General features: G+C 31.3%; 56 protein-coding genes and 1 tRNA gene (1 of these 57 running past the window's edge). 42 read left to right on the plus strand and 15 right to left on the minus strand.

Going from position 1 to position 57,671, the window contains the following annotated elements:
• Positions 1–358: 358 nt before the first annotated feature.
• From C7447_RS08980 to C7447_RS09055, 16 genes are all read left to right on the plus strand, one after another.
• Complete coding sequence (locus tag C7447_RS08980) at positions 359–835, plus strand: Hsp20/alpha crystallin family protein (protein ID WP_148870185.1); 477 nt, start codon at positions 359–361, stop codon at positions 833–835.
• 103 nt (positions 836–938) lie between these two features.
• Positions 939–1,199 (plus strand): YodC family protein, encoded by a 261-nt coding sequence (locus tag C7447_RS08985; RefSeq protein ID WP_148870186.1) that lies wholly within the window; start codon positions 939–941, stop codon positions 1,197–1,199.
• A gap of 11 nt (positions 1,200–1,210) precedes the next feature.
• Positions 1,211–1,699, plus strand: a complete 489-nt coding sequence (locus C7447_RS08990) for a hypothetical protein (protein ID WP_148870187.1) — start codon at positions 1,211–1,213, stop codon at positions 1,697–1,699.
• 358 nt (positions 1,700–2,057) lie between these two features.
• On the plus strand, positions 2,058–3,269 hold the full coding sequence (locus C7447_RS08995) for an MDR family MFS transporter (protein WP_148870188.1): 1,212 nt from the start codon (positions 2,058–2,060) through the stop codon (positions 3,267–3,269).
• 39 nt (positions 3,270–3,308) lie between these two features.
• Positions 3,309–3,635: a nucleotide pyrophosphohydrolase gene (locus C7447_RS09000; RefSeq protein WP_148870189.1), complete on the plus strand. Its 327-nt coding sequence runs from the start codon at positions 3,309–3,311 to the stop codon at positions 3,633–3,635.
• Between the two features lies 1 nt (position 3,636).
• On the plus strand, positions 3,637–3,885 hold the full coding sequence (locus tag C7447_RS09005) for a hypothetical protein (protein ID WP_148870190.1): 249 nt from the start codon (positions 3,637–3,639) through the stop codon (positions 3,883–3,885).
• Position 3,886: 1 nt separating this feature from the next.
• Positions 3,887–5,116, plus strand: coding sequence for a 3-phosphoshikimate 1-carboxyvinyltransferase (locus C7447_RS09010; RefSeq protein WP_148870191.1), 1,230 nt, complete (start codon positions 3,887–3,889; stop codon positions 5,114–5,116).
• A 100-nt stretch (positions 5,117–5,216) separates the two neighbouring features.
• Positions 5,217–6,266 carry a tRNA preQ1(34) S-adenosylmethionine ribosyltransferase-isomerase QueA gene (queA, locus tag C7447_RS09015; protein WP_148870192.1) on the plus strand — a complete coding sequence of 350 codons (1,050 nt, stop codon included), beginning with the start codon at positions 5,217–5,219 and terminating at the stop codon, positions 6,264–6,266.
• A gap of 73 nt (positions 6,267–6,339) precedes the next feature.
• The gene (rlmN, locus tag C7447_RS09020; protein ID WP_148870193.1) at positions 6,340–7,380 is read left to right on the plus strand and encodes a 23S rRNA (adenine(2503)-C(2))-methyltransferase RlmN; all 1,041 of its coding nucleotides are present in this window, start codon (positions 6,340–6,342) and stop codon (positions 7,378–7,380) included.
• Positions 7,381–8,133, plus strand: coding sequence for a hypothetical protein (locus C7447_RS09025; RefSeq protein ID WP_148870194.1), 753 nt, complete (start codon positions 7,381–7,383; stop codon positions 8,131–8,133). It abuts the gene before it with no gap.
• 71 nt (positions 8,134–8,204) lie between these two features.
• On the plus strand, positions 8,205–9,182 hold the full coding sequence (locus C7447_RS09030) for a polyprenyl synthetase family protein (protein WP_148870195.1): 978 nt from the start codon (positions 8,205–8,207) through the stop codon (positions 9,180–9,182).
• Between the two features lie 40 nt (positions 9,183–9,222).
• Positions 9,223–9,642, plus strand: coding sequence for an HYC_CC_PP family protein (locus C7447_RS09035; RefSeq protein ID WP_148870196.1), 420 nt, complete (start codon positions 9,223–9,225; stop codon positions 9,640–9,642).
• A 70-nt stretch (positions 9,643–9,712) separates the two neighbouring features.
• Positions 9,713–11,941, plus strand: coding sequence for a TonB-dependent receptor (locus C7447_RS09040; RefSeq protein ID WP_148870197.1), 2,229 nt, complete (start codon positions 9,713–9,715; stop codon positions 11,939–11,941).
• Positions 11,942–11,994: 53 nt separating this feature from the next.
• Entirely contained in the window at positions 11,995–12,360 is a 366-nt protein-coding gene (locus tag C7447_RS09045; protein ID WP_148870198.1) for a heavy-metal-associated domain-containing protein, read from the plus strand.
• 2 nt (positions 12,361–12,362) lie between these two features.
• On the plus strand, positions 12,363–13,067 hold the full coding sequence (locus C7447_RS09050) for a heavy-metal-associated domain-containing protein (protein ID WP_148870199.1): 705 nt from the start codon (positions 12,363–12,365) through the stop codon (positions 13,065–13,067).
• An 81-nt stretch (positions 13,068–13,148) separates the two neighbouring features.
• Entirely contained in the window at positions 13,149–14,798 is a 1,650-nt protein-coding gene (locus C7447_RS09055) for an RluA family pseudouridine synthase (RefSeq protein WP_148870200.1), read from the plus strand.
• Between the two features lie 156 nt (positions 14,799–14,954).
• Here C7447_RS09055 and C7447_RS09060 read toward each other — a convergent pair whose 3' ends face one another.
• From C7447_RS09060 to miaB, 9 genes are all read right to left on the minus strand, one after another.
• Positions 14,955–15,785 (minus strand): SDR family NAD(P)-dependent oxidoreductase, encoded by an 831-nt coding sequence (locus tag C7447_RS09060; protein ID WP_148870201.1) that lies wholly within the window; start codon positions 15,783–15,785, stop codon positions 14,955–14,957.
• An 81-nt stretch (positions 15,786–15,866) separates the two neighbouring features.
• A complete protein-coding gene (locus C7447_RS09065; RefSeq protein WP_148870202.1) occupies positions 15,867–16,760 on the minus strand; it encodes an AraC family transcriptional regulator in 894 nt (297 codons plus the stop codon).
• A 227-nt stretch (positions 16,761–16,987) separates the two neighbouring features.
• Positions 16,988–18,622 (minus strand): chaperonin GroEL, encoded by a 1,635-nt coding sequence (groL, locus tag C7447_RS09070; RefSeq protein ID WP_148870203.1) that lies wholly within the window; start codon positions 18,620–18,622, stop codon positions 16,988–16,990.
• A 20-nt stretch (positions 18,623–18,642) separates the two neighbouring features.
• A complete protein-coding gene (locus tag C7447_RS09075; RefSeq protein ID WP_148870204.1) occupies positions 18,643–18,918 on the minus strand; it encodes a co-chaperone GroES in 276 nt (91 codons plus the stop codon).
• Positions 18,919–19,091: 173 nt separating this feature from the next.
• Entirely contained in the window at positions 19,092–19,433 is a 342-nt protein-coding gene (gene secG / locus C7447_RS09080) for a preprotein translocase subunit SecG (RefSeq protein ID WP_148870205.1), read from the minus strand.
• The gene (locus C7447_RS09085; RefSeq protein WP_148870206.1) at positions 19,433–20,143 is read right to left on the minus strand and encodes a hypothetical protein; all 711 of its coding nucleotides are present in this window, start codon (positions 20,141–20,143) and stop codon (positions 19,433–19,435) included. The genes secG and C7447_RS09085 overlap by 1 nt, the downstream gene beginning before the upstream one ends.
• Entirely contained in the window at positions 20,137–20,643 is a 507-nt protein-coding gene (locus C7447_RS09090) for an LptE family protein (RefSeq protein ID WP_148870207.1), read from the minus strand. Before C7447_RS09090 ends, C7447_RS09085 begins: the two co-directional genes overlap by 7 nt.
• Before the next feature lie 22 nt (positions 20,644–20,665).
• A complete protein-coding gene (locus tag C7447_RS09095; RefSeq protein WP_148870208.1) occupies positions 20,666–21,895 on the minus strand; it encodes a sigma 54-interacting transcriptional regulator in 1,230 nt (409 codons plus the stop codon).
• 43 nt (positions 21,896–21,938) lie between these two features.
• Complete coding sequence (gene miaB, locus C7447_RS09100; protein WP_148870209.1) at positions 21,939–23,393, minus strand: tRNA (N6-isopentenyl adenosine(37)-C2)-methylthiotransferase MiaB; 1,455 nt, start codon at positions 23,391–23,393, stop codon at positions 21,939–21,941.
• Between the two features lie 203 nt (positions 23,394–23,596).
• On the opposite strand from miaB, the gene topA reads away from it, so the two are divergent.
• From topA to C7447_RS09135, 7 genes are all read left to right on the plus strand, one after another.
• Entirely contained in the window at positions 23,597–26,080 is a 2,484-nt protein-coding gene (gene topA / locus C7447_RS09105; RefSeq protein ID WP_148870210.1) for a type I DNA topoisomerase, read from the plus strand.
• Between the two features lie 35 nt (positions 26,081–26,115).
• Positions 26,116–27,276 carry a formimidoylglutamase gene (locus tag C7447_RS09110; protein WP_148870211.1) on the plus strand — a complete coding sequence of 387 codons (1,161 nt, stop codon included), beginning with the start codon at positions 26,116–26,118 and terminating at the stop codon, positions 27,274–27,276.
• Positions 27,277–27,378: 102 nt separating this feature from the next.
• Entirely contained in the window at positions 27,379–28,752 is a 1,374-nt protein-coding gene (gene porK, locus C7447_RS09115) for a T9SS ring complex lipoprotein PorK/GldK (RefSeq protein ID WP_148870212.1), read from the plus strand.
• A gap of 50 nt (positions 28,753–28,802) precedes the next feature.
• Positions 28,803–29,459 carry a type IX secretion system motor protein PorL/GldL gene (gene porL, locus C7447_RS09120; protein ID WP_148870213.1) on the plus strand — a complete coding sequence of 219 codons (657 nt, stop codon included), beginning with the start codon at positions 28,803–28,805 and terminating at the stop codon, positions 29,457–29,459.
• A 42-nt stretch (positions 29,460–29,501) separates the two neighbouring features.
• Complete coding sequence (gene porM, locus C7447_RS09125; RefSeq protein WP_148870214.1) at positions 29,502–31,031, plus strand: type IX secretion system motor protein PorM/GldM; 1,530 nt, start codon at positions 29,502–29,504, stop codon at positions 31,029–31,031.
• Between the two features lie 18 nt (positions 31,032–31,049).
• Positions 31,050–31,928: a type IX secretion system ring subunit PorN/GldN gene (porN, locus tag C7447_RS09130; RefSeq protein WP_148870215.1), complete on the plus strand. Its 879-nt coding sequence runs from the start codon at positions 31,050–31,052 to the stop codon at positions 31,926–31,928.
• Positions 31,929–32,008: 80 nt separating this feature from the next.
• Positions 32,009–33,049, plus strand: a complete 1,041-nt coding sequence (locus tag C7447_RS09135; RefSeq protein ID WP_148870216.1) for an NAD(P)/FAD-dependent oxidoreductase — start codon at positions 32,009–32,011, stop codon at positions 33,047–33,049.
• Position 33,050: 1 nt separating this feature from the next.
• Here the strand turns inward: C7447_RS09135 and C7447_RS09140 are convergent, their stop codons facing one another.
• The gene (locus tag C7447_RS09140; RefSeq protein WP_148870217.1) at positions 33,051–33,455 is read right to left on the minus strand and encodes a DUF983 domain-containing protein; all 405 of its coding nucleotides are present in this window, start codon (positions 33,453–33,455) and stop codon (positions 33,051–33,053) included.
• Between the two features lie 120 nt (positions 33,456–33,575).
• Here C7447_RS09140 and C7447_RS09145 point away from each other — a divergent pair, with 120 nt between their 5' ends.
• From C7447_RS09145 to C7447_RS09160, 4 genes are read left to right on the plus strand one after another with little or no spacing between them, the layout of a single operon-like run.
• Positions 33,576–35,495, plus strand: coding sequence for an ABC-F family ATP-binding cassette domain-containing protein (locus tag C7447_RS09145; protein WP_148870218.1), 1,920 nt, complete (start codon positions 33,576–33,578; stop codon positions 35,493–35,495).
• The gene (locus tag C7447_RS09150; protein ID WP_148870219.1) at positions 35,495–36,430 is read left to right on the plus strand and encodes a 1-aminocyclopropane-1-carboxylate deaminase/D-cysteine desulfhydrase; all 936 of its coding nucleotides are present in this window, start codon (positions 35,495–35,497) and stop codon (positions 36,428–36,430) included. Before C7447_RS09145 ends, C7447_RS09150 begins: the two co-directional genes overlap by 1 nt.
• On the plus strand, positions 36,430–37,236 hold the full coding sequence (locus tag C7447_RS09155) for a glucosaminidase domain-containing protein (protein ID WP_148870220.1): 807 nt from the start codon (positions 36,430–36,432) through the stop codon (positions 37,234–37,236). The genes C7447_RS09150 and C7447_RS09155 overlap by 1 nt, the downstream gene beginning before the upstream one ends.
• On the plus strand, positions 37,236–37,751 hold the full coding sequence (locus C7447_RS09160; RefSeq protein WP_148870221.1) for a gamma carbonic anhydrase family protein: 516 nt from the start codon (positions 37,236–37,238) through the stop codon (positions 37,749–37,751). The genes C7447_RS09155 and C7447_RS09160 overlap by 1 nt, the downstream gene beginning before the upstream one ends.
• Before the next feature lie 66 nt (positions 37,752–37,817).
• On the opposite strand, the gene C7447_RS09165 is transcribed toward C7447_RS09160, so the two are convergent.
• Positions 37,818–38,948, minus strand: a complete 1,131-nt coding sequence (locus C7447_RS09165) for a vWA domain-containing protein (RefSeq protein WP_148870222.1) — start codon at positions 38,946–38,948, stop codon at positions 37,818–37,820.
• Positions 38,949–39,181: 233 nt separating this feature from the next.
• Here C7447_RS09165 and C7447_RS09170 point away from each other — a divergent pair, with 233 nt between their 5' ends.
• Both C7447_RS09170 and C7447_RS09175 read left to right on the plus strand, forming a co-directional pair.
• The gene (locus tag C7447_RS09170; RefSeq protein ID WP_148870223.1) at positions 39,182–41,374 is read left to right on the plus strand and encodes a tetratricopeptide repeat-containing sensor histidine kinase; all 2,193 of its coding nucleotides are present in this window, start codon (positions 39,182–39,184) and stop codon (positions 41,372–41,374) included.
• 1 nt (position 41,375) lies between these two features.
• Entirely contained in the window at positions 41,376–42,107 is a 732-nt protein-coding gene (locus C7447_RS09175; RefSeq protein ID WP_148870224.1) for a LytR/AlgR family response regulator transcription factor, read from the plus strand.
• A 164-nt stretch (positions 42,108–42,271) separates the two neighbouring features.
• On the opposite strand, the gene C7447_RS09180 is transcribed toward C7447_RS09175, so the two are convergent.
• Entirely contained in the window at positions 42,272–43,444 is a 1,173-nt protein-coding gene (locus C7447_RS09180) for a metallophosphoesterase (protein ID WP_148870225.1), read from the minus strand.
• A gap of 216 nt (positions 43,445–43,660) precedes the next feature.
• On the opposite strand from C7447_RS09180, the gene C7447_RS09185 reads away from it, so the two are divergent.
• Together C7447_RS09185 and C7447_RS09190 are read left to right on the plus strand one after the other, a co-directional pair.
• A complete protein-coding gene (locus tag C7447_RS09185; protein ID WP_148870226.1) occupies positions 43,661–44,485 on the plus strand; it encodes a sensor histidine kinase in 825 nt (274 codons plus the stop codon).
• Complete coding sequence (locus C7447_RS09190) at positions 44,478–45,176, plus strand: LytR/AlgR family response regulator transcription factor (RefSeq protein WP_148870227.1); 699 nt, start codon at positions 44,478–44,480, stop codon at positions 45,174–45,176. The genes C7447_RS09185 and C7447_RS09190 overlap by 8 nt, the downstream gene beginning before the upstream one ends.
• 54 nt (positions 45,177–45,230) lie before the next feature.
• On the opposite strand, the gene C7447_RS09195 is transcribed toward C7447_RS09190, so the two are convergent.
• Entirely contained in the window at positions 45,231–45,686 is a 456-nt protein-coding gene (locus C7447_RS09195; RefSeq protein WP_148870228.1) for a hypothetical protein, read from the minus strand.
• Between the two features lie 97 nt (positions 45,687–45,783).
• Between C7447_RS09195 and C7447_RS09200 the strand changes: the two genes are divergently transcribed.
• The gene (locus C7447_RS09200) at positions 45,784–46,761 is read left to right on the plus strand and encodes an endonuclease/exonuclease/phosphatase family protein (protein ID WP_148870229.1); all 978 of its coding nucleotides are present in this window, start codon (positions 45,784–45,786) and stop codon (positions 46,759–46,761) included.
• A 47-nt stretch (positions 46,762–46,808) separates the two neighbouring features.
• Here the strand turns inward: C7447_RS09200 and C7447_RS09205 are convergent.
• A tRNA-Phe gene (locus C7447_RS09205) sits at positions 46,809–46,884 on the minus strand.
• Positions 46,885–46,984: 100 nt separating this feature from the next.
• Here C7447_RS09205 and C7447_RS09210 point away from each other — a divergent pair.
• The 8 genes from C7447_RS09210 (at position 46,985) to C7447_RS09245 (ending at position 55,445) form a co-directional block, all read left to right on the plus strand.
• A complete protein-coding gene (locus C7447_RS09210; protein ID WP_148870230.1) occupies positions 46,985–47,716 on the plus strand; it encodes a type III pantothenate kinase in 732 nt (243 codons plus the stop codon).
• On the plus strand, positions 47,709–48,995 hold the full coding sequence (locus tag C7447_RS09215; RefSeq protein WP_148870231.1) for a hypothetical protein: 1,287 nt from the start codon (positions 47,709–47,711) through the stop codon (positions 48,993–48,995). Before C7447_RS09210 ends, C7447_RS09215 begins: the two co-directional genes overlap by 8 nt.
• Before the next feature lie 18 nt (positions 48,996–49,013).
• Complete coding sequence (locus C7447_RS09220) at positions 49,014–50,324, plus strand: hypothetical protein (RefSeq protein ID WP_148870232.1); 1,311 nt, start codon at positions 49,014–49,016, stop codon at positions 50,322–50,324.
• 12 nt (positions 50,325–50,336) lie between these two features.
• A complete protein-coding gene (lptC, locus tag C7447_RS09225) occupies positions 50,337–50,909 on the plus strand; it encodes an LPS export ABC transporter periplasmic protein LptC (RefSeq protein WP_170245974.1) in 573 nt (190 codons plus the stop codon).
• Complete coding sequence (locus tag C7447_RS09230) at positions 50,909–51,106, plus strand: hypothetical protein (protein WP_148870233.1); 198 nt, start codon at positions 50,909–50,911, stop codon at positions 51,104–51,106. The genes lptC and C7447_RS09230 overlap by 1 nt, the downstream gene beginning before the upstream one ends.
• Positions 51,106–52,398 carry a hemolysin family protein gene (locus C7447_RS09235; RefSeq protein WP_148870234.1) on the plus strand — a complete coding sequence of 431 codons (1,293 nt, stop codon included), beginning with the start codon at positions 51,106–51,108 and terminating at the stop codon, positions 52,396–52,398. The genes C7447_RS09230 and C7447_RS09235 overlap by 1 nt, the downstream gene beginning before the upstream one ends.
• Before the next feature lie 121 nt (positions 52,399–52,519).
• Entirely contained in the window at positions 52,520–54,655 is a 2,136-nt protein-coding gene (locus C7447_RS09240) for a peptidylprolyl isomerase (RefSeq protein ID WP_148870235.1), read from the plus strand.
• A gap of 226 nt (positions 54,656–54,881) precedes the next feature.
• Positions 54,882–55,445, plus strand: a complete 564-nt coding sequence (locus C7447_RS09245) for a hypothetical protein (RefSeq protein WP_148870236.1) — start codon at positions 54,882–54,884, stop codon at positions 55,443–55,445.
• Between the two features lie 58 nt (positions 55,446–55,503).
• On the opposite strand, the gene lpdA is transcribed toward C7447_RS09245, so the two are convergent.
• The gene (gene lpdA, locus C7447_RS09250) at positions 55,504–56,904 is read right to left on the minus strand and encodes a dihydrolipoyl dehydrogenase (protein ID WP_148870237.1); all 1,401 of its coding nucleotides are present in this window, start codon (positions 56,902–56,904) and stop codon (positions 55,504–55,506) included.
• Positions 56,905–57,050: 146 nt separating this feature from the next.
• Between lpdA and C7447_RS09255 the strand changes: the two genes are divergently transcribed.
• Both C7447_RS09255 and C7447_RS09260 read left to right on the plus strand, forming a co-directional pair.
• The gene (locus tag C7447_RS09255; protein WP_148870238.1) at positions 57,051–57,524 is read left to right on the plus strand and encodes a heme-binding domain-containing protein; all 474 of its coding nucleotides are present in this window, start codon (positions 57,051–57,053) and stop codon (positions 57,522–57,524) included.
• Positions 57,525–57,671 carry the beginning of a glycosyltransferase gene (locus tag C7447_RS09260; RefSeq protein ID WP_246143052.1) on the plus strand. It continues 1,086 nt past the right edge of the window, so only the first 147 of its 1,233 coding nucleotides appear in the window; it begins with the start codon at positions 57,525–57,527; its stop codon lies beyond the right edge, outside the window.

The following is a 57,671-nucleotide window of genomic DNA, read 5'->3' on the forward strand; positions in this document are numbered from 1 at the left end:
ATTGTAAAAAGCGGATTGCCTTATGATGCAAATTATAAAAGTACTTTGGTTTAAAAAAGTGTAAAATTTACTTGTTTTTTACCTCAGTTCTTTGTTGTGTGTTGTACTTTACTCAATTTCTTCTCCCTTGCAATTTTTTGATTCAGTATTATTTTTCTTTATTTAGATAAATCTTAAATATTAAAAATGTCAATATGACATTTGTTTAAGTAAAAAATGATAATTATTCTGAAAATTAGACAGAAATTTTTGCTTAAAAATACGATTTATCCATTCTGGTATTTTTTTTGTTTTAGTTATATCGAAATCAATAAGGATTTCAAATTTGAAATAATGTTTAATTTAAAATTTTGTAATTATGAGCAATTTAGTTAGTGTTCCTAAAAACGGAAGTTTAGCAAACACAAATTCAAATGCCAACTTCTTAACTTTGTCAAATTGGTTAGATGATATCTTTAATAGAGATCTACCATCAGTATTCACTTCAAATTTCAATACTGGAATTACTTTGCCAAAAGTAAACATCAAAGAAACTGCCGACGCTTTTATGGTTGAAATGGCAGTTCCAGGTCTAAAAAAATCAGATTTCCATATTGAAATTGACAATCAAGTATTATCAATTTTTACTGAGACAAAGGAAGAAAATGAACACAAAGAAGGAAATTATACTCGTAGAGAGTTTGGTTACTCTTCATTTAAAAGAACTTTTACACTTCCAGAAAGTGTAAATGATGAAAAAATTAATGCTAACTATAATGAAGGCATTTTAAATATTCTTTTACCGAAAAAAGAAGAGGCGAAACAAAAGCCAGTTAGAAGCATTAAGATTTCATAATTGAATTCACTAAATTTTTAGATGATGTGTGTATAGAAGTGGACCGAGAAATCGGTCTTCACTATACTCCTACAAGTGTTTAATGATTTAAAATTATAATGTGATGCCAAGAAAGTTTAAACCTGGAGATTGGGTAAAAGTTAAAGGGAAACTTATTGCACCAAAAATGCAAGTTCTCAAATATGTTCCAAAAAAAAAATCAATACTTGGTTTGGTTGATAATGACAATTATTTGGAATGTGTTTGGTATAAAAATGGTGACCGAAAAACAGCAGTGTTTCATCAAAATAAATTGATTAAGATGATAGAAACTGGTGGTTTGTTCAAAATACTTTTAACAACCCCTAGACTAAATTTAACTTAATATCTAAAGTGATGAAAAAATATATTTTATTATTCTTTGTTGGCTTGTTAAGCGTTAGTAGCAACGGACAAAAGAATAAAACAAAAAGTACGGAAACAAAAGAAAGTGAAGGAAAGTTAGTAGAACAACCTAAAGGTTTTTGGAAAGTTGATCGAGAATATGATGAAAACAAAAATTTAATTAGATATGACAGTATTTATTCTTGGTCTTCTAATAATACGTTCAATAACCTGTCATCCTCAGAGCGTGATAGTTTGATGGAATCTTTAAAATCAAGATTTTTTACAAATTTTTCGAAATTTGAAAATCAAGGGTTTGAAGATATTTTTTCTCAAGATTCACTTTTTAGCAAACGTTTCTTTAACAACGATTTTTTCGGAAGTGATTTTGGTTCAGATTTTATGAATATTGACAAAATAAGACAACAAATGATTGCAAGGGAGAAGAAATTTTTAAAAAAATATCAGTCAGAATTTATTAAACCTGAAGACGAAAACTAAATAGTTTTCGTCTTTTTTCTTGTGAGTTCGGTTTTGTTGCATTACACACAACGAGTAATATAATACCCATCTGTTTTAATTGTGAGTATTCACTGATAGGTAAGTTATCAGAAAATAAATTAAAAAGCAAAACAAATTTAACAATACAACTTCCAGATATTTTCTATATGTTTGTATAGAATTTAGCATAAAATGAAAAACATTTATACATATAAGCAATGCAAGTCGGTGGTTAAATCACCGTACTGTTGGGCTTTTAATGTATAAATGTTATGATGATATAAAATTATACAATTGTAAAAAGTCCGGCTGTTAAGTCGGACTTTTCATTTTTACACAACTAAACAAACTACTATTTATGAAACAACTTTATCTAAATTATCTTAATACATTTCGAGGTTTATCAAGAGAAGTTTGGTGGCTTTCGCTCATCACACTCATCAATCGTGCAGGTACGATGGTAATTCCGTTTTTATCATTATACCTAACACAAAGTCTAGAATTTTCTCTAATAGATGTGGGATGGATTATGTCTTTCTTCGGGCTAGGTTCTGTAGTAGGATCATGGTTAGGAGGAAAATTAACAGACAAAATTGGTTACTATAAAGTGATGTTGGGTAGCTTATCGCTAACAGGTTTATTGTTTGTATTACTACAATATGTAACTACATTTGAAGGGTTTTGTGCCTCTATTTTTGTGCTCATGTTAGTGGCCGATATGTTTCGTCCTGCCATGTTTGTAGCATTGAGTTCGTATAGTAAACCCGAAAATAAAACACGTTCGGTAACCTTAATTCGTTTGGCAATTAACTTAGGTTTTTCTGCAGGACCTGCTGTAGGAGGGGGCATCATTACTTCTTTAGGTTACAATGGTTTATTTTGGGTAGATGGTATTACTTGTGTTTTGGCGTCTGTTTTATTGTTAAATGTTTTGCATCCGAAGAAAGCAAAAGTATTGGATAGTTTTAAAGTAGAGAATCCTATTTCAGTATATACAGATAAAGCCTTTTGGATTTTTCTTATTGCCATGATGTTGTTTGGAATTGTATTCTTACAGTATTTTTCGAGCATGCCTCTGTATTATAAAGAAATACATCATTTATCAGAATTGGAGATAGGTTTATTAATGGGAATAAATGGCTTTGTAATTTTTTTACTAGAAATGCCATTAATAAAATGGCTTGAAAGTGCAAAATATACTAAAATTGGCTTGATGTTTTTTGGAGGTATTTTATTAGCATCTAGTTTTTTGGTGTTAAATCTTACTTCTTGGGGAGGTGTTTTAGTAATAGGAATGTTGTTAATGACGATAGGGGAAATGATTGCATTTCCGTTTTCAAACGCTTTTGCAATGGATCGAGCAAAAAGAGGAAATCAAGGAGAATATATGGCTTTGTATAGTATTTCTTTTTCTGTAGCGCATATTTTTGGACATAATTCTGGCATGCAACTTATTAGTAAAATTGGATTTGATAAAACTTGGTATATTATTTTCGGATTAGCATTACTAAGTGGAGTCTGTATGCTTGTTTTAAGAAAAATGTTAGTAAACGAAACTAAAAGTGAATAGTTATCTTTGAAGTCTTATTTAAATAGAAATTCTTGCAAGATGGATATAAAAAACGCACAAAAAGAAGTAGATAATTGGATAAAAACTCACGGAGTTCGTTATTTTAATGAGCTAACCAATATGGCGCAATTAACAGAAGAGGTTGGTGAAGTAGCTCGAATTATAGCACGTCGTTACGGAGAACAAAGTGAAAAAGAAAGCGATAAAAACAAAGATTTAGGAGAAGAATTGGCAGATGTTATGTTTGTCGTTTTATGTTTAGCAAACCAAACAGGAGTTAATTTACAAGAAGCTTTTGAGAAGAAGTTAGATTTAAAAACAAAACGAGATCACGATCGTCATCATAATAACGAAAAATTAAAATAAGATGTCTTTATTACATAAGTTTCAACAAAAAGAATTCTGGATAAATGTTTTAAAAGTAGGATTGCCTTTTTTCATCATTGTAACCATTATTATTTTATTTATGAATAATGGAAAAGCAATCATATCAGGAGATTTTGAAACAGTATATCAAGCAAATTTTGCAAATCAAAAATGGATTCGTTTTTGGCTCATTAAAATAGTAATTAGTTTAGGGTATGGAATGTATATAACCAATAAAAACATGAAGTAATTTGGATTTACAATTAAATAAAAGCGTTTTAAAATCAGGAGAAAATATTACGATTTCAGGCTCAAAAAGTGAATCGAATCGTTTGTTAATTTTACAGCAATTATTTCCGGAAATTTCTATTGATAACTTGTCGAATTCAGATGATACTGTCCATTTACAACATGCGTTAACTTCAGATGAAGAAGCTGTAGATATTGGTCATGCAGGAACCGCAATGCGTTTTTTAACCGCATTTTTTGCTTCACAAAAAGGCAAAACAAAAGTTTTACGTGGCTCTGACCGAATGCACAATCGTCCAATTCAAATTTTGGTAGATGCGTTACATGATTTAGGTGCTGATATCGAGTATGTAGAAAAAGAGGGTTACCCGCCATTAAAAATTAGCGGAAAAGAATTTTCAAAAAGTAAAGTATCAATAAATGGAAATGTGAGTAGTCAATACATTTCTGCGTTGCTATTGATTGCACCAAGTTTACCAAACGGCTTAGAAATTAATTTGGTCGGAAAAATCACCTCTATCCCCTACATAAAAATGACCTTGAGTTTGCTTCACCAAATAGGAATAGAGGCAAATTTTGAAGAAAGTAAAATTACAATCAAACCAAAAGGTAAAACCGAAAGACACACTATTTTGGTTGAAGCAGATTGGAGTTCAGCTTCCTATTTTTATTCGTTGATTGCGTTGAGTGAAGTGAGTTCTGAAATTACATTATCAGCGTATAAAAAGGAGAGTTTACAAGGAGATCATTGTTTAGCAGATATTTATGAACATTTTGGGGTAGAAACTACGTTTGAAAAAAACACAATTCATTTAAAGAAAAATGCAAGACATCATAAAGAAACGTTGGTGTTAGATTTAAAAAATGCTCCTGATATCGCACAAACCATAGCAGTTACTTGCTTCGGGTTAGGAGTTTCTTGTAATTTGTCTGGTTTACACACACTTAAAATTAAAGAAACCGATCGTTTAGAAGCGTTAAAAACAGAGCTTACAAAATTAGGCGCTGATATTTCGGTTACTGACGAAAGCTTGTGTCTAAAAGAATCTAAAGAAATTAAAAAAAATGTTTTGATAGCAACTTATAACGATCATCGAATGGCAATGGCTTTTGCTCCGTTAGCTATAAAAAAAGCTATAATAATTTTAGATGCTGAGGTAGTAACAAAATCATATCGAAACTTTTGGGAAGATTTTCAAAAAGTTGGTATTCAACAAGCAAAGATAAAATAAACCCCAAAACGCTTGACAACGCCTATTTCGAAATCGTATATTTGCCCCCGTTGAAAAGACAAGGTTAGATTTAACCTACGTAAAATATAATATAGACTAAATGAAATTATCTCAATTTGACTTTGAATTGCCAGCAGAATTGTTGGCAGAATATCCATCAGAACACAGAGACGAGGCACGTTTAATGGTGTTGAATCGTAAAGAGCAAACTATTGAACATAAGCAATTTAAAGATTTGATTGATTACTTCGACGAAGGCGATGTAATGATGTTAAATAATACAAAGGTTTTTCCTGCTCGTATGTATGGGAATAAGGAAAAAACTGGAGCAAGAATCGAAGTGTTTTTATTACGTGAGTTAAATGCAGAAAATAGACTATGGGATGTGTTGGTAGATCCAGCGCGTAAAATAAGAATTGGAAATAAATTGTTTTTTGGGGATGATGATAGTTTGGTAGCTGAAGTTATTGACAATACAACATCTAGAGGAAGAACATTACGTTTTTTATACGATGGTTCTTACGAGGAGTTTAGAAAAAAATTATTAGAGCTTGGTGAAACACCATTACCAAAATACATTAAACGTGGGGTAGAACCAGAAGACGAAGAACGTTATCAAACAATTTTCGCGAAAAATGAAGGCGCTGTAGCTGCGCCAACTGCAGGATTACACTTTTCTAAACACTTAATGAAGCGTTTAGAAATTAAAGGAGTAGAGTTTGCAGAAATGACTTTACATGTAGGTTTAGGTACTTTTAACCCAGTAGAGGTTGAAGATTTATCAAAACATAAAATGGATTCTGAGCAAATTATTATACCAGAAGAATCTGCTAACGTTATTAACAATGCTATAAATAAAAAGCGTAGAGTTTGTGCAGTAGGTACAACAGTGATGCGTACTGTAGAATCATCAGTTTCTGCAAATCATCGTTTGAATGCCTATGATGGTTGGACGAACAAATTTATTTTTCCTCCATACGATTTTAGTATTGCAAACTGTATGGTAACAAATTTTCATACACCAAAATCTACTTTGTTAATGATGACAGCTGCTTTTGCAGGGTACGATTTTATAATGGAAGCGTATAAAGAAGCAGTTAAAGAGAAATATAAATTTTACTCTTATGGAGACGCAATGTTAATTATCTAATTAACATGCTTAAATAAAATTAAGAACCTCACAGCTGTATTTACTGTGAGGTTTTTTCATACTTTTGAATACAATGAAACCTAAAAAGAAAGACATACGGGCATTAACCAAAGATCAACTACGAGATTTTTTTGTAGAAAATGGCGATAAAGCTTTTCGAGGAAATCAAGTATATGAATGGCTTTGGCATAAAGCGGTACATTCTTTTGATGATATGACGAGTCTTTCTAAAGCTACTCGTGAGATGTTAGATGAACACTTTGTTATTAATCATATCGAAGTAGATGCGATGCAACGTAGTAATGATGGTACCATTAAAAACGCGATTAAATTGCATGACGGATTAATTGTAGAATCGGTTTTAATTCCCACACCAACAAGAACGACCGCTTGTGTTTCAAGTCAAGTAGGGTGTAGTTTAGATTGTAAGTTCTGTGCGACAGCGCGTTTAAAAAGAATGCGTAATTTAAATCCTGATGAAATTTACGATCAAGTGGTTGCAATCGATCAACAAAGTAGATTATACCATAATCATAAGCTTTCAAATATAGTTTTTATGGGTATGGGAGAGCCTTTAATGAACTATAACAATGTTATAAAGGCAATAGATAAAATAACTTCGGAAGAAGGCTTAGGAATGTCTCCAAAACGAATTACGGTTTCAACTTCTGGCGTGCCAAAAATTATTAAAAAAATGGCAGATGACGAGGTAAAATTCAATTTAGCAGTTTCATTACATTCTGCTATTGATGAGGTTCGTACATCTATCATGCCTTTTAATGCAACTTTTCCTTTAGATGATTTACGCGAAGCATTAGAGTATTGGTATGCTAAAACCAAACGAAAAATCACTTATGAGTATATTGTTTGGGGAGGAATAAATGATCGAAAAGAAGATATAAAAGCATTGGTAGATTTTTGTAAATATGTTCCTTGTAAAGTAAATTTAATTGAATACAATCCAATAGACGACGGCGAGTTTCAACAAGCAAGTTCATTAGCAATTAACAATTATATTTCAAATTTAGAAATGCACGATATTACGGTGAATGTTCGTCGCTCACGCGGAAAAGATATTGATGCTGCTTGTGGTCAATTAGCGAATAAGTCATAAATGAAGTTGTCTAAAACATTATTCGGACAAACGGTAGAAACATTAGGTTGGCTTTTAATTATAATTTTTTTAGGCCTTTTTCTTGATAGTGATTTTTTCTCCAAAAACTATTTTGAACACGGACAATGGTTAAATAATGTGTTGGTTATTGCTGTTTATTTGTATTTTTTTAAAACAGGAACAAGAAGAGTAAGAGAACAACTTATATATGCATTAATTATTGGGGTTATTGGAGAATACTTATTTTCTTTAGTATTGAGAATGTATACTTATCGACTGCATAATATACCTCATTATATTCCTTTTGGTCATGCCGTTGTTTTTCTGGGAATTTATATTTTTTCTAGAAAATCAAAAGTAAGGGCATATAGTAAGCAAATAGAGCTTTTTATTACTATTTGTATAGTAATATATTCACTTTTATTTTTAGTATTTAAGAAAGATGTTTTTGGGTTTGTATTAACTCTTTTAGTCTTTTATTCATTAAGAAAGCATCCTAAAGAGCGGTTGTTTTATCTGAGTATGTATTTTATAGTGGCTGTAGTAGAAATAGTAGGAACTTCGTTAGATTGTTGGGTGTGGCCAAGTACAGCCTATGGTAAGTTTGATTTTTTGCCAAGTGCAAACCCTCCTTCAGGAATTAGTTTCTTCTATTTTGGTTTAGATAGAGGTACAATGTCTATCTACAAAAGAAGGCATAAAGAAGTTTGGAAAAGATTTAAAAATATTAGACAATTAACTATCACAAACTAAATCCTCTTAAAGTAATCAATCAAAATATATTTTCTACTTTTGACTTTCGATATTGAACCAGTTTAGCTTAAATGAAACCTGTAGAGCAAATTAAACTTCCTATTACAAAAGAAATGGAACTCTTTGAAACTAAGTTCAAAGATTCGATGTTATCGAAAGTTCCATTATTAAATAGGATTACCTATTATATCGTTCGTAGAAAAGGGAAACAAATGCGACCAATGTTTGTTTTTCTGGTGGCAAAAATGGTTTCTGATGGCGGTTTCGATGAACGTACTTATAGAGGTGCTTCTGTCGTTGAATTAATACACACGGCAACGTTGGTGCATGATGATGTGGTGGATGATAGTAACCGTCGTCGTGGATTTTTCTCTATTAATGCACTTTGGAAAAATAAAATAGCAGTATTAGTAGGAGATTTTCTACTATCTAAAGGTTTATTACTATCTATTGATAATGAAGATTTCGATTTATTAAAACTGATCTCTATCGCGGTTCGTGAAATGAGTGAAGGTGAGTTACTGCAAATTGAAAAAGCTAGAAAGCTTGACATTACTGAGGATATTTACTTCGAAATTATTAGACAAAAAACAGCAACCTTAATTGCAGCATGTTGTGGTATTGGTGCAGCATCTGTTGGTGCTAATAACGAAACGATTCAGCAAATGAGAAAGTTTGGAGAGTATATTGGGATAGCTTTCCAAATTAAAGATGATTTATTTGATTATACAGAAGATAAAATAGGGAAACCAACAGGTATCGATATTAAAGAGCAAAAAATGACACTTCCTCTCATTTATACATTGAATAATTGCACATCGAAAGAGAAAAGTTGGTTAATAAATTCTGTCAAAAACCATAATCAAGATAAAAAACGCGTTAAGGAAGTAATTGCTTTCGTAAAAGAGAACGGAGGTATAGAATATACTACTGCAAAAATGAACAACTACAAGAATAAAGCTTTAGCAATTCTTGAAAACTACTCAGATTCAGAATACAAACAATCTTTATTGCAAATGATTGATTATGTGGTAGAACGTAAAATTTAACAGTTCGTTAAATTTGTTTTTCGTAATTTTGTAACTTAAAATGAAAGCTATTTTCACTAAAATATCATCGTTTACATTAGCCTTATTAGTGTTGTTATCTACGTTTTCTTTAACGATAGAGAAGCATTTTTGTGGCGATTTTTTAGTAAATGTTTCTTATTTTGGAAAAGCTCAAGGCTGTGCAGATGAAATGGGTAAGGGTGATTGTGATGCTCTTTCTGTAGTAAAAAAGAAAAAATGCTGCAAAGATGAAATTCAGCAGATAGAAGGACAAGACGATTTTCAAAATACTTCAACAGAAAAATTCGACTTAAAACAACAACAATTTGCACTTGCTTTTGTTGTTTCATATAACAATTTGTTTAAAGACCTTGAAAAGCAAATTGTTCCGCACAAAGATTATTCACCACCTAATTTAGTCACCGACATACAGGTACTTCACGAAGTATTTATCATATGATTTTACACTTTTTTTAAGACGTTTCGTCTTTTTAAATAGTGTTTAGAATTTTAATGATAATATAAAAATAATGAAAAAATATATAATTTTCAGTGTATTTACACTGATATTCATGCATTCATTCGCGCAACAATCGTATAAAGGAATGATTATGGATAAAAATAATTCGAAGGATAATTTAGGTGTTTTCGGAGCCAATGTGTATTGGTTAAACACCACGATAGGTGGAACTACGAACGAAAAAGGATGGTTTGAGATTCCATATAAACCTGAATACAAAAAACTGGTGGTAAGTTTTGTAGGTTTTAAGACCGATACTATTGAAGTGAAAAGTTTAAAACCAATTCACTACTTTTTAATGGAGGAAAGTGTTTTAGATGAGGTTTCTATATCTGCAAAGAAAAAAGCAACTGCAAAATCATATTTAGAAACACAGAATATGTTTATTGTTAATAGTGATGAACTATTAAAGGCGGCTTGTTGCAATTTGGCGGAAAGCTTTGAAACAAATCCGTCAATCGATGTGAGTTTTTCGGACGCATTAACAGGGACAAAACAAATTCAAATGTTGGGGTTAAACAGTCCGTATTTGATGATTGCACAGGAAAACATACCAATGGTTCGTGGTGCTTCACAGGTTTATGGACTTACTTTCACTCCAGGTACTTGGGTTGAAAGTATTCAGATTACGAAAGGAGCAGGAAGTGTTGTAAATGGTTTTGAGAGCATTTCCGGACAAATAAATGCAGAGTTAGTAAAACCTTCAACTGATAATAAATTCTTTGTAAATGGTTACGGAAATTTAAACGGGCGTTTGGAATTGAATACGCATTTTAATCAGAAACTAAACGATAAGTGGCAAACTGGTTTGTATGTACATGGAAATTATCGAGGAGAGAAGTTTGATAAAAACAACGATACTTTTTTAGATGCTCCGTTAGCAAATCAAATCAACGTAATGAATCGTTGGCAATATGCTAACAATAAAACAGGTTGGGTAAGTTTTTTAAACTTCAGGTTTATGAATGATGAAAAGCAAACGGGTCAAATCAATTTTAATCCAGATGTTGATAAGGGAACTACTAATGCTTGGGGTAGCGAAATTAAAACAAAACGAGTAGATGCTTCTGCTAAATTGGGTTACGTGTTTCCTGAGTTGCCTTTTCAAAGTATGGGATTACAATTAGCATACAGTAACCATGATCAAGAGTCGTATTTCGGTTTGAGAGATTATAATATAGAACATCAAAGTGTGTATTCAAACTTCATTTTCAACTCAATTATTGGAGATACACGACATAAGTTTAAAACGGGAGTAAGTTTTACACATGATAATTATAATGAATTGGTGGTTGTAGATGTTTATAAACGATATGAAAACTCAATCGGAACTTTTTTTGAATATGCTTATGACAATACCGAAAACTTTAGTTTAACAGCAGGTTTACGTTTAGATCATCATAATTTATTAGGAACGTTTGTAACTCCTCGTTTACATGCTCGTTATGTTCCGTGGGAAAAAGGAGTGTTACGAGCTTCAGTAGGGAGAGGAAAAAGAAGTGCTAACATTTTTGCTGAAAATCAGCAATTATTTGCTTCTTCAAGAACAATAAATATTAATAGTTTTGGAGGAAACATCTACGGTTTAAATCCAGAAACCGCTTGGAATTATGGAGTATCATTTTTACAGGGTTTCCGATTATTTGATAAAAAAGGAGATGTTACGTTCGATTTTTACCAAACAAATTTCACGAACCAAGTAGTTGTAGATTGGGAAAATCCACAAGAAATATCATTTTACGATTTAAACGGAAAAAGTATTGCTAATAGTTTTCAGGTAGAGTTGAATTACGAACCGATAAAACATGTTGATGTACGTACAGCGTATAAATATTTTGATGTAAGTACCGATTATATTTCAGGTAATTTATCGAAGCCAATTCAACCAAAACATCGATTTTTTGCCAATACTTCATATGAAACGCACAAAAATGAAAATGGAAGTCAATGGAAGTTTGATGCAACGTATAACTTTATTGGTAAGCAGCGCTTACCAAATACAAATGGATCATTAGAAACTTTTTCGAAAGGATATAGCCTGCTGAATACTCAAATTACGAAAGTGTTGTCAGATAAATTTGAAATATATGTTGGAGGAGAGAATATTACAAATTATAAACAGAAAAATCCTATCTTAGGAAGTGATGATCCATTTGGAGCAAATTTTGATAGTACCATTATATATGGACCTATTTTTGGAGGTAGTTATTATGCAGGATTTAGATTTAAAATAAAATAATCATAAAATAATAGATTCCTGCCTTTGTAGGAATAATAAAAAAGAATAAAAAAATGAAAAAAATATTCACAATAGTAGCAGTTTTTTTGATGGTGTTTTCAATAAAAGCACAAAAGAAAAACGCAAAGGTAACTTTAGAGGTAGATGGTGTTTGTATGATGTGTAAAAAACGTATTGAAAAAGCGGCTTTAAATACCAAAGGAGTAAAATTTGCCAATTGGGATGTAGAATCTCATTGGCTAACAGTTATCATGGATGAACGCAAAACCAGTAAAACGATGGTTTGTGAAAATTTAGCAAAAGCAGGTCATGATACAAAAGAAATAAAAGCAACGAAAGAAGATTATGACAATTTACATCCGTGTTGTAGATATCGAGATGAAGAGATTATAGAAGACCATAACAAAAAAGACAAATAGTTATGAAACATTTGTATGATGTTCAAGGTATGACTTGTGAAAACTGCAAGGCGTCTGTTAAAAAATATTTGGAAAAAGTAGAAGGTATAAATAGTGTTGAAATAAACCTTGAAAAAGGAGAGGTAGAAATACAAATGAGCGAACATGTGTCTTTGCAAGATTTACAAAAAGTATTACCTTCTAAATACACGATTAGTTTAAAAAAAGAAACAATTGTTGTTAATAAAGAAGAGGAGAAAAGTAAATTTCAGCAACTCAAACCTTTGTTTTTAATTCTGTTTTATATAACAACAGCAAGTGTGTTATTACACTATAAAGAATGGAGTTGGCAAGGTTTTATGCTCGATTTTATGGGGCTTTTTTATATTGTATTTAGCTTTTTTAAAATGTTAGACTTAAAAGGATTTCCAGATTCTTTCAGCATGTACGATCCGTTAGCTAAAAAAGTACCTATGTATGCTAAAATATATCCTTTTATTGAAACAGCGTTAGGGTTAATGTTTTTGTTGCGTTTTAAGGTAGGTATAGCATTAATTGCAACAATACTAATTTTAGGGGTTACAACTTTTGGAGTAACAAAAACACTTTTAGATAAAAAAGCCATTAGATGTGCATGTTTAGGGACTGCATTAAATTTGCCTATGACAGAAGCAACATTTATAGAAAATATCATAATGTTGGTAATGGCAATTTTAATGTTAGTATAAGCTAATATTAACAAGTCATAAAAGCCTCCTAAACTTATCTTTGGGAGGTTTTGTATAAAGTAATTTCACGTTCTTTGTAAAATGTTTTCTACGAATACTTTTATACACTTTTTAGATGTTTCTATAGATGATGAATTACCACAAAAATTCAACTATCCATTTCAATATACACCACATAAAATAAGTAAAATTGCTGCGGAAGAAGTGCAGAACTACCTCGAAAATCAAACCGATTTTAAAGGCGGTTTCGATAAATTAGGAAAGATGTTTGGAGTTTTAATTGTTAAAACACTTGAAGGAAAACTCGCATACATAACCGCTTTTTCGGGAAGTATTAATGAAAATTTCTTACTAAACGGATTTGTTCCTCCAATACTTGACACTTTAAACCCGAAAGTTTTTTTTAAAGTAGGGGAAGAGAAACTAAATCAAATTACTCGAGAAATTGAAGCCTTTGAAAAAGATGAGTTGTATATTTCTTTACAAATAAAAATCGCTACAGCTAAAAAACAGCAAGAACAAGAAATTAATGCGTTCAGAGAGGTGCTTAAAACAGCTAAAAAGAAGCGTGAAGTAAAACGTAAAGAAGCTAAAGAAAAACTTAAAGATGATGCTTTTTTAAGGCTCTCAGAAGAGTTGCAAAAAGAAAGTGTTCGCCAGAGTTTTAAATTGAAACGTTTAAAGAAAGATTGGGAATCAACGTTAGAGAAGCTTCAAGAAGAGTTAATTGATTTCAAAAAACCATTAACGGCTTTAAAAACAACACAGAAAACGTTTTCTGCACAATTAAAAGAACAATTACACGAAAATTATCGATTTTTAAACGCACAACATCAGCAAAAAAACTTAATAGAAATTTTTAAGGAAACATATTTTCAGCCCCCTGAAAGAACAGGAGAATGTTGTGCTCCTAAACTATTGCAATTTGCTTATCAAAACAATTTACGACCCATTACAATGGCTGAATTTTGGTGGGGAAAATCACCAGTTTCAGAAATTAAAACGCACAAGCAATTTTATCCGGCATGTAAAAGTAAGTGTAAACCTGTTTTAGGGTTTATGTTACAAGGTTTAGAGGTAGATAAAAACCCTGTAAAAAATAGAAATAATATTATATTAGAAATACCTTACGAAGATGATTATTTGTTGGTAGTGGTTAAACCTTATCGGTTTTTATCTGTTCCAGGAAAACAAACCGAAGATAGTGTGTATACCCGCATAAAAAAATATGTGCCCAATGCAACAGGACCAATGATGGTTCATCGATTAGATATGGGTACATCTGGTTTATTAGTAATTGCAAAAACATTTAAGGTGTATAAACACTTACAACAACAATTTGCCGACCGAACGGTTAAAAAAAGATATGTGGCTATACTCGATGGAATTATTAAAAAAAACAGCGGAACCATTAATTTACCTTTACGAGCAGATTATGATAATCTTCCTCGACAATTGGTATGTTTTGAAAGCGGAAGACCCGCACTAACTCGTTATGAAGTAATAGAGCGAAAAAACAACCAAACAAAGGTTTATTTATACCCAGAGACAGGAAGAACACATCAATTACGTGTACATTGTGCACATCACTTAGGGTTAAATACACGAATTTTTGGTGATGATTTATACGGAATAACAAAAGATAGATTGTATTTACACGCCGAACAATTAGAGTTTACACATCCAATTACTGAAAAGAGAATTGAGTTTTTTTGCGAAAGCGGATTTTAGAATTCGCTATCGTCTCGTATATGATCCGTAGTGGATTTACTACGCAAATCTTTCGGTTTAGCATATTAAATATACAAAAAAGATCGACGAAGCACAGACTCCGCCTATGACTTATATACAATGTTAGCAGCTGGTTTTATTTTATTATCAATTTACTTATTCTTCAAAGTCTGTTGATAAAGAAAGGTTTTTCCATTGTTCAATTTGTTGTGATAAATGAGTGATTTTATTTGTTGCTCTTTTGTGTGCGTCACTTCCTAAAAACAAAAGCGTTGGTGGATTTTGACTATTCACTAATTCAATGAAAGTGTTCGCAACTTTGTCGGGATTGCCTAATTGTTTTCCGTCTATTTCATTCATTTTTTGGTGTGCAATTTTCAAAAAAGCATAATCATCAATTTGTTTTTTGCTGAAAGCAATAGAGTTTGGCTTGGCAAAGTTGGTGCGAAACCAACCGGGCAAAACTGCTGTAACATTTATGCCTAATGGTTTCAAATCATTTACCAATGCTTCTGACAAACCCGTTACCGCAAATTTTGCTGCAGAATAAATACTCCAACCAAGTCCGGGCGCAAAACCGGTTATTGAAGAAATATTGATAATATGTCCTGAACGTTGATTTCGTAAATAAGGTAATGCTTGTTGAATGACTTTTACAACAGCGAAAAAATTAACATTGAAATTGTCATTTATTTCTTTTTCCGATAATTCTTCAAGTGCACCGCCAATTCCATAACCTGCATTGTTTACAATTACGTCTATTTTTCCAAAAACGTTTTTAGTTTTTTCTAATGACGTTGCGATTGACTTTTCATCTGTCAAATCCACCTCCAAGGGCAATAAATTTTCATTTGTAATTTCCGAGAATGCGGAGATTTTTCGTGAAGTTGCAGCAACTTTTTTTCCTTGCAATAATAATTGTTCTACTAACGAACGGCCAATGCCTTTTGACGCTCCTGTAACGTACCAAATATTTGATTTTTCCATTTTTATCCTCTTTTGTGGGTTCAAAATTAGAATAGATTTTTCGGGTATTGGTAGTAGAAAAAAAACAGATGTTTGTAAAAATCAAACCGATTTAAAATAAGTTGGGTTCATTCCCGTTTGTTTTTTGAAGAATTTATTAAAATGTGCAAGGTCATCAAAACTCAAAGTTTCACTTATTTCAGAAATAGTCCAATCGGTGTGTTTGAGTAAGATTTTTGCTTCCGTGCCTATTCGCTCAAATATGTGTTGGCTTGTAGTTTTTCCTGTAACTTTTCTCACGCACCTATTCAGGTAATTAACATGAACAAATATTTTCTCTGCGTACTCGCTAGGTAAACGAAGTTTTAGTTTGTCCGATTTGTATTGAATAGGGAATTGCTGTTCCAATAATTCCGTAAAAATCATTGTAATCCGTTTACTTGCATCTCCATATTGGAAGAGATTTTTGGGTGGTATCCATTTCATTGCCAAAAAGTACAATTCACTCACATAATTTCTAATTAAATCATACTTGTGAATATAATCTTCTTGTACTTCTTGGAGCATTTTTGAGAATAAATTTTCTATCTCTTGGTAATTGCTTTCAGATAATTGAAAAATAGGCGGATTTGATGATTTGAAAAGAGAAAGATTACCTAAATCTAACTTGTAATTGCCTTGAAAAAATTCATTTTTAAAAACACAAAAATATCCTTTGGTTTTAGTTGATAAAGGTTGGTAGGAATATGGAATATTCGGGTGAAAAAATATTAAAGTATTTCCGTTTATTTTGATATTCTGATTGCCATATCTAAAAGTATTCTCGCCTGAAAAAAGCATTATTTTAAAGAAATTTCTACGAATGTGAATAGGTAATTCTTCGTTTTTTATCATTCGGGTTTCAATCTGAAACACATTGAATTGTCCGATAGTTTTGTGTAAATTTTCAGGATATTTATTGATTTTGTATTTGTAAAACTCTTCTAGTGTTTCCATTTTTGACTATTAGTAAAAACGAAATCAAAGTACAAAATATTTGGTAAAAAAATTTCAATTCTAAATGTAAAGATTAATCACTTATATCTGCCGATAGCGAAGTTTGTGTTTTTGTTTAAAAAGTTAAGTCGTTAAAACAAAAAGCAACCTCATTTGAGGTTGCTTTCTAAACTTATATCATAAAAATATCGGTAAAGATATTCTTACTTATCTATGGCGATTCACCATTACATCATTCCTGGCATTCCACCACCCATTGGAGGCATTCCACCACCTGGGTTGTCTTCTTTAATATCTACTAAAGCACATTCGGTAGTTAAGATCATACCCGCTACAGAAGCCGCGTTTTCTAAAGCGATACGTGTTACTTTTTTAGGATCTATAATACCGGCTTTAAGCATGTCTACATATTCTTCAGATTTAGCGTCGTAACCAAAGTCTTTTTTACCTTCTAATACTTTGTTAATTACTACAGAACCTTCACCACCAGCATTTTCTACAATTGTACGTAACGGAGCTTCAATAGCTTTATTTACGATTTGTACACCTGTAGTTTCGTCTAAGTTTTCAGTAGTTAATTTTTCTAACACTTTTTTAGCACGCACTAAAGCAACACCACCACCAGCAACAATACCTTCTTCAACAGCTGCGCGAGTTGCGTGTAAGGCATCGTCTACACGATCTTTCTTTTCTTTCATCTCAACTTCCGAAGCAGCACCTACATATAATACAGCCACACCACCAGCTAACTTCGCTAAACGTTCTTGTAACTTCTCTTTATCGTAGTCAGACGTAGTAGTTTCCATTTGTGCTTTAATTTGGTTAACACGTGCTTTAATTTGCTCTGCGTTGCCAGCACCATTTACTACAGTTGTGTTATCTTTATCTACAGTAACAGTTTCTGCAGTACCTAATAAATCTAAGGTTGCATTCTCTAAAGAGAAACCTCTTTCTTCAGAAATTACTGTACCACCTGTTAAAATAGCGATGTCTTCTAACATTGCTTTTCTACGGTCTCCAAAACCAGGAGCTTTTACCGCAGCAATTTTTAATCCACCACGTAATTTATTTACTACTAAAGTTGCTAATGCTTGTCCATCTACATCTTCAGCAATAATTAACAATGGGCGACCTGATTGGGCAACAGGCTCTAAGATTGGAAGAATTTCTTGTAAGTTAGAAATCTTTTTGTCGAATAATAAAATATAAGGATTGTCTAAATCAGCAATCATTTTATCAGCATCTGTTACAAAGTAAGGAGATAAGTATCCGCGGTCGAATTGCATTCCTTCAACAACATCTACATAAGTTTCCATTCCTTTTGCTTCTTCAACAGTAATCACTCCCTCTTTACCAACTTTCTTAAAAGCTTTAGCGATTAGGTCACCAATTACATTGTCGTTGTTCGCAGAAATTGCGGCAACTTGTTGAATTTTTTCTGATGAATTTCCAACTTCTTTAGCTTGTTTTTCTAAATCAGCTACGATAGTACTAACCGCTTTGTCGATTCCACGTTTTAAATCCATCGGATTTGCACCTGCGGCAACATTTTTTAATCCTTCTTTAACGATAGCTTGCGCTAAAACAGTTGCAGTTGTTGTTCCATCACCAGCTAAATCGTTGGTTTTAGAAGCAACTTCTTTTACCATTTGCGCTCCCATATTTTCAAGAGCATCTTCTAATTCTATTTCTTTTGCTACTGTAACACCATCTTTAGTTACGTGAGGTGCGCCGAAAGCTTTAGAAATAATTACGTTACGTCCTTTAGGACCTAAGGTTACTTTTACTGCATTTGCTAATGCATCTACTCCACGTTTTAATCCGTCACGAGCATCTACATCAAATTTTATATCTTTTGCCATTATGTTTTAATTTTGTTTGATTAAACAATTGCTAAAATGTCGCTTTCGCGCATTATTAAATAATCTTTTCCTGCTAATTTTAATTCGGTACCAGCGTATTTACCATATAAAACACTATCGCCAACTTTAACAGTTAAAGGCTCTTCTTTTGTGCCTTTCCCAATGGCAACAACAGTCCCTTTTTGTGGTTTTTCTTTGGCGTTATCAGGTATAATAATTCCTGAAGCTGTAGTCGTTTCTGCGGCAGCTGGTTCTACAAGAACTCTATCTGCTAAAGGTTGAATTTTTAATCCCATTTATTTTTAAATTTTGATTAATTTAATTTCTTGAATATTTAGTTAGACAGAAAGTGTGCCAATACATAAAAACTGCCATTTTTTCGTTGCTCGAATTTACTACTTAAATTTGAGGAATAAAAAAATGCCAACGTAGTGACACGTTGGCATTTTGAATATTATTAAAAATACAATTAATTAACTGAATCTTTTGTTGTTGTAGCTGGAGTAGTTTCTACTGGTACAGTAGTAGTCTCTACACCATTTAATGTGTCGTCTAATTGAGGGGCGTTTACGGTATTTCCTCTTGGAATTGCAAAGTTTGATAATAAAATTAAAGCAAACATAGCAATCGCTAACGTCCACGTAGTTCTATCTAAAAAATTGTTTGTGTTTTGAACACCTCCAATAGTGCTAGCACCACCACCAAAAGCAGATGATAAACCACCTTCTTTAGGGTTTTGAACCATTACGATTAAAATCAATGCTACAGCAACGATCAATATTAAGATTAAAAGTAAAGTATAAGTCGTCATTATTTATTGTTTTGTAAAATTTGTATTCTTTTTATTTGGTCTGCAAAGAAACCACTTTTTTCTGGATATTTCAAGCTTAAAATTTCATATGCTTTTATTGCATTCTCATATTTCTTTTGTTCTAAGTAAACCTTTGCTAAAGTTTCCGTCATTAATTGTGGAAATTGAGGCTTTTCAATAGACTTAACTTCTGATGATATTGCTTTACTTACCCGAGGGATTTTAGGGCTGTTAGCAATAAAATTATCTATAATAGTTGCTTTTTCTGATTTTTTTTCAGGTTCTGCCTCGCGAATAATTGGCTTTTTTGCGGCTAATTGTAACCACTGATTAAACGAATGTGTTTCGTTTCTTGTAAAAGGGAGCGGTTTACCAATTTCTAATTCTTCAGTTATTTCTGTAAAGTTACTTTCTGAGGTGATGTGTTGAGTTACTTTTTCTTTCTCTTGAGATTCTTTTTTTATAACATCAGTGAAAACTTTAGAAGTTATAAAATTGAATAAAATGGTTCTGTCTGTTGTGTAAGCGGCAGTTATTTTTAATTCATTATTGTACTTAAAACTTTCTTGATTTTTTAATGTTTTTAGATACAAAGCTCTTGCCGATTGAAAATAAGGATATTTATCAACAATCGCTTTTAATTCAAAAGCGTTGTGTTGTTCGATTTGTCTCGGGTTGTTTAAAAGCGCTATGTAATCCGATTTTACCACTTAGCTACTGATGCATTAAAAATATCTTGAATAATTCTTTCAAGAATAACATCTAAAAGACCTTCAAGAACAGAGCCTTGAGGGAGTTGATCGGCAGGAAAATCTTCATAAAAAGAAAATTGTTTTTCAAAATCATCTTTTTCATTTAAACGATTTGTAAAACGCACATTTATCGTAATAGTTAGTCTGTTTTGCGCAGCCGTTTGGTTAGCAGTTGCACTCATCGGTGTAATTCTATACCCAATAATTTCACCTTCAAAGTGTAAATCACCACCAGCTGTAACTAGGGTTAAATTTGTTTGACGTGTAAATAAATCTTGTAAGTCTTGGGTAAAACGCTGACTTAAAGTTGGTTCTACTACAGGTGCTTGATTTGGGAAGAAATCTACCTGAATTGTTTTTGCATCTCCTGTATTTCCTCCTGTAAATGAATAGGCTCCACAGGAAATCAATACTAGAGACGTTATAAAAAATAAAAATTGGTGAATGAGTTTTCGCATAAATCCAAAAGTAGCAAATTAGTTATAAGTCGTATTGTTTTATTTTACGATATAGGGTTCTTTCTGAAATTCCTAATTCTTTAGCAGCCAATTTACGTTTATTATTATTTTTTTCGAGTGATTTTCTAATCATCTCAATCTCTTTTTCTTGTAATGATAAACTTTCATCTTCTTCTATCGTTTCAGCAAAATCAAAAGAATCTTCAGTTGATGGTGTTTTAGCAATTTTTAAAACTTCAATATTTGAAGGTTTTAATACATCATCATTTTGATAAATACGCTCTATCAAATTATGATTTTCTTCCTGTACTTGTTCAACATCTCCACTTTGCATTAAATCGAGCGTTAACTTTTTTAAATCGTTAATATCGTTACGCATATCAAACAATATTTTATACATGATGTCTCGTTCGGTAGCAAAATCATTGTTTTTAGAACTAGTATTACCGATTACCGCAGGTAAATTATTTATGGTTGGTAAATAATGTTTTAATTTCTCTGCAGATAAAGTTCTGTTTTCTTCTAAAATAGAAACTTGTTCAGTAATATTTTTTAATTGACGGATGTTACCAGGGTAGCTGTAATTTATTAATAAATTCGTTGCATTTTCGTCTAAACGAATGGTTGGCATTCTATATTTCTGAGCAAAATCTGCTGCAAATTTTCTAAATAACAAATGAATATCCTCACCGCGATTACGAAGTGGTGGTAAAGAAATTTCAATAGTACTTAAACGATAGTACAAATCTTCACGAAATTTCTCTTTCGCAATAGCTTGCTGCATATTTACATTGGTAGCAGCCACAATTCGTACATTGGTTTTTTGTACCTCAGAAGATCCTACTTTAATAAATTCTCCATTTTCGAGTACGCGTAACAAACGTACTTGTGTGGTAAGTGGTAATTCTGCAACTTCATCTAAAAAAATGGTTCCCCCATCTGCAACTTCAAAATAACCTTTTCTGGCTGCAGTAGCTCCTGTAAAAGCGCCTTTTTCGTGTCCGAATAATTCACTATCTATGGTTCCTTCTGGAATTGCACCGCAGTTTACTGCAATATATTTTGCATGTTTCCTGTGTGATAATTGATGAATTATCTTTGGTATGTTTTCTTTTCCAACACCACTTTCTCCAGTAACTAAAACTGAAATATCGGTAGGGGCAACTCGTATAGCTTTTTCAATAGCCATGTTAAGTTTTGCATCATTACCAATAATGCCAAAGCGTTGTTTTGTAGCTTGTAAGTTTTCCATATTTATTAAGAATTAAAGACGTTTTGTCTCTTTGTTCTTTTTTCTAATTATTCTCAGAATACCCAATAGGTGTTCCAATTAATGTTGCACTAGTACAATCATCAATTCTAACATTTACAAAATCCCCCATTTTATAATTTCCCTTCGGAAAAACAATTACCGTATTTTGGGTATTACGTCCTTTCCATTCATTAGGGTTTTTCTTAGAAGTTCCTTCAATTAAAACTTCTTGTATTTTTCCAAGATTCTCTTTTGTACGATAAAAACTATGCTCTTGTTGTAGATCTATAATTTCTTGCAAACGACGCTTTTTTGTTTCAAAAGGAACATCATCTTCCATTTTTTTAGCAGCTAACGTACCTGGTCTTTCAGAATACGCAAACATAAATCCGAAGCTATATTTAACATGCTCCATTAAATCAAGCGTGTCTTTGTGATCTTGTTCTGTTTCTCCACAGAAGCCAGCAATCATATCTTGACTTAAAGCCATTTCTGGAATGATTTTATAAATATTATCAACTAATTCCATATATTCTTCACGAGTATGTTGACGATTCATCGCTTTTAACATCGCATTACTTCCGCTTTGAATAGGTAAGTGAATGTATTTGCAAATATTTTTATGTTTTGCCATTACATAAATCACATCCAAAGTCATGTCTTGCGGATTTGAGGTTGAAAAACGAAAACGCATTTTAGGGAATTCAGTAGCACACATATCTAATAATTGAGCAAAATCAACTGCCGTGGCTTTCGCCATTTCTGAAGCTTTATCAAAATCTTTTTTCAATCCGCCACCATACCAAAGATATGAATCTACGTTTTGACCAAGTAGTGTAATTTCTTTGAAATTCTTTTCATGCATAGCTCGAATTTCTTCCATAATACTCTGTGGATCACGACTACGTTCACGTCCACGAGTAAACGGAACCACACAGAATGTACACATATTATCACACCCACGCGTAATTGATACAAATGCAGAAACTCCGTTCGAGTTTAATCGAACAGGAGAAACATCAGCATACGTTTCTTCTTTAGAGAGAATTACATTTACTGCATCACGACCCGCTTCAACTTCTTCAACTAGATTTGGTAAATCACGATATGCATCAGGACCGACTACTAAATCTACTATTTTTTCTTCTTCTAAAAACTTAGCTTTTAAACGTTCTGCCATACAGCCCAAAACTCCTACTTTCATTTTCGGATTCACCTTTTTTACGGCGTTGTATTTTTGTAAACGTTTGCGGACAGTAGTTTCAGCTTTTTCACGAATAGAACAAGTATTTACCAATACTAAATCTGCTTCTTCTAAGTTTTGAGTAGTATTAAAACCTTCTTCAGCAAGTATTGATGCTACAATCTCACTATCGTTCATGTTCATCTGGCAACCATAACTTTCTATAAAAAGTTTTTTAGTGTTACCTTCTTTTTGTTCAATAACAAGTGCTTCTCCTTGTTTTTTTTCGTCAATAACTTTTTCAACGTGCTCCATAATCGTAAATCATACTAAATAGTGGGCAAAGATACAACCAAAATATATATTCTGTGACAAATTGTCATTAATTTAACATGTTGATTATTCTTTAAATTAGCGTTAATTCTTCTGAAAAAAATTACAATAAAAAAAAACTCTCTACTTTTGCAAACACATACCACCATTTATATTGTGGTGAAAAAGATAATAGACAAAGATACATGGCAAAGAATTTAGTGATTGTTGAGTCACCAGCAAAAGCAAAGACGATAGAGAAATTTCTAGGTAAAGATTTTCAGGTTGAATCAAGTTTTGGACACATAGCAGATTTACCTTCAAAAGAGTTAGGGGTTGATGTAGAAGGAGATTTTAAACCTAAATATATAGTCTCTTCAGATAAAAAAGCAATTGTAAAAAAGCTTAAGGATTTAGCAAAAAAAGCAGAAACTGTTTGGTTGGCATCGGATGAGGATCGTGAAGGAGAGGCTATTGCATGGCATTTAGCAGAGCAGTTAAAGCTAAAAGATACAAACACCAAACGAATTGTATTTAATTCAATTACTAAAGATGCAATTTTAAAAGCAATTGAAAATCCTCGTACAATTAATTATGATTTAGTTGATGCGCAACAAGCACGTCGTGTTTTAGATAGGATAGTAGGTTATGAGCTTTCGCCAGTACTATGGAGAAAAGTAAAAGCAGGATTGTCTGCAGGTCGAGTACAATCGGTAGCTGTACGTCTAATTGTAGAGCGTGAGCGCGCAATAGAAAACTTTATACCGGTTGCATCTTATAGGGTAGACGCAGAGTTTGTTAATGAGGATGGGAAAAAATTCAAAGCGAAACTTGCTAAAAATTTTGACACAAAAGAGGAAGCTGAAAAGTTTTTGTCATCTTGCCTAAATGCAGGGTTTAAAGTAGCAGATTTACAAACAAAACCAGCAAAAAAATCACCAGCAGCACCTTTTACAACATCAACATTACAACAAGAAGCATCTCGTAAATTAGGGTTTCCTGTGGCAAAAACGATGATGGTTGCACAACGATTGTATGAAGCAGGATTAATTACTTATATGAGAACAGATAGTGTAAACTTATCTCGTGAAGCTATGAGTAATATCAAAGAAGAAATTACAAATAATTTTGGGACTGAATACAGCAAATCTAGAAAATTTGCAACTAAATCTAAAGGAGCGCAAGAAGCGCACGAAGCAATTCGTCCGACAAACATCGCTACTCAAGAAGTTTCCGTTGAATATGATCAAGATAGATTATATAGTTTAATTTGGAAACGAACAATTGCTTCACAAATGAGTGATGCTCAACTTGAGCGTACTAATGTTAAGATAAGTAATGATAAAAATAAAAAACAATTTACAGCAAACGGAGAGGTAATTACATTTGATGGTTTCTTAAAAGTATATCTCGAAGGAAACGACAATGAAGATGAAGAGCAAGATGGTATGTTGCCCCAAATGAAAGTGAATGAAGTTTTAGAAAATGAATATATTACAGCTACAGAACGTTACACACGTCCACCATCTCGATTTACAGAAGCATCGCTGGTAAAGCAGTTAGAAGAATTAGGTATTGGACGTCCGTCTACATACGCGCCAACAATTTCAACAGTTCAGAGAAGAGGATATGTTGAAAAAGGTACGGCAGAAGGAAATGAAAGAAATTATGCGCAATTAATTTTAAAAGGGAATTCAATTTCTGAAGAAGAATTAACTGAAAAAGTAGGAGCTGATAAAGGAAAATTAATGCCTACAGATATTGGTAATATTGTAAATGATTTCTTGGTAGAAAATTTCACGAAAGTTCTCGATTATGGTTTTACCGCAAAAGTTGAAAGTGATTTTGATGATGTAGCAGAAGGTAAAGAGAATTGGAAATCAGTAATAAAAGATTTTTACAAAGATTTTCATCCAACAGTAGAAGATGTTGCTGAAAATGCAGATAGGGCAAGCGGACAAAGATTATTAGGAATAGATCCTGAAAGTGGTAAAAACGTATATGTACGTTTAGGTCGTTTCGGAGCCATGGTACAAATTGGGGAAGCTACCGATGAAGAAAAACCAAAATTTGCAAGTTTGCAAGGAGATCAAACTCTAAGTGGTTTAACCTATGAAGAGGCGATGGATTTATTTAAACTTCCAAAGACAGTGGGTGATTACGAAGGAAAAGAAGTAGTGGTTGCTAGCGGTAGATTTGGCCCTTATATTAAATTTGATGAAAAATATGTGTCTTTAGACAAAGGAGAAAATCCAATGTCGGTAGATATGGGTAGAGCTATTGAACTTATTGAGGCAAAAAGAAAAGCGGATGCGCCCATTGGATATTACGAAGAGTTGCCAATTCAAAAAGGAGTTGGAAGATTTGGTCCATTTATAAAATGGAATTCAATTTTTATCAATGTCAATAAAAAATATGATTTCGATAATCTGTCTCAAGCTGATTTAGAAGAATTAATTGAAGATAAAAAGAAAAAAGAGCGTGAAAAAGTGCTTCATAATTGGGAAGATGTTGGAATTAGAGTCGAAAAAGCACGTTGGGGACGCTTCAATGTTATAAAAGGAAAGATAAAAATTGAGCTTCCGAAAACGACGGAAATAGAGAAATTAACAAAGGAAGAAGCTGAAAAAATGATAGAAGCTAAAACTCCGAAGAAAAAAACAACAAGAAAAACGACAAAAAAGAAATAAATTTTTATCTTGCCAACCATTCATAATCCCCAAAGATGAATACTGATTTTTTATCACCGGTCGATGAAAAAGTGATTGCACACACGGTGTTGCAGTCACCAATGAGTTTGGGTAGCGTTATTCAAATTCATTCTCACCAAAACGGGTTCCCCGATTTGGAAGGTGTTTCCGTAGCAATTATTGGGGTTAAAGAAGGACGAAAAGCTGTCGATAACGACGGTTGTGGAGAAGATCTTAAAAATATTAGAAGAAAGTTTTATGAACTTTTTCCTGGTAATTGGCATACAAAAGTAGTAGACTTAGGAAATATTGAGCAAGGTAATTCGGTAGAAGATACCTATTTTGCAGTTTCCGAAACAGTTACATCGCTACTTAAACAAGATATTATACCAATTCTTATAGGAGGAAGTCAGGATTTGACTTACGCAAATTATCGTGCATACGACGTGCTAGAGCAAACTGTAAATTTAGTTTCTGTAGATAGTCGGTTTGATTTAGGAGCAATAGACGATGAGTTAACATCAACTTCTTTTTTGAGTAAAATAATTATGGAAAAGCCTAATAATTTATTTAATTATAGTAATATTGGCTACCAAACTTATTTTAATTCTCAAGAAGAAATAAACCTATTGCAAAAACTATATTTTGATGCTTTTCGTTTAGGAGAAGTTAAAAGATTAGAGTTGGTAGAGCCTATCATGAGAGATGCTGATATTGTAAGTATAGATATGGGTTCTGTTAGGCAAAGTGAAGCTATTGGCAACAAAAACGCATCGCCAAATGGGTTTTATGGAGAGGAAATTTGTGCAGTTGCACGTTATGCTGGTATAAGTGATAAAGTAACTTCTTTTGGAGTTTATGAATATAATTGTAGATTAGACCAGCACGAACAAACAGCGCACTTGATAGCGCAAATGGTTTGGTATTTTATAGAAGGGGTTAATTTTAGAGCAAAAGATTACCCATATTCAACCAAAGAAAGCTATCAAAAGTTTAGTGTTATGCTAGAAGATGATGATCCTATTAACTTTTATAAAAGTGATAAAAGTGGTCGTTGGTGGATGGAAATTAATTTAATAACAGATAATAAATATAAACGACACGCGTTAATACCATGTGCATATCAAGATTATGTTAAAGCGATGGAGCAAAAAATTCCTGAAAGATGGTTTAAAGCACAACAAAAGCTAACATAAAAAAATTATATTTGCACGCGTAATAAAAATAAATAGTTAGTTAAAGCGTATTTATTAAGTGTTAAAAAGACAATGGTTACGAACTTTTTTAAGAAATACAATATGAAGAAAGTAGCAGTACTTGCACTATTAGTAACAATCATTTATAGTTGTGGTTCAAGCAACGATAGAGGTGAGTTAGTTGGAGTAAAATCAAAAAGAAAATGGTTTGCAGAAAAACCATACGGTATGGTTTTTATTAAAGGAGGTTCGTTTACCATGGGTAAACAAGATGAAGATCCTTTAGGAGCTATGAATGCGCCAACAAGAACAGTAACAGTTCAACCGTTTTATATGGATGAAACAGAAGTTACCAATAGTGAATATAAAGAATTTGTATATTGGGTTAGAGACTCTATTACAAGGACTAAGTTAGCGTATCAAGCAGAATTTTCTTCTATAGATCCAGACCCTGCAAATGCAGGGAAAAACGCAGTAGGAATTCAACGCTATGCGTTCGCGTCAAAAGATACCGTTAATGAAACATCGTACCAAAAATACATGAGAGAGAACTACTATGAAGTAGGGGAAGGTATGGATTCGTTAAAACCTCTAAACTGGCAAGAAGAATTAATATGGGATAAAGAAGAATACCCAGATACAGATTACGTTGAGGTGATGGATTCTTTGTATATTAAAAAAGATGAAGCTCTAAATGGTATCAGAACTTTCGATACAAAATTATTAAATTATAGATATTACTGGTTTGATAATGAAGAGGCTGCAAGAACCGGTAAAAACAGAAAAGATTTCTTAAAAAATGAAGTGTTAAACGTTTATCCAGATACAACAGTTTGGATTAAAGATTTTAATTATTCATATAATGATCCAATGCATCAAGAATATTTTGCTCATAAAGCTTATGAAGATTATCCTGTTGTAGGAGTTGATTGGGATCAAGCCAGAGCTTTTTGTCATTGGAGAACTCAAAAGAAAAATACGTACCAAAGATCTAGAAAGAACTTAGGCTTAGTGCCAGGTTTTAGATTGCCAACAGAGGCAGAGTGGGAATACGCTGCTCGTGGTGGTTTGGACTACGCCAAATATCCTTGGGGAGGACCTAACACAACAAGTGATAGAGGTTGTTTCTTAGCAAATTTTAAACCAGTTCGTGGAGATTATGCTGCAGATGGAGCGTTATATACAGTTGAAGCAGTTTCATACAATCCTAACGGATTTGGATTATTCAATATGGCGGGTAACGTAGCAGAATGGACAAATACAGCGTATAATCAAATGTCTTATTACATGGGGTCAACGATGAACCCAAATGTTGAAAACAGAGAAAATCAACGTAAAATTGTTCGTGGTGGTTCTTGGAAAGATGTTGCATACTTTTTAGAAGTAGGTTCTCGTGATTGGGAATATGCGGATACAGCAAGAAGCTACATTGGTTTTAGAACAGTACAAGATTACCTAGGAACAAAAAAGAATTAAAAATTACACAATAAATAAATCCCTAATTAAAACAAAAAAATTAAAAAATTATGGCACAATCAAAATCAACTAAGAGAATTTTTAACATGGCTTATGGTTTAGGAGCCTCAGTAGTAATTTTAGGAGCATTATTTAAAATTATGCACTTTAAAATTGGTCCTTTAACTGGTGGTTTAATGCTAACTCTAGGTTTAGTTGTAGAAGCTGTTATTTTTGCCATATCTGCTTTTGAACCTATAGAAGATGAATTAGACTGGACAAAAGTATATCCAGAATTAGCAGACGGTACATCAACAGGAAAAGGAGGAAAGGATAAATTAGCTTCACCAGATGATGCACAGTCTATGTTATCTCAAAAATTAGATAATATTTTAAAAGAAGCTCGTTTAGATGTGAATTTAATGTCTAGTTTAGGAACTAGTATTAAAAATTTCCAAGGAGCAGTAGAGCCTTTAGCTTCTGCATCAGCATCAATTACTTCTACAAATAAGTATAATGAGCAAATGGCTATGGCGGCAGCAAAAATGGAATCGTTAAATAGTTTATACCAAACGCAAGTTGATAATGCTAGTAAGCAATCTGATTTAAATTCTGCGATGGTAGAAAATTCTCAACGTTTACAAGAGCAAATGCAATCATTAGCAACTAACTTATCTTCTTTAAATGGAGTATATGGTGGAATGCTTTCTGCAATGACTAGCAAATAATTAGTTTACTAATTTTTATTAACTAAAGAAAACTAATATAGAATGGCAGGAGGAAAACAGTCACCAAGGCAAAGGATGGTAAACTTAATGTACCTTGTATTTATTGCAATGTTAGCAATGAATATGAGTAAAGAAGTTTTATCAGCATTTGGATTAATGAAAGAAAAATTATCTGACTCTAATACAAGAGCTACGGATAAAAATAAAGCAGCATATGAAGCTTTAGCATTAAAAGCTTCAGAACAAGAAAAGCAGTATGGAGAGGCTAAAGAAAAAACAGACTCGTTAAGAGTTATGGCAGACGACTTTTTTAATTATATAGAAGAGTTGAAAACTAAAATGACTGCTGAATTAGAAGATAAAACAGCTTACGAATCAATGGATAAGTCTGGGTTCTTAGATCAATATTTTTTCAAAAACGGAAAAATTACAAATGAAGCGAATGAGTTTGTTGGTAAAGTAAACGATTTTAGAGAAAAATCATTAGAGATTTTAGGTGAAAGAGAATTAGCAACTGTTGTTGCAGCTCGTTTTAATACTGATGACGTTACAAATAAGGAAGGAATTAAGCAAGATTGGTTAAAATACAATTATGAAGGATTTCCTTTAATAGCATCATTAACAAAGCTTACACAAATTCAGTCAGATATAAAGACTACCGAATCGGACGCTTTATCAGCATTGTTAGAAAAAGAGTTATCAGCAGCTGTTTCGATGACAAACTACGATGCTATGGTTGTTTTTGATAAAAATGCCTATTATCCTGGAGAATCATTATCCGGTAAAATCGTTTTAGGTAAAAACGATCCAAATTTAACAGCAGAAAAAGTTGTTATTAATGGTAAAGATTGGCCACAAGATAAAATTAAAGCAGGTCAAGTTCTTTTAGACGGACCAGCAGGTAGTGTTGGAGATAAATCTTTAACAGGAAGTTTTTTCTTTAAAGAGAATGACTCTTTAGTTGAAATACCTATTAAAGGAGGGTACTCAGTAATTCCTAAACCTAATGAAGCAGTAATTTCTGCAGATAAAATGAATGTGGTTTACCGTGGTTTATCTAATCCAATTACTATTTCTATGCCAGGAGTTCCTTCAAATAAGGTTTCTGCTTCTGCAGCTGGTTTAAGAAGAATTAAAGGAGATAGTTACATGATGACACCTGGTTCTGGTAACGAGGTCTCTATTAATGTAACAGGAGACTTAGCAGGATCTAAAATAACTTCAAGAAAGAAATTCAGAATTAAAGATATTCCACCAGCGGTGGGTATGGTTAGAGGGCAATATGGTACAGTACCAATGCCTAAAGCTAGTTTAGGAAACATTTCTGTAGCTGCTGGATTACCTGATTTCTTATTTGATTTAAAATTGAATGTATCTAGCTTTAAAGTTAAAGTACCAGGTCAGGTAGCTGTACCTTGTTCTGGAACTAGAATGAGTGCTAGAGCTAAACAAGCAATACAAAAAGCAAGAAGAGGAGATGTAGTTACTATTTTTGATATCAAAGCAAGTGTATCAGGATCTTCTTATAAGATTAAAAAAGTATTGCCTGTTAGTGTTGAAATAACAAATTAATAGTAAAAAACAAAAAGTATGAATTGGAAGCGTTTTTATGTGGTTTTATTAGCATTAGCTACAACTAGTGTGGTTACTGCACAAGCTAACCTTTTAAATGCTAAAAAGGTAGAGAATATTGGTAAAAAAACTCAAGCAGAGATAGATTCTGAAGATGAAAAACCATTACCGTATGGCTTTATTAGCGATAGAGATGTTCTTTGGTCGAAGGTAGTTTGGGAGTATGTAGATTTGAACCAAAAAATAAATCTGCCTTATTATTATCCAATTGATACAACAAACGCTTTAAGTACAAGACGTTCTTTGTTCGATACTTTAATGAAAGGTATTAAAACAGGTGAAATTGAAGAGGTTTATTCGGACTCTTATTTTACTACAAAAATAGGAATAGAAGACGTTAAAAAAATGACATATATGGAACGTGAAGTTGATGGAGGACCAGAACAAGGAGGATATATTGATCCTTACTCTATTCAATCTCAAGATGTTAAAGGGTATATGTTAAAAGGTATTTGGTATTTTGATAAACGTCAAGGTGAGTTAAAGTATCGTATGCTAGCTATTGCACCAATGGGGCCAGATGTACAAGTTATGGGAGTACAAGAAATTGATGATGCAGACAGTGTTTATGAATTGTTTTGGGTTTTTTATCCAGACGCTCGAGATGCTTTACATGCGTCTAAAGTTTTCAATCCTAAAAACTCAGCACATCCAATTTCTTTTGATAACTTGTTAAACGCGCGCCGTTTCAATTCAACAATCATAAAAGAAGAGAACTTGTATGGTGATAGAAAGATTGCAGATTATATCCGCGGAAACTCTTTATTCCAGTTATTAGAAGCTGATAGAATTAAAGAAGGTATTCGTGACCGTGAAATGGATATGTGGAATTACTAAAATAATTTCTATATAATATTAAAAAGCGTTCTCTTTGTAGAACGCTTTTTTTATGAGTAATGAATAACTATTTTTGATGTATGAATGTTGATTATATAATTGTTGGTTTAGGTTTAGCAGGGGTAGCTTTTGCAGAAGAATTACTAGAAAATAAAAAGGCATTTTTGGTTTTTGAAGATGCTTCTCAAACCTCGTCATTGGTAGCAGGGGGTACTTATAATCCTGTTATTTTAAAACGTTTTACACCAGTTTGGAATGGTCATAAACAACTTGAGTTCGCGATGCCATTTTATAAAAAATTGGAAGATAAATTCAATTTGAAATTCGATACAAAATTTGCTACTAAAAAGGTTTTTACTTCTATAGGAGATGAAAACAATTGGTTTATTGCCTCAGATAAGCCTATGTTATCTTATTATATGAAACCTCAGATTCATCGTGAAAAAATTGAAGGTATTATTGGAGATTTTGGTTTTGGTGAACTAAAAGGAACTGGAAGGATAGATACAACAAAACTCATTAATATTTATAGATCTTATTTAAAGGAGAAAGGAAATATCAAAAATAAAAGGTTTAATTATTCACAATTAAATATTGAAGAAAATAAACTAGAATATCAAGGTGTAAAAGCAAATAAAATTGTTTTTTGTGAAGGTTTTGGGTTAAAAGAGAACCTGTTTTTTAATTACCTCCCTTTAAATGGTACCAAAGGAGAAACACTTACTATTTATGCTCCTGAATTAAAAATTGATTTTTTGTTAAAATCAACAGTATTTGTACTCCCCTTAGGAAATGATCTATATAAGGTTGGTGCAACTTTTAATTGGACAGATAAAACATCTAAGCCAACCAAAGAAGGAAGGGAAGAATTAGAAAGTAAACTTAAAAAAGTAATCTCAGTTCCGTATTCAGTAATAGAACAATCTGCAGGAATTAGACCTACTGTAAAAGATAGAAGACCTTTGGTAGGAATGCATCCGATATATAAAAATATAGCAGTATTAAATGGATTAGGAACACGTGGAGTAATGATCGCTCCAACGGTTGCCAAAAATTTATTTAATCACATTGAAAAAGGAGAACAACTAGATAAAGAAATCGATATTAAACGATTTGAATAAATTAGTTTTCTTTTTTTATGCCCTTTAATTTTTCTATATTTTTATCATAGCTCACAAAAATATTAATCCAAATAATACGAGATAATCGTAAGGTAACGGGAATAAGTAATAGAGAAACGACTATAATAGCAATAAAGCTGTGTAAAATGGTCATTCCTAAAAATAATTTAGAAATAATGAAAACAGCAACAAAGAGTGCTACAGCCAATCCATAATTTACATACATAGCACCAAAGAAAAAAGAAGGTTCCATCATGTATTTTAAATTACAGTGAGAACATCTATCATGTAGTTTCGAAACCTTTTTTATATTAAATGATAACTTATACTTAAAAAATGCTCCTTCATGGCATCTTGGACATTTATTATTAAAAATACTGTATAATTTGGTTCCTTTTTTAAACATAAGTTGGTTATTTATCAAACTTTAAAAGTCTGTTTTGTAAGTTTGTGCAAATTTGAGAAAAAATATAATTACAACTTGTAACTTTGGTTACAAATCATATCTAAATTACTAAAAAAATTTATGTTAAACGTACATAATTTGTCAGTATCGTTTATGGGAACCGATTTATTTTCGGGTATCACTTTTAAACTTAACAAAGGAGACAGAATAGGATTGATTGGAAAAAATGGAGCAGGAAAATCTACTTTATTAAAAGTGCTTTCGAAAGATATTGAAAGTAGTGGAGGAACCATGGCTTTTGATAAAGATGTTCGTATGGGTTTTTTACGTCAGGATATCGATTTTGTAGAAGGAAGAACTATTTTGGAAGAAGCATATCAAGCTTTTGAAGAGATTAAAGAAATAGAGTTAAAGCTCGATGAAATTAATCACCAATTAGCAGAAAGAACCGATTACGAAAGTGAAGGTTATACTCAGTTAATTGAAGATTTGAGCGATCTTACGCATCGTTATGAATTATTAGGAGGGTATAACTATCAAGGAGATACAGAAAAAATTCTTCAAGGGTTAGGGTTTCAAAGAGAAGATTTTGACAAGCTTACCGATACATTTTCAGGAGGATGGAGAATGCGTATCGAATTGGCAAAATTACTATTACAAAATAACGATATTTTATTGTTGGATGAGCCTACCAACCATTTAGATATTGAATCTATTATTTGGTTAGAGAACTTCTTAAAAAGTTATGCTGGTGCAATTGTATTGGTATCGCATGATAAAATGTTTTTAGATAATGTAACGAATAGAACTATTGAGATTTCTTTGGGACAGATTTATGATTACAAAAAACCATATTCTCAATTTTTAGAATTAAGAGCAGAGATCAAAGAGAAGCAAATACAAGCACAAAAAAATCAAGAGAAAGAGATTCAACATACGCAAAAGTTAATTGAAAAATTTAGAGCTAAAGCAAATAAGGCCTCAATGGCTCAGTCGTTGATTAAGAAATTAGATAAGGTTGAACGTATTGAAGTTGATGGGGAAGATAATGCAGCAATGAATGTTCGTTTTAATATTTCTAAAGAGCCTGGTAAAATTATTGTTGAAGCAGAAAACCTTAGTAAAAGTTATGGAGATAAGCATGTTTTAGAAAATGTAGACCTCTTGATAGAACGTAATTCTAAGATTGCTTTTGTAGGACAAAATGGACAAGGAAAATCTACGTTAGCAAAAATGATGGTTGGCGAGATTCCGTTTACAGGAAACCTAAAACTAGGCCATAATGTACAAATAGGGTATTTTGCTCAAAATCAATCAGAAGAATTACCGCCCGAGAAAACAGTTTTAGAAATCATGGAAGATGCAGCTTCAGATACAAATCGAATGCGCGTTAGAGATATGTTAGGATCTTTCTTATTTGGTGGTGATGCGGTAGACAAGAAAGCAAAAGTACTTTCAGGAGGTGAAAGAAACCGATTGGCATTATGTAAGCTATTGTTGTCGCCATTTAATGTGTTAGTAATGGATGAGCCTACAAATCACTTAGATATAGCTTCAAAAAACGTGCTTAAAACGGCATTGCAAAATTTTGATGGAACTTTAATCGTTGTTTCTCACGATAGAGATTTTTTACAAGGATTAACGTCAACAGTTTACGGGTTTAAAGACAAGGTAATTAAAGAGTATTTGGGAGATATCGATTATTTCTTAGAGCAACATAAAATGGAGAGTTTACGCGAAGCGGAAAAGAGAACAGTTGTAAAAGAAGTAAAGGAGACGAGTAAAAAAGAAGTTTTTCAATTATCTAGAGAGGACGAAAAAGAATTGAAAAAACTGAAAAATAAATCAGCTAAAATAGAAAGTCAAATTGCCGATTTAGAATCTAAAATTGAAAAAATAGATTTGGAATTAGCTCAAAATTATGATGAAGTTTCTTCGCAACCAAACTTTTTCGAAAACTATAAAGCTAAAAAAGCAAAGTTGGAAGATTTGATGTTAGAATGGGAAGAAATTGAGGAAAAAGCATCAAATTTTAGTTAATGTTTTCTGAATCTATACAAACTGAAAACCAACAAGTTTTTCTGCCGATTTTGGAAGAAAAAAATATTGAATTCTTTGTAAAAAGAGAGGATGAAATCCACGAGTTTGTTTCAGGTAATAAATTCAGAAAATTAAAATATAATATAGAAGAAGCAAAGCTTCAAAAGAAAAATACTTTATTAACTTTTGGTGGTGCATATTCTAATCATATAGTTGCTACTGCTGTTGCAGGAAAAATAGCAAGGTTAAAAACAATCGGAATTATTAGAGGAGAAGAATTAGCTAGTAACATAGATAAAATCCTTTTAGAAAATGCAACACTTCGAGAAGCTCATAAAAACGAAATGCAATTTGAGTTTGTATCTCGAGAAGATTTCCGAAAAAAAAATGAAAAAGACTTTATTGATGCACTGTATGATAAGTTTGGAGACTTTTATTTAATTCCAGAAGGAGGAACCAACGAATTGGCTATCAAAGGTTGTGAAGAAATCTTAACAAAGCAAGATGAAAAATTCGATTATATTTGTGTCGCTGTGGGTACTGGAGGCACAGTTTCAGGATTGATAAATTCTGCTAAAGGTCATCAGCAAATAATTGGGTTTTCTGCATTAAAAGGTGATTTTTTGTATGAGGAAATTAAAAGATTAACTTTGAAAAAAGATAAATGGAGTATACAAAACGACTATCATTTTGGAGGTTATGGAAAGTATAATCCAGAATTAATTCGTTTTATCAACGATTTTAAAGAGCAAACACAAATTCCATTAGATCCAATTTATACAGGGAAAATGATATTTGGAATTGTAGATTTAATTGAAAAGAATTATTTTGATCCCAATAGCAAAATTTTAGCAATTCATACAGGAGGGTTACAAGGTATTAACGGAGTCAACAAAAAATTAATTAAAAATAATTTAGAGTTAATAAAAGTTTAATGAAGTTACGAATATTCTTATTAGCATGTACAGTAGTTTTTTTAACTAGCTGCGGGAGTAGTAAAAAAGTGGTAAAAAATTCTCCCAAATCAGTGGTGTTAGAAGATGAACCTATTAATGAAGTTTTACCAGAATTACCACAATTAGAACCAGTAGTAAAAAGAGTTAAAACAAATAGCAATCATACTATTGCTTATATAGAGAAATTTGCACCGATAGCTGTTAAGAAAATGCATGAGCATAACATACCTGCGAGTATAACATTAGCGCAAGGTGTTTTAGAATCTGGTAGCGGTAGAAGTCCGTTAGCGATTCGTTCTAACAATCATTTCGGAATTAAATGCCATAAAGGGTGGAATGGAAAAAGTGTAACACACGATGATGATGAAATAGGAGAATGTTTTAGAAAGTATAAATATCCTGAAACTTCCTACGAAGACCATTCTAAGTTTTTAACTTCAAGAAAACGTTATGCTAAATTATTTAGATTAAAATCTACAGATTATAGAGGTTGGGCTTATGGGTTAAAAAAAGCAGGATATGCTACTGATAAAAAATATCCAAATAAATTAATAGGAATTATTCGAATGTATAATTTAGATCAATATGATCGTGTACCAAAAAATAATAAACTGGTTGTTGATAATTCTATTTCTACTTATTCTGAAAATAATTATCAGGTACAAAAAGGGGATACGCTGTATTCGATTGCAAGAAAATATAATATATCTGTTAAACTATTGAAAAAAACAAACGGATTAAATAGTAATACCATAAGTATTGGTCAACAATTAAGAATAAACTAATGCCTGTAATCAAGTCTGTAAATAATAAACAACCACAAATACCAGAAGGAACTTTTATAGCTGAAAATGCGACCATCGTTGGAGATGTTAGCATGGGAAATGAATGTAGCGTGTGGTTTAATGCAGTTATCCGAGGCGATGTCCATTTTATAAAAATTGGGGATAAGGTGAATATTCAAGACGGAGCGGTGATACACGCAACGTATCAAAAATCACCAACCACGATTGGAAACAATGTTTCTATTGGGCATAATGCTATTGTACATGGATGCACAATTCACGACAATGTTTTAGTAGGAATGGGATGCATAATTATGGATGATTGCGTAGTAGAAAGCAATTCTATAATTGCTGCTGGGGCAGTAGTTACTAAAAATACTCGTGTAGAAAGCGGGAGTATTTATGCAGGTGTTCCAGCCAAAAAAGTAAAAGATATTTCTCAAGAACTAATTTCTGGTGAAATAGATAGAATTGCCAATAATTATGTGAAGTATTCGAGTTGGTTTAAAGAATAAAAACTCGATTTCGTTTTACCGAAACCGAGCTTTCAATCAACCAAAATAAGTAATCCCCAAAACTTATTACCAGTTATAATTTTTCTTTTTCGCTTGTTTTTTGATCGCTTTTATTAGTACGCTTTCTAGTTGATCTTTAGAAGAGTTTTCTTGTTGTTTTTTAGCTACATATTCACGACGTTTTTTGTTTAATTCTTGAATTTTATGCTGAATTTCTTTTCGTTCACTACTTTTTTCAGCAACATACTTTTTAATTTCTTCATTCGATTTGTTACGTAACTCTTTAGGAAGTTGAGTTTTTTTTAGCTCACTGTATTTAAAGTCTTTTTCTTTTTCAGCATCGACTAAATCCCAAGAGGAATTGTTATATAAACGAGAGCTTTTGGTAACAGCTCTTTTAACGACAACTACTTCATCTAAAGTTTCTGCATTAGAGTCTTCTTTTGCTTGACTTTGATATTTAGAATACCCTTTATCTCCATAATATATGTAGGTTTTATTGAGTCTTTTATTTAATATAATAATATCATCATCATATGGTGTTACAATGTGTACAATTTTTTTATTATGATTTATCGTCATATAATCACCACCACCTTGTTTGGCTCCATCTTGCCACATTCCGCTAATCCCGCTATTATAATCACCGCAAAAAATGGTATTAACTATTACATCTTTTTCTTTTGCATTTATAACGGCGTCTTTATAGTTTATACTTCCTTGTGTAAAAGGCTCGTTTCCTGCAATGAAAATCATTTTTAAATCACCTTTATTATTTCCCCATTCTAATTCATCTATTGAAGTTTGAATAACTTCACCACAATATTCATTTCCTCCATTTGTAGTGAGTGAAAATAAGCGTTCAGAAATTTCATCTAAATCACTACTAAAACGTAAAACCCTTCGTATGTATCCTTTTGTGTTCGATAGTCTACTATTACCATATTCATATAAAGCGATTTGTAAATTAGGTTTCTCGTTACCACATTTTGCATACGAAAGCTCGTTTACGATTTCCCATAACTGTGCTTTCGCCTGATTAATAAGTCCGTCCATACTATTACTAGTATCTAACAATAAAGCAACTTTAATAGTTTGTTGTTTTTTTAATTGGATGTTATTTATTTCTGATGCATTTACATAAGCTGTAAATCCAACGAATAGAAAGAATAGAAAGGTTATTTTAATAGATTTCATAATTGTTTATTTTAAATAAGACAAAGGTTTCAGTTTCGTAAGTTTGATGAAGTAAAACTATAAGGAACTTAATTTAAAAAAAAGCGAGAATGAGTAAACACTACTTTCTAATGAGTAAATGAGAAGTTTAATTGAGGGAATAATAATTTTTTATTTGTTTATAGAGAGAGAATACGAAATCGCTATTTTTTTGGTTGCTTTTTTGTACGTAAGTTTACAATTGAAATAAGAAAATGAAACACTTTAAATACATACTAGTTATTCTTTTTTTTGCAGGATTCCATTCAAGTTTTTCGCAAGACGAAGTGTTAAATACTACATCAAAATTTTTTGAAGTAAAAGTTAGGGTTATTGATAAGGAAACAAGTAAGCCGATAAAAAATGCAGAAGTTCAGGTAAATGGCATCGTTACTAATTTTTCTGATATTAATGGAGTATATCGTGTAAAAGCGAGAGTGAATGACCAATTGGTGGTTGATCATCCAGATTTTGAAATCGTTTATTATACGATTAAATCTAATGAAGATATTAAGATTGTTGTAGAGAACTATACTCAAGATAATTATTCGAGTATGCTCAAAACACGTTCTAGTTCTAAAGCAGATTTATACCATGAACATTTAGATTCAGCAAAATTTTATCAAAAAAAGGATATAGAAAAAAGTTTGTCTTTTATTGAAAAAGCACTTAAAGACACCAACTCTCGTAAAAGAAATGCAAATACCTATAAGACTTTAGCAGATATTTATTTCTTCTGGAAACAATACGATTTAGCGATTAGTAATTATAAAATTTCTTTACAGATAGAAGAGGATAGTCAAACAAGAATTAAACTTGCAGAAGCGCAATTTTTAACTAAAAAATATGAAGAAAGTGAAGCTTCATATAAAATAGTATTAGATAAAAAATTAAGTTCTTATCAAAAAGTATTAGTAAATGAAGGTTTGGGAGATTTACATTTTGCGTCTAAAAAATTTAGTAAGGCAGAAGTCAATTATAATAAAGCTTTAAAAATAGCAAAGAATAATTTGGTTACACCCAAAATAACGGACTTAAACTCTAAACTGGCAGATGTTTATGTTAAAAAAGGGAATCGTAAAAAAGCAGATAATTTATATCAGAATTCGTTAAAATTAGCTTCTAAAGAAAATAAAAAACGCTCGTTAAAGGAGCAGGAAAAAGTTGCCGATTATTATAATAAATCAAATCGTTATGATGATGAAATTAAATTGCGACAACAGACTCTAGAAGAAGCAGAAAGCGTTTCTGAAAATAATATTTCTAGTATTAAAAATGATACTATTAATTCACAAAAGATAAACTATAAAATTGGGAATGCTTACGTGCTAAAAAAAGAGTACAAAGAAGCAGTTCCTTTTTTAGAAAAAAGTATTAAAGAAGCAGATGCTAATGAGGATTTAGTGGTTAAAAAAGATGCAACACGTAGATTGTCTGAGTTATACGCAACTGTTGGAGATTATGATAAAGCGTTAAAAAGTTATAGAGAATATGTTACTGTTGTAGATTCTTTATATGTAAGAAAAGAGCAAGAAATTCAACAAGCAAAGAGGTTTAGTAAAAAAATTGCTGATAATCAAAACCGAATAGCGAGTTTAGAAAAAGACAAGGAACTCAATCAGAGTAAAATTAGTTTAGCATATAAAGACCAGCAATTAACACAAGAAAGCAATAAGCGACAACGGTTGATTATTTATTCATTAATAGCAAGTTTTTTATTGATGAGTTTGTTAGCATATTTTATGTATCGTACAAATAAACAGCAAAAATTAGCAAATAATTTATTGGCTTTAAAGTCGATGCGATCACAAATGAATCCTCACTTTATTTTCAATGCATTAAACTCTGTAAACAGCTTTATTGCGGTAAACGATGAAAGAAATGCAAATAGGTACTTATCAGAGTTTTCCGTGTTAATGCGTTCGGTTTTAGAAAATTCTGATGAAGATTTTATTCCACTTACCAAAGAAATTGAATTATTAGAATTGTATGTAAAGTTAGAACATAATCGTTTTAAAGATAAATTCGATTATTCAATTTTAGTTGATAAAGTTATTGATTTAGACCAATTTTCGATTCCACCAATGTTGTTGCAGCCCTACATAGAAAATGCTATTTGGCATGGGCTTCGTTATAAAAAAGAGAAAGGGAATTTAAAAATTTCAATAACTCAAAAAGATAAAGAAACCATCTTAATTTCTATTCTTGATGATGGTATTGGACGAAAACAATCGCAAGAGCTTAAAACTAAAAACCAGTTAAAACAACGATCAAAAGGAATGAGTACAATTAAGAATAGAATTGCCATTTTAAATGACATGTATAAAGACCGGGTTTCTGTTGAAGTTTCTGATGTTTTAGAAAATGGAGAAGGAACAAAAGTAGAGTTACTATTGAAAAAGAAATAAAATGAAGATCAAAGCAATTATTGTAGAAGACGAACAAATAAGTAGAGATATTTTAAGAAATTACTTATCTAAATACTGCTTAAATGTTGAACTATTAGGGGAAGCAAGTAATATTGATGAAGCTTATGAATTGATTCAAAAAAACGAGCTAGATTTAGTGTTTTTAGATGTTGAAATGCCTTTTGGTAATGCTTTTGATTTGTTAGAAAAAGTTGAAGATAGAACTTTTGAAACTGTTTTTGTTACTGCTTATGACCATTACGCTATTGAGGCATTAAACAATCATGCATCGTATTATTTGTTAAAGCCTATTTCTATTGATGAACTAATTAAGGCGGTAGAACATGTAACTTCAATAAAAATGAAAGAAAGTGAGTTGCACAGTAGGGTTTTAAAACCAAGAACAAATAATGTTAATGGAAAGATTACGATTCCACAACAAGATGGGTTTGAAGTTGTGAATGTGAATGATATTGTTTTTTGTAAAGCAGATGACAATTATACCGAAATTCATTTTGAAAATTCTAAAAAGTTAGTCAGTAAAACATTAAAATATTTTGAAGGTATTTTAAATGAGTATTCATTTGCTCGAATTCATAAATCGTATTTGGTTAATGTGAATTCTATAGTAAAATATAAAAAAGGAAAAGGAGGAAGTGTGGTTGTGTCTAACGGTAAAGAGATTTTAGTTTCCGCTTCCAAAAAAGGAAGTTTATTAACTTTTTTTAAATAAAAAAAAAACTCGATTCCGTTTATTGTAAACCGAGCTTTTATTTAAAATTTAGTTTAATAATAAGAGATGAATTATATCTAGAAAGAATATTGTAATTAAGTATATAAGCATTGTAATTGTTTTTTAAAGGGTTAATATGAAATTAAGTTCATTTTAGTCTAGTTTTACAGTTCTTTTTTACTTCCATTAGCAAATACTCTGTAGTATTTATTATGGGTAATTATTAAGCCTTCAGATTGTTTGTTAGGCCAACTTTTCCTGTAATCTTTAGGATGATTTACATCAATACTAAATACTTTTCCGTTATGAAGTTTTTTTACTTTACGCTGAATTGTATGACCTACAATTACGGCTTTAGCATTAAATAACTTTAATCCCTTATCTATTTCTTCATTTGTTAAATCATCATTAAAATAGCCTCTGTACCATGAAGGTCCTTTGGTTGTTGAAATTAATAACTGTTCTAAAGAATCTCCTTTTTTAGGGTAATATGCTTGACGATAATTACCTCTTACAATCTGATTAATTTCATTAATATTTGTTTTATAGTTTGCTAATTCTGGATGAATACCACCATGTACAAAAAGGTGTCCGTTTATAATTTCTAACGTGTTTTTACTAGCAAGCCATTTACCTATAAAAGATTTTGAATTGTATAATTCGTATTGTTGTTTTTGTAGAATAGAGGCAACGTAAAAATATTTTAAAGAAGCTTTTGTATAGTTTCCTTGAAGATTTTTTATTTCGTGATTACCTAAGATGAAATGAACTCTTCCTCCCAATTTTTTAGCTTCTTGTTCTAGTTTATAAATAAACCAAAGCACTTGTGTTGTAGAAAAACCTCTATCAACAAAATCACCAACAAGAACTAAGTGTCCGTTACCGAATGTCCATTCTAGATTTTCATTAATTACTTGGTTGTTTATTAAAAAATCGCGAAACGTTTTGTAACCACTTTCAATATCAGATATTGCTAGAATTTTACCTCCATCGTTGTAAATACTTTCAGGAGTTTTTATATTTGGATCAATAGTAAAGTCGAACGTAGAATCATCTAAATTAAAATAACTATTCATTTTCAATTCAGAGTTTATATTGTAATTTTTATGGCTTGCTTTAAAACCATCGTTTCTGTTTCCAGTAACATAGTTAACACTTAAAAGAGTGTCGTTTTTATAAAAAACATAAGGGCCTTCTTTTTTCCAAGCCTTTTTTATTGGATTGTCGGAATAATGTACATTTCCGTTTAAAAACAATACAATTGAAACTCCTATAAGTAAAAGGAATAAAAGAGTTCCTAAAATATGTTTTAAATAGCGTAAAATTCGTTTTTTCATTTGTTAAGTTTTAATTGTTAGAATCATTGAGTAACAAATGTAAATGTGAGTTTGTGAGGAGTAAATTAATTGGGATGTACGTCTATTTTTAACCTATAAAAGATAACTTGTGTGTTGTAAAGTGGTTTCATCACACTTTTAGTCACATTGAATGCTTTTTTAGAGGTGTTTATCAATTTATCTTGTATAGTATGTAGCTATCTTTAACTTTGTTGCATGATTAAATGGATAAACAATAACAAGAAAACACTAATTATTATAGGTTTATCATCAGTATTAATACCAATCTTGATAATAACTTATATAATTATAACCTCAAATAAAGAGTCTGTAGTTATTTCTTTTGATTCTACGACCGATTTTTTATTAGGTACGTATTATGTGTTATTGATTTTAGGAGGAGTAAGTTTATTTGTGTATTGGATATTAAAACAAATAAAAACGATTATCAACTTAAAAAATGAAAAAGTAAAAACGGAATTGATGCATTTACAATCGCAAGTCAACCCTCATTTTTTCTTTAATATGCTCAATAATCTTTATGGACTTATAGAAAAAGATACAGATAAGGCAAAAGAGTTAATTCTTAAATTGTCAGACATGATGCGTTTTAGTATTTATGAAGGCCAAAAAGAGCAGGTTATGCTAAATGAAGAGGTTGACTTTATTACAAATTTTATTGAGTTGCATAAAATGCGCTACCATAAAAACATTGATATTGATTTTAAAATAGCTATTGAAGAAGATGGCATAAAGACAATGCCGTTGCTTTTTATCATTTTGGTAGAGAATGCTTTTAAACATGGCGTAGAAACTTTAAGAAATAACGCTTTTGTTTATTTAAGTCTTAAAGCGAATAAAAATGAAATCTATTTTGAAGTGAAAAATAATTTTGAGGAAGAAATAGAAACTAAAAATGGTTTAGGTTTAAAAAACTTAAAAAGACGATTAGAGTTAGTATATCCAAATCGCCATAAAATAAGTTTTTCTACAGATGATAAGGTTTTTAAAACAACATTAATCCTTAAGAAAAATGATTAAATACTTAATTATTGATGATGAATCTATGGCTCATGATATAATTAAAAGGTATTGTGATTTATTACCTAATTTTCAGTTAATACAACATTGTTATGATGCTATTGAAGCTTTAGAATGTTTAAATAACAATAAGGTAGATTTAATTTTTTTAGATTTAAACATGCCTAAATTAAAAGGATTTGATTTTTTAAAATCTTTATCGAAGCCTCCAAAAGTAATTGTAACAACAGCATATAAAGAATATGCTTTGGAAGGTTATGAATTAAATATTGTAGATTATCTGTTAAAACCTTTTAGTTTTGAGCGTTTTTTAAAAGCAATAAATAAAATTCAAGATCAAAATAAAGAACAATCGGAAGCAACTCAAAGATTAGAAGAAGAGCATGATGGAGGTGTTTTTTTACGATCTAATAAAAAACACATTCAGGTAAAGCTGAAAGATATTTTATTTATTGAAGCTATTGGTAATTACTCTAAAGTTGTTACAAAACAAGAAGAAATTACTGTTAGAGAAAAAATTTCTGATCTTTTAAAAACTGTGTCTAACAATCAATTTTTTCAAATACATAAGTCTTTTATAGTGGCAAAAGATCATATTAACTCAATTGAAGGCAATCGAATTTTTATAGATGAATACCTTATTCCTGTCGGTAAAACGTTTAAAGTTAATTTAAAAGCATTATTAAAATAAAAACTCGATTCCGTTTTTAGAAACCGAGTTTTCAATCAAAACTAATCAACCAAACTAATTTTTTTCTATTTGTTTATCCCTTTTAAAATGACTTCTTTTTCCTCCTCTTTTATGCATTTTGTGCATTCTTTTCGATTGCATTTTTTCATACTTTTCATATTGAGTATTATTTAAAATACTTTTCATTTCAGCTTTATAGGCAATTTGCTTGTCTAACATTTTGTTTTTCATTTCAAAACGTTGGTCTGCAGTTAACTCTTTAAATTCTCCTTTTGAAGCTTTTCTTTTTTCATGAAAGTTTTTACGTTCTTCCATTTTTTTTGCTATCAAAGGTTTAATTTGAGTTTGCTGTTTAGAAGTTAAATCTAACTCTAGAGTCATTTTTTTAACCGCTAACTCAGTTTGTTGTTCAACTGATAATTTTTCCATTTCTTTTCTTTGCTTTTTTTGTGCTTGTGTAGCTAATGTAATTCCTAACATTAAAACTACCATTGTTATTATTTTTTTCATTTTCGATTTAATTTCTAATTAATAATCAACTCTTTGACTTTTGAGTATTAAAAAGGTTTAAATTTGAAAAACACTTTAACATTTTTTTAGGATTATAATGAAACGACTAATCAAACTACTATTCGCACTTTTATTATTGTTAATCATCTCTTTTTCGGTGTTTTTTGTATGGGCATCATCACCTACTTTAGATGAAAAAGAATATGCGCAACTAATAGAGTATAATTATCCAACATCAACAGATACAGATAGTATTTATAGCATTGTTACTTATAATATTGGCTATTTAAGTGGAATGACCAATAACCGGGCAATTGCAAAACCAAAAGAATTATTTGATGAGAACTTAGAGAAAGTGCGTACAGAAATTAAAAAAGTAAATCCGGATATTATAGCTTTTCAAGAAATCGATTATAAGGCATCACGTTCGTTTGAAGTTAATCAAGAAGAGGAAATTGCAAAGTTAGGATACAATTATGTGGCTAAGGGAGTTAATTGGGATGAACGTTATTTACCGTATCCATATTGGCCCCCAAGCATGCATTTTGGAAAGGTAGTTTCAGGGCAATCGATCATTAGTAAATACCCTTTAAAAGATTATGAACGTATCGTTTTAGAGAGGGTGGCTGATAGTCCTTTTTATAGAGATGCTTTATATTTAGAACGTTTAGCACAAGTAGTAAAAGTTACTTTAGAAGGGAAAGAAGTGGTTTTAATAAATGTACATTTAGAAGCGTTTGATAAGCCTACACGAATAAAACAATTCCACTATGTATTAGAATTGTTTAATAAATACAAAAATGAATATCCAACTATTTTATTAGGCGATTTTAATTCAAGAGCGAGAGATAAACAAGCAATTGTTCGAAAAATGTTTATTATGGAAGATGTTGGTAGTTCGGCATTAAATCTTGAAAATCCTTCGAACACTTTTGATACAAAAGATTTATATGAGCGAATAGATTATATTTTTTACACTAAAAATTCAATTGAATATGTAGACGGAAGAGTGTTGAATGAATTCGATCAAGCATCTGATCATCTGCCGGTTGAAATGCGATTTAAGATAAAATAAATAAGATTTTAAAAGCAAAAAACCCGAATGATAGTTCGGGTTTTTTATGGTGGTGCCTCCAGGAATCGAACCAGGGACACAAGGATTTTCAGTCCTTTGCTCTACCAACTGAGCTAAGGCACCATCGCGTTAGCGGATGCAAATATAACACGGTTTTTTCTTACCATCCAAATAAAATTGTAAAAAATCTATTGTAAATTTGCCTTTCATCTAAAAAGGACAAATGAATTTAATTATTGATGTAGGGAATACAAGAGTGAAAGCCGCTGTTTTTGAGAAAGATAGTTTAATTGAATTGTTTGTTTTTGAGAAATCAAAAATTGTGTCAGAAATCAAAAAAATTATTTCAAATCATAAGATTTCTTCTGCAATTATATCTTCAGTAGCGAAATTATCAGATTTTAAACTGCAAAAATTACATCAAATTTTAGATTTGGTAGAATTAAGTCATCAAACAAAAGTTCCTTTTAAAAATAAATATGCCACTCCAAAAACTTTAGGAGTAGATCGAATAGCATTAGCATCTGCTGGTGTTAGAAAATATCCGAATAAAAATATATTGATTATTGATGCAGGGACCTGTGTAACTTTTGATTTTGTGAATAAAAAAGGCGAATATTTAGGAGGCGCTATATCACCAGGAATAAAAATGCGTTATAATGCGTTACATAATTATACGGCAAAATTACCGTTATTAGAAGCAAGTACTCCAGAAAGTTATATTGGAAATAACACAAATAACTCGATACATTCTGGAGTTGTAAACGGAATTTGTAATGAAATTGATGGTGTTATTAATCAATATAAAGAAGAGTTTGGGGATTTAACAGTTGTTTTAACAGGAGGGGATACAAATTTCTTGGCTAAACAATTAAAAAATGGCATATTTGCCAATCCAAATTTTGTTTTGGAAGGTTTACATACAATTTTGATTTATAATAGAGCGAATGATTAAGAGATATCTAGTTGTAATTTTAGTATTTACTTCAGTAATAACATCAGCACAGAGAAATAATTCATCACCATATTCTTTTTTCGGGATTGGAGAAAATTTCACCCCTAAAACTGTGGAGCAAGCATCTATGGGAGGTATTGGTGTTGCTATGAAAGATTCACAGTATTTAAATTTTGTGAATCCAGCAGCCAACGCAGATTTAAGATTTGCTACGTATTCATTAGGAGGGGTAACATCTTTTTTAAATTTAAAAGAAACGAATAGAACTCAATCTGGTAACTCAACAAGTCTAAGTTACATCTCTTTAGGATTTCCTATAGGAGATAAAGCTGGTTTTATTGCGGGTTTACAGCCTTCTTCTTCTGTTGGATATGCTTTATTGAATCAAACCTTAGATGGTAATGATGTTATAGAATTAACTAGGTATACAGGGGACGGTGGTACTAATAGATTGTATGCAAGTTATGGTATGTACTTATTTGATGGATTTTCTGTTGGTCTAGAAGGAGCGTTTATTTTTGGGAAAACAAATAACAGTACTTTAAACCAAAGAGCAAATGTAAGTTTAGCAACAAAATATAAAGAAGAAACTACTATTAGAGGTAGTGAATTTAAGATTGGAGCGCAGTATAAAATAAAGTTAAAGAACAAATTAGAATTTAGTTCGGGTATTGCAATTAAATTATCAAATGATTTAATACAAAGAGGAAATCAACAATTATACTCTCTTACTTTTGGTGGTTCAGGAGTCGAAATACCTAGAGATACCTTATTTTTAAATTCTGTAAGAAGAACGATAACAAACCCGTTAAAAACAATAGCTGGTTTTGGTATTGGAAAAGAAAATAAATGGTATGTGGGTGTAAATTCTGAATATCAAAAGGCTCTTTCATTTTCAGATAATTTTCAACAAGAAAGCACTTATAAATATGAGAATGGATTAAGAACCTCGATAGGGGGTTATTATATCCCAAAGATTAATTCAATTTCAAGTTATTGGGATAGAGTTACTTATCGTGCAGGTTTGCGTATGGAAAGAACTGGGTTGTTAGTTGATGGAACTGGGACAGGGAATAATTTTACTTCGATAAATGATTTTGGCATAAATGTTGGTTTAGGGTTACCACTGCCAAGGCAAATATCAAGTTTGAACTTAGGTTTAGAGTACGGTCAAAAAGGAACAACTAACAATAATTTAATTAAAGAAAATTATTTCAATGTTAGATTAAGTTTATCTTTGAACAGTCTAAATTGGTTTCAAAAAAGAGAAATAGATTAACGAATAAACTGATAAATAATGAAAAAAGTTACGTATTTACTAACAGGATTGTTTTTGTTTGTAGCTGTAAATGAAGTAAAAGCACAAGCGAGCCAAGAATGTTTAACAAAGTATAACCTTTTTAAAGGAAGTGTTACAACTAAAAAATATGCTGAAGCAAAACCAGATCTAGAATACTTATTGCAAAATTGTTCTACCTTATCAGTGAACATTTATAAATATGGAGCAACTGTAGCGGAAAAAACAAAGGATCATGCATTAGTAAAAAGAATTTACGAAGCAAGGATTGCTAATTTTCCAGATAAAGATGCAGCTAAAGCACATAGTGATTATGCAGATTATTTAATTGAACATAATTTAGGTTCAGACGAAGAGGTTTTTCAGATTTTAGAAAAAGCATATAAGGACTCACCAAAAGATATGGGAGTTAAAAACATCTATAGATATTTTCAAGGTGTAACAGATAGATATAAAGACACAGACCCACAAAAAGTTTTCGACACGTATGATGATGTAATGGAATCTGTTGGAGAAAAGTTAGATGATTATACTAAAAAGATTGCTGTTTTGCAAGCTAAAGACACAACCAGTACACTTGATGCAAAAGAGAAAAGAAGGTTAAGAGCGTATACTATTAATTCTGAAGCTCTAGGTCAAGTAGAAGGTGGTTTAGATAATATTATTTCTGAAATTGCCACTTGTGAAAGATTAATACCAATCTATTCCAGAGATTTTGAAGCTAATAAAACAGATGGTGTATGGTTAAAAAGAGCCGTATCTAGAATGTATAATAAAGGTTGTCAAACAGATCCTTTATTTGAAAAGTTAGCAACTGCTTATGCGCATGTTACTCAATCTTCAGATGCATATAACTTTTTAGCAAGTGTATTAGAAAAGAATGGAGATTCTAGTGGGGCAAATAAAATGAGAAAAAAGGCATTTGATTTAGAAACAGATACAAATGTTAAGGCTAAATTAAAATTAAGAGAAGCCCAAGGTACAGGAGGAAGTAGAGCGAGAGCATTAGCTTACGAAGCTTTAAAATACAATCCTAATTTAGGTAAAGCCTATTTATACATAGCTAGTTTATATGCTAATAGTGCTAACTCTTGTGGAAACAATGAATTTGAAAAAAGAATGGTATATGTTGCTGCTTTAAATAAAGCTTTAAAAGCACAACAAGTAGATCCAGGTTGTGGAGCGGGAAGATACATTACAAGTTATAGAGGAAATATTCCTTCAAAGAAATTAATCTTTACTCAAGGAGTTTCTTCTGGAAGTTCTCATAGAGTAGGTTGTTGGATTGGTGAAACGGTACGTATACCATAGTCGTCATTTTAAATGAAAATAAAATCAAGAAATATATATAATAGCATTGCTACCATTTGTTTGGTGGCAATGTTTTTTTCTTGTACTAATAATACACTTCAGGTACGTGATTTTTTAGCAGATAAAAACATGCCTATAGGAATCGCAAAAAATACCTACCATGTTTACAAAGATTCAGGACGTATAACATCAAAGTTAATAACGTCACTTTTATACGATTTTTCTAATAGAAAAGAACATCCTTATAATGAGTTTCCTGAGGGAGTAAAAATTGTGATGATAGATAAAAACGGTAAAGACTCTACCACTGTAACAGGTAATTATGCACTTTCTTATACTAAAACATCGGTTTCTGAAATAAAAGGTAATGTAGTGATAATTAATCATACTGATAAGGTTAAGTTAGAAACCAATCAATTATTTTGGGATCAAAAAGAAGCTTATTTTTTTACTGAAGATGGTTTCAGATTAACCACGCCTAGAGATACCATAAATGGTTTTGGTTTCGAGGCGAAACAAGACCTAACTAAGTGGATTGCTAAAGATATTACGGGTAACTTACAAGCTAATCAAAAAGAATTATAATGAATAAACTTTGGAGTATTTTTCAATACGGATATTTGGTGATAGGTGTAATTTTTTTAGTTGAAGGGATTTTAAATTGGAATTCCAATCGAGAACAATCATTTATTATGTTCGGATTTGCTATCTTTATCACGTTAATTTTCTTCTTTAAACGTAATTTTAGAAGAAAAATAGAAGAAAGAAACAAACAAAATTAATGAGTACCGAACTGATAATTATTTTTTTATCAATCTTATTTTCAGCTTTTTTTTCAGGAATGGAAATTGCATTTGTTTCTGCGAATAAACTTCATATAGAGTTAGAGAAAAAACGAGACGGTTTTCTGCCCAAAATATTATCTAGAATAACCGAAAAATCATCGAAGTTTATCACTACCATGTTGGTTGGTAATAACATCGCACTGGTAGTTTACAGTTATTTTATGGGGGAATTGTTAATGAACTGGTTTCAAACTTTTTTACCTTCGAATTACTCATTCATTAATTATTTATTAGGAGATTTACAATTGCTCTTGCAAACACTAATTTCAACTATAATTATTTTGGTTACTGCAGAGTTTTTACCTAAAGCTATTTTTAGAATTTATGCGAATGAAACTTTAAAAATCTTAGCATTTCCAGCGTATATTTTCTTTTTGTTGTTTTATTTTATTACTGAATTTATTACTAAAATTTCTGATTTTTGTTTGCATGTTCTTTTTAAAACAGCAGAAGATGAAGCACAAACGGAATTTAGTAAAGAAGAACTAGGTAATTATATTTCAGAGCAGTTAGAAACGGGAAATGATGATGAAAAAAGGGATTCTGAAATTCAAATATTCCAAAATGCATTAGAATTCCACAAAGTAAAAGCTCGAGAAATTATGGTGCCTCGAACAGAAATTGTAGCGGTAGATATGCATCAAACAGTACCTGTTTTAAGAAATACATTTATAGATACAGGGTTGTCTAAAGTTTTAGTATACAAAAGTTCTTTAGACGACATTATTGGTTATGTAAATGCCTTTGAGCTTTTTAAAAAGCCAAAAACAATTAAGTCTATTTTATTACCTGTAGAAATAGTGCCAGAATCTATGATCATAAACGATGTACTTAACCTTTTAATAAAAAAAAGAAAAAGTATTGCGGTAGTAGTTGATGAATATGGAGGGACATCGGGTATTATAACTGTTGAAGATATTATAGAAGAATTGTTTGGAGAAATTGAAGATGAGCATGATAGCCAAGAATTATTAGAAGAAAAAATATCAGATAATGAGTTTAATTTTTCTGCAAGATTAGAAGTAGATTATTTAAATGAAGAATATAATCTAAACATTCCTAAAGAAGAAGCCTATGAAACTTTAGGAGGTTTCATTATCAACCATACAGAGAATATACCTGAGCAAGATGAAGAGGTCGAAGTAGAAAATTTTCAAATTAAAATTATAAAAGCTAGCTCCACCAAAATAGATGATATTTATTTCAAAGTTCTAAATAAAGAAGGCTAGAAATCATCTATATTTCAATTATACTTCGATTGAAGTAAACATCCTTTAAAACAGCCAAAAAAACGTTGCATTATTAAATGTGAAATTGTATTTTCGCACACTGTAATTAAATAAATGACGTATGGCAATTTTATCGAAAATTAGAGAACGCTCTTTGTTCTTAATAGTTATAATAGGTTTAGCATTATTTGCTTTTGTTTTAGATCCATCTAAATTATCAGACTTCTTTAGTTCAAGTAAAATAAATGAAGTAGGAGAAGTGAATGGAGACCCAATTTCTCGTCAAGAATTTGCTGAAGCATTAGAAAGTTATAAAACCCAAACAGGGAATAGAGTTTCTGAAATGCAAGCTGCTAAAACGGTTTGGAATAACTTGTTAAGACAAAAAATTTATGAAAATCAATTAGAGCAAGCAGGAATTACAGTTGGTGAAGCAGATATAATGAATGCTTTATATGAAGCGCCTACTGTTCAAGGAGACCCAAGATTTCAAACTTCAGGAATTTTTGATAAAGATAAATTAAAAGAGCATTTAGCAACCATTAAAGCTGATAACTCTACTGAGTGGAATGCATGGCAAAATTACATGACTTCTTTAAAAGATAATTTACAGAAAACGACATACGATAATTTAGTAGGAGCAGGTTTAGGAGCCTCTTTAAAAGAAGGAGAAGCTCAATATTTAACCGAAAACACTAAAGTAAGTGCAGATTTTGTTTATGTTCCTTATACTTCCGTTGCAGATTCTTTAATTACCATTAAAAAAAGTGAAGTTCAAAGTTATATTGATAATCATGAAGCAGAATTTAAAGTTGAAGCTTCAAGAGATATTAAATTTGTAAAATTTGATGTTGTTCCAACTAATCAAGATGAAGAAGCAGTTAAAGCTGAAGTTGTAAAACTTTTAAATGACAGAGAAGAATATAGTTCGGTATCAAAAGGGAATGTTATTATTAAAGGGTTAAAAAACACTACTGATTATAAAACTTTTTTAAATGATAATAATTCAGATTTACCTTTAAATGAAAACTTACAATTCAAAGTACAAGTACCACAAGCAATTGCTGAAGATATATTTAAAGGTAGTAAAGGAGATGTTTTTGGGCCATACAAAGAAAACGGATTCTTTAAAATTTCTAAAATTACAGAAGTAACTAATGTTCCAGATTCTGTAAAAGCAAGTCATATTTTAATTCCGTTTACTGGTTCTCGTTCTGCAACAGCAGAAACTACTCAAACAGAAGAACAGGTTAAAAATACAGCGGATAGTTTATTAGCTGTAGTAAAAAGTAGTCCTTCTAAATTTGCTGATTTAGCTAAAGAATTATCTGTAGATAAATCGAATGCTGATAAAGGAGGAGAGTTAGGTTGGTTTACTTATAATACAATGGTTCCTGAGTTTAGAGACTACTGCTTCGGAAACGTAAAAGGAGATGTTGGAGTTGTAAAAACTCAATTTGGTTTCCATATTATTAAGATTGAAGATCAAAAAAATCCTCAAGATGCAGTAAAATTAGCCACTTTTGCTCGTAAAATTGAAGCATCAGAAACGACAGAAAATACTATTTTTCAAAATGCAGAAACTTTTGCTTTAGAGCTTTCTAAAGGAAAAGCTTTTGATGAAGCTGTTAAAGAAAAGCAATTATCTTCTTTACCTGCAGTTGGAATGAAAGCTCTAGATGAAAATGTACCAGGTTTAGGTAACGAAAGACAAATAATTACTTGGGCTTTTGAAAAGGATTCTGAAGTAGAAAGTTTTAAACGCTTTGATGTTGATGGAGGTTATGTAGTAGTTACTTTAACAGGAAAAACAGAAAAAGGATTAATGCCAGTAGATAAGGCAATTTCTAAAGTACGCCCTATTTTAATGAATAAAAAGAAAGCTGAAATTATCAAAGATAAATTTAGTGGAGCTACTTTAGCTGATGTAGCAAAAACTACAAGCCAGGTTATTAAAAAGGCAACAGATGTTAATTTAAAATCTCCAACTATTTCTGGTATTGGTTATGAACCAAAGATAGTAGGTGCAATGCTAAACGCAAAAAATAATGAGTTATACAAAGCTATTGTAGGAGATAGAGGTGTATATGCATTTGTAGTTACAGGTAAAGAATTACCAACAGCGTTACCAAACTACGATACTTATAGAGATCGTTTAGCAACTCAAAGAAAAAATCAGTCATTTAAGATGTATGAAGCTATTAAAAAAGCTTCAAATGTTGAAGATTATATGAGTTCTTTTTACGGAATTCAATAATTAACTCTATAAAAAAATTAAAAGCCGAACATTTGTTCGGCTTTTTTTATTCCATATTTTAAAATAGATCCAGAGAATGTTTTAATAAATTTTATCGATATAAATTTGTTTTTTTAATAAATAAAAATTACAATATTGCAATAAAATATTATTATTTTTTAAATATCAATAAATTAACTAGTAAAAATTTATTATATTTTTAATTTGTAAAGATTTGTAATTATTGATGAAAGCTGTTTTTATTTATAGTAAAAATTATAAAAAGGAACTCCTTATTTCACATAAAGAAGTAGAGGTTTTACAATTATTTTTAAAAGAGGTTATTAAGAAAGATGTTTTGTTACTTAATACTAATCTAGGTTTAGAGGTTTATTATTTATCCTCTTATAATTGTTTAGAAATTATAATAAATAGTTTTTTAATGATACTTTCTAAAAAACAAAGGAAGAAAGAAGATTTTAGAATAATTTCTATAAATTCTAATTCAGAATTAAAAGAAAGAGCTTCAACAGTTTTTAATAGGTTAATTGATATGCCCATGATATTTTCAAGTTATTCGAAGAGTACTAGCTATCAACTTAACATATGTAAGCAGAAAAACAGAGAAATAGTTAATGTATTACTTAAAACTTGGCAGAATGTACTGTCAGATAATTTAGATAAAGAGTCTTCTTCTGCTAAAACTAATTTTTTTTTAAATAATATATGCAAAATATATTTAGAAAACTCGTGTAGTAATTTGATAAAAAAGTTAATAGAAAACTCATTTAATAAGATTAGGTATAATTAAAAAGCGACTCATTCGAGTCGCTTTTTAATTTGTTTTATATAATAAAAATATTCACATTCTAGCTATTCAAAGGCATTCCATCCCAAGCTGTTTTAGCAGCTTCTTTGATAGCTTCTGAATACGTTGGGTGACCATGACAAATACGAGCAATATCTTCTGCAGAAGCTCTAAATTCCATTGCAACGGCCATTTCCATAATTAAGTCGGCTACACGAGCTCCAACCATATGAACACCTAAAATTTCATCCGTATTTTTATCAGCTAATACTTTTACAAACCCATCTAAATCCCCACTAGCTCTAGAACGTCCTAAAGCACGCATTGGGAATTTCCCTGCTTTATACTCAACATTAGCATCTTTTAATTCTTGTTCTGTTTTACCAACAGCAGCAACTTCAGGCCATGTGTAAACAATACCTGGAATTAAATTATAATCAATATGAGGTTTTTGTCCAGCTAAATATTCAGCAACAACTACACCTTCTTCTTCTGCTTTATGAGCTAACATAGCACCACGAACAACATCTCCAATTGCATAAATATTAGAAACGTTTGTTTGTAAATGATCATTAACTTCTATTTGGCCACGTTCTGTTGCTTTAACACCGGCTTTATCTAAAGCTAAACCATCTGTATAAGGGCGACGACCTACAGCAACCAAACAATAGTCTCCTGTAAACTCAACTTCTTCTCCTTTTTTATTCTTAGCTTTTACAACAACTTCATTTCCTTTACGTTCAACAGCCGTAACTCCATGACTTACGTTAAACTTCATTCCTTGTTTCTTTAGTACTTTTTGAAGTTCTTTAGAAACATCAGCATCCATATTTGGAGTAATACTAGAGGCATATTCAATTACAGTAACTTCTGCACCTAAACGCTTGTATACAGAACCTAATTCTAATCCGATAACACCACCACCTATTACTAATAAATGTTTTGGTACTTCCTTTAGTGTTAACGCTTCAGTTGATGTAATTACACGCTCTTTATCGATAGAAATAAAAGGTAAAGTAGATGGTTTAGAACCTGTGGCAATAATAATATTAGTACCTTCAATTACTTCAGAAGATCCGTCTTTTTTAGTGATTTTTACATGCGTAGCATCTTCAAAAGAGCCTAAACCTTCGTAAACATCAATATTGTTTTTATCCATTAAAAAATTGATACCTCCAGTAGTTTGCTCTACTACTTTAGCCTTACGGTCAACCATTTTTCCAAAGTCAAAGGAAGGGTTTTCAACCGAAATTCCATGCTCTTCAAAATAGTGCACTGCATCATAATAGTGATGAGAACTGTCTAATAAAGCTTTTGATGGAATACATCCAACGTTTAAACATGTTCCTCCTAAGGTTGAATATTTTTCAATAATGGCAACTTTTTTGCCTAATTGTGCGGCTCTAATAGCACCAATATAACCACCAGGACCAGAACCAATAACTACGATATCGTATTTCATGAATTTTGATTTATTTTATTAAGTTTCATGGAACCTCTCGGTTTCACAAGTCAATTTAATTTTTGTATTACAAAAGTACAATTATTTACGAATAAAAGGTAGTATTCATGAGAATTGCTATCTTTAAGCTCTTAAAATTTACATGTATGAAACTCTTAAAAAAAATAGGTTTTATTTTATTGGCTGCTATAGTGTTGGCACAGTTTTTTTCTCCAAAGGAAAATAATGGTGAGTTAAGTTCGTTGACCTTGTTTATAAATGAAACGAAACCCAGTGAAGAGGTTCATAAAATTTTAAAAACAGCATGTTTTGATTGCCATAGTAATACAACTCGTTACCCATGGTATAGTAAAATAACACCTATTAATTTTTGGATGACCCATCATATTGATGAAGGGAAAGAAGAATTGAATTTTTCTGAGTGGGCAAACTATTCTTTAAAAAGAAAAGAACATAAAATGGAAGAAGTGTATGAAGAGGTTGAAAAAAGACATATGCCATTAGGTTCGTACACTTGGACACACACAGATGCAAGATTAAGTGATGAAGAAATACAAAAAGTAGTTCTTTGGGCTAAACAAGCGCAATCAGATTATAAGAAGCAATTAGAAAAAGAGTAATTGACACAACAGGTTTTAATAATTGGGTATGTTTGGCTAGAAAAAACAACTGGAGCAGGTAATAGAATGTTCCAACTTATTGAGTTGTTTTTAAAAAATGGCTATAAGATAACCTTTGCTTCACCAGCTCAAAAAACTAAAAATTCA

The sequence above is a fragment of the Tenacibaculum adriaticum genome, from assembly GCF_008124875.1.
In the GTDB taxonomy this organism is placed as follows: Bacteria; Bacteroidota; Bacteroidia; order Flavobacteriales; family Flavobacteriaceae; genus Polaribacter; species Polaribacter adriaticus.

Excerpts from the sequence above, each read along its gene's own strand:
- C7447_RS09200 (WP_148870229.1), top strand. The coding sequence starts at position 45,784 with ATGAAACGACTAATCAAACTACTATTCGCACTTTTATTATTGTTAATC.
- C7447_RS09005 (WP_148870190.1), top strand. The coding sequence starts at position 3,637 with ATGTCTTTATTACATAAGTTTCAACAAAAAGAATTCTGGATAAATGTT.
- C7447_RS09235 (WP_148870234.1), top strand. The coding sequence starts at position 51,106 with ATGAGTACCGAACTGATAATTATTTTTTTATCAATCTTATTTTCAGCT.
- C7447_RS09215 (WP_148870231.1), top strand. The coding sequence starts at position 47,709 with ATGATTAAGAGATATCTAGTTGTAATTTTAGTATTTACTTCAGTAATA.
- C7447_RS09220 (WP_148870232.1), top strand. The coding sequence starts at position 49,014 with ATGAAAAAAGTTACGTATTTACTAACAGGATTGTTTTTGTTTGTAGCT.
- C7447_RS09150 (WP_148870219.1), top strand. The coding sequence starts at position 35,495 with ATGTTTTCTGAATCTATACAAACTGAAAACCAACAAGTTTTTCTGCCG.
- C7447_RS09140 (WP_148870217.1), bottom strand. The coding sequence starts at position 33,455 with ATGTTTAAAAAAGGAACCAAATTATACAGTATTTTTAATAATAAATGT.
- porL (WP_148870213.1), top strand. The coding sequence starts at position 28,803 with ATGGCACAATCAAAATCAACTAAGAGAATTTTTAACATGGCTTATGGT.
- C7447_RS09040 (WP_148870197.1), top strand. The coding sequence starts at position 9,713 with ATGAAAAAATATATAATTTTCAGTGTATTTACACTGATATTCATGCAT.
- C7447_RS09155 (WP_148870220.1), top strand. The coding sequence starts at position 36,430 with ATGAAGTTACGAATATTCTTATTAGCATGTACAGTAGTTTTTTTAACT.
- C7447_RS09090 (WP_148870207.1), bottom strand. The coding sequence starts at position 20,643 with ATGCGAAAACTCATTCACCAATTTTTATTTTTTATAACGTCTCTAGTA.
- porN (WP_148870215.1), top strand. The coding sequence starts at position 31,050 with ATGAATTGGAAGCGTTTTTATGTGGTTTTATTAGCATTAGCTACAACT.
- C7447_RS09190 (WP_148870227.1), top strand. The coding sequence starts at position 44,478 with ATGATTAAATACTTAATTATTGATGATGAATCTATGGCTCATGATATA.
- C7447_RS09170 (WP_148870223.1), top strand. The coding sequence starts at position 39,182 with ATGAAACACTTTAAATACATACTAGTTATTCTTTTTTTTGCAGGATTC.
- topA (WP_148870210.1), top strand. The coding sequence starts at position 23,597 with ATGGCAAAGAATTTAGTGATTGTTGAGTCACCAGCAAAAGCAAAGACG.
- secG (WP_148870205.1), bottom strand. The coding sequence starts at position 19,433 with ATGACGACTTATACTTTACTTTTAATCTTAATATTGATCGTTGCTGTA.
- groL (WP_148870203.1), bottom strand. The coding sequence starts at position 18,622 with ATGGCAAAAGATATAAAATTTGATGTAGATGCTCGTGACGGATTAAAA.
- C7447_RS09025 (WP_148870194.1), top strand. The coding sequence starts at position 7,381 with ATGAAGTTGTCTAAAACATTATTCGGACAAACGGTAGAAACATTAGGT.
- C7447_RS08985 (WP_148870186.1), top strand. The coding sequence starts at position 939 with ATGCCAAGAAAGTTTAAACCTGGAGATTGGGTAAAAGTTAAAGGGAAA.
- C7447_RS09255 (WP_148870238.1), top strand. The coding sequence starts at position 57,051 with ATGAAACTCTTAAAAAAAATAGGTTTTATTTTATTGGCTGCTATAGTG.
- queA (WP_148870192.1), top strand. The coding sequence starts at position 5,217 with ATGAAATTATCTCAATTTGACTTTGAATTGCCAGCAGAATTGTTGGCA.
- C7447_RS09195 (WP_148870228.1), bottom strand. The coding sequence starts at position 45,686 with ATGAAAAAAATAATAACAATGGTAGTTTTAATGTTAGGAATTACATTA.
- porM (WP_148870214.1), top strand. The coding sequence starts at position 29,502 with ATGGCAGGAGGAAAACAGTCACCAAGGCAAAGGATGGTAAACTTAATG.
- miaB (WP_148870209.1), bottom strand. The coding sequence starts at position 23,393 with ATGGAGCACGTTGAAAAAGTTATTGACGAAAAAAAACAAGGAGAAGCA.
- C7447_RS09245 (WP_148870236.1), top strand. The coding sequence starts at position 54,882 with ATGAAAGCTGTTTTTATTTATAGTAAAAATTATAAAAAGGAACTCCTT.
- C7447_RS09160 (WP_148870221.1), top strand. The coding sequence starts at position 37,236 with ATGCCTGTAATCAAGTCTGTAAATAATAAACAACCACAAATACCAGAA.
- C7447_RS09110 (WP_148870211.1), top strand. The coding sequence starts at position 26,116 with ATGAATACTGATTTTTTATCACCGGTCGATGAAAAAGTGATTGCACAC.
- C7447_RS09030 (WP_148870195.1), top strand. The coding sequence starts at position 8,205 with ATGAAACCTGTAGAGCAAATTAAACTTCCTATTACAAAAGAAATGGAA.
- C7447_RS09145 (WP_148870218.1), top strand. The coding sequence starts at position 33,576 with ATGTTAAACGTACATAATTTGTCAGTATCGTTTATGGGAACCGATTTA.
- rlmN (WP_148870193.1), top strand. The coding sequence starts at position 6,340 with ATGAAACCTAAAAAGAAAGACATACGGGCATTAACCAAAGATCAACTA.
- lptC (WP_170245974.1), top strand. The coding sequence starts at position 50,337 with ATGAAAATAAAATCAAGAAATATATATAATAGCATTGCTACCATTTGT.
- C7447_RS09180 (WP_148870225.1), bottom strand. The coding sequence starts at position 43,444 with ATGAAAAAACGAATTTTACGCTATTTAAAACATATTTTAGGAACTCTT.
- C7447_RS09135 (WP_148870216.1), top strand. The coding sequence starts at position 32,009 with ATGAATGTTGATTATATAATTGTTGGTTTAGGTTTAGCAGGGGTAGCT.
- C7447_RS09075 (WP_148870204.1), bottom strand. The coding sequence starts at position 18,918 with ATGGGATTAAAAATTCAACCTTTAGCAGATAGAGTTCTTGTAGAACCA.
- C7447_RS09050 (WP_148870199.1), top strand. The coding sequence starts at position 12,363 with ATGAAACATTTGTATGATGTTCAAGGTATGACTTGTGAAAACTGCAAG.
- porK (WP_148870212.1), top strand. The coding sequence starts at position 27,379 with ATGAAGAAAGTAGCAGTACTTGCACTATTAGTAACAATCATTTATAGT.
- C7447_RS08995 (WP_148870188.1), top strand. The coding sequence starts at position 2,058 with ATGAAACAACTTTATCTAAATTATCTTAATACATTTCGAGGTTTATCA.
- C7447_RS09240 (WP_148870235.1), top strand. The coding sequence starts at position 52,520 with ATGGCAATTTTATCGAAAATTAGAGAACGCTCTTTGTTCTTAATAGTT.
- C7447_RS09210 (WP_148870230.1), top strand. The coding sequence starts at position 46,985 with ATGAATTTAATTATTGATGTAGGGAATACAAGAGTGAAAGCCGCTGTT.
- C7447_RS09035 (WP_148870196.1), top strand. The coding sequence starts at position 9,223 with ATGAAAGCTATTTTCACTAAAATATCATCGTTTACATTAGCCTTATTA.
- C7447_RS09230 (WP_148870233.1), top strand. The coding sequence starts at position 50,909 with ATGAATAAACTTTGGAGTATTTTTCAATACGGATATTTGGTGATAGGT.
- C7447_RS09185 (WP_148870226.1), top strand. The coding sequence starts at position 43,661 with ATGATTAAATGGATAAACAATAACAAGAAAACACTAATTATTATAGGT.
- C7447_RS09000 (WP_148870189.1), top strand. The coding sequence starts at position 3,309 with ATGGATATAAAAAACGCACAAAAAGAAGTAGATAATTGGATAAAAACT.
- C7447_RS09045 (WP_148870198.1), top strand. The coding sequence starts at position 11,995 with ATGAAAAAAATATTCACAATAGTAGCAGTTTTTTTGATGGTGTTTTCA.
- C7447_RS09165 (WP_148870222.1), bottom strand. The coding sequence starts at position 38,948 with ATGAAATCTATTAAAATAACCTTTCTATTCTTTCTATTCGTTGGATTT.
- C7447_RS09065 (WP_148870202.1), bottom strand. The coding sequence starts at position 16,760 with ATGGAAACACTAGAAGAGTTTTACAAATACAAAATCAATAAATATCCT.
- C7447_RS09175 (WP_148870224.1), top strand. The coding sequence starts at position 41,376 with ATGAAGATCAAAGCAATTATTGTAGAAGACGAACAAATAAGTAGAGAT.
- lpdA (WP_148870237.1), bottom strand. The coding sequence starts at position 56,904 with ATGAAATACGATATCGTAGTTATTGGTTCTGGTCCTGGTGGTTATATT.
- C7447_RS08980 (WP_148870185.1), top strand. The coding sequence starts at position 359 with ATGAGCAATTTAGTTAGTGTTCCTAAAAACGGAAGTTTAGCAAACACA.
- C7447_RS08990 (WP_148870187.1), top strand. The coding sequence starts at position 1,211 with ATGAAAAAATATATTTTATTATTCTTTGTTGGCTTGTTAAGCGTTAGT.
- C7447_RS09095 (WP_148870208.1), bottom strand. The coding sequence starts at position 21,895 with ATGGAAAACTTACAAGCTACAAAACAACGCTTTGGCATTATTGGTAAT.
- C7447_RS09060 (WP_148870201.1), bottom strand. The coding sequence starts at position 15,785 with ATGGAAAAATCAAATATTTGGTACGTTACAGGAGCGTCAAAAGGCATT.
- C7447_RS09055 (WP_148870200.1), top strand. The coding sequence starts at position 13,149 with ATGTTTTCTACGAATACTTTTATACACTTTTTAGATGTTTCTATAGAT.